53 protein-coding genes, 1 tRNA gene, 1 pseudogene and 1 riboswitch (1 of these 56 running past the window's edge) are annotated in these 55382 nt (G+C 70.5%); of the genes and pseudogenes, 26 read left to right on the forward strand and 29 right to left on the reverse strand.

All coding sequences use genetic code 11. From position 1 onward, the window contains the following. Positions 1 to 395: 395 nt before the first annotated feature. Together D8M39_RS04015 and D8M39_RS04020 are read right to left on the reverse strand one after the other, a co-directional pair. Positions 396 to 1046, reverse strand: coding sequence for an HAD family phosphatase (locus tag D8M39_RS04015; RefSeq protein WP_055085211.1), 651 nt, complete (start codon positions 1044 to 1046; stop codon positions 396 to 398). Positions 1047 to 1216: 170 nt separating this feature from the next. Further along, positions 1217 to 1891, reverse strand: a complete 675-nt coding sequence (locus D8M39_RS04020; RefSeq protein WP_055085213.1) for an HAD family phosphatase — start codon at positions 1889 to 1891, stop codon at positions 1217 to 1219. An 81-nt stretch (positions 1892 to 1972) separates the two neighbouring features. Between D8M39_RS04020 and D8M39_RS04025 the strand changes: the two genes are divergently transcribed. From D8M39_RS04025 to D8M39_RS04035, 3 genes are read left to right on the forward strand one after another with little or no spacing between them, the layout of a single operon-like run. After that, on the forward strand, positions 1973 to 2539 hold the full coding sequence (locus D8M39_RS04025; RefSeq protein ID WP_055085222.1) for a hypothetical protein: 567 nt from the start codon (positions 1973 to 1975) through the stop codon (positions 2537 to 2539). Continuing rightward, positions 2536 to 3156 carry a GNAT family N-acetyltransferase gene (locus tag D8M39_RS04030; RefSeq protein ID WP_174233433.1) on the forward strand — a complete coding sequence of 207 codons (621 nt, stop codon included), beginning with the start codon at positions 2536 to 2538 and terminating at the stop codon, positions 3154 to 3156. The genes D8M39_RS04025 and D8M39_RS04030 overlap by 4 nt, the downstream gene beginning before the upstream one ends. Continuing rightward, on the forward strand, positions 3153 to 3782 hold the full coding sequence (locus D8M39_RS04035; protein WP_055085215.1) for a DNA-3-methyladenine glycosylase I: 630 nt from the start codon (positions 3153 to 3155) through the stop codon (positions 3780 to 3782). Before D8M39_RS04030 ends, D8M39_RS04035 begins: the two co-directional genes overlap by 4 nt. A 130-nt stretch (positions 3783 to 3912) precedes the next feature. Here the strand turns inward: D8M39_RS04035 and D8M39_RS04040 are convergent, their stop codons facing one another. Continuing rightward, positions 3913 to 4137 carry a hypothetical protein gene (locus tag D8M39_RS04040; RefSeq protein ID WP_055085217.1) on the reverse strand — a complete coding sequence of 75 codons (225 nt, stop codon included), beginning with the start codon at positions 4135 to 4137 and terminating at the stop codon, positions 3913 to 3915. Between the two features lie 178 nt (positions 4138 to 4315). Between D8M39_RS04040 and clpB the strand changes: the two genes are divergently transcribed. Beyond that, complete coding sequence (clpB, locus tag D8M39_RS04045) at positions 4316 to 6979, forward strand: ATP-dependent chaperone ClpB (RefSeq protein ID WP_055085219.1); 2664 nt, start codon at positions 4316 to 4318, stop codon at positions 6977 to 6979. A gap of 103 nt (positions 6980 to 7082) precedes the next feature. Here the strand turns inward: clpB and D8M39_RS04050 are convergent, their stop codons facing one another. Beyond that, positions 7083 to 8915 carry a BCCT family transporter gene (locus D8M39_RS04050; RefSeq protein WP_126874472.1) on the reverse strand — a complete coding sequence of 611 codons (1833 nt, stop codon included), beginning with the start codon at positions 8913 to 8915 and terminating at the stop codon, positions 7083 to 7085. A gap of 249 nt (positions 8916 to 9164) precedes the next feature. Here D8M39_RS04050 and D8M39_RS04055 point away from each other — a divergent pair, with 249 nt between their 5' ends. Then, positions 9165 to 9365 carry a DUF3073 domain-containing protein gene (locus D8M39_RS04055; RefSeq protein ID WP_055082003.1) on the forward strand — a complete coding sequence of 67 codons (201 nt, stop codon included), beginning with the start codon at positions 9165 to 9167 and terminating at the stop codon, positions 9363 to 9365. Positions 9366 to 9582: 217 nt separating this feature from the next. Here D8M39_RS04055 and purM read toward each other — a convergent pair whose 3' ends face one another. The 5 genes from purM to D8M39_RS04080 all read right to left on the reverse strand — a co-directional run bounded on the left by purM (position 9583) and on the right by D8M39_RS04080 (position 14238). Beyond that, positions 9583 to 10743 carry a phosphoribosylformylglycinamidine cyclo-ligase gene (purM, locus tag D8M39_RS04060; RefSeq protein WP_094395117.1) on the reverse strand — a complete coding sequence of 387 codons (1161 nt, stop codon included), beginning with the start codon at positions 10741 to 10743 and terminating at the stop codon, positions 9583 to 9585. Then, positions 10740 to 12287, reverse strand: coding sequence for an amidophosphoribosyltransferase (gene purF / locus D8M39_RS04065; protein WP_126874473.1), 1548 nt, complete (start codon positions 12285 to 12287; stop codon positions 10740 to 10742). Before purF ends, purM begins: the two co-directional genes overlap by 4 nt. Positions 12288 to 12299: 12 nt before the next feature. Continuing rightward, positions 12300 to 12641 carry a hypothetical protein gene (locus tag D8M39_RS04070; protein ID WP_055082010.1) on the reverse strand — a complete coding sequence of 114 codons (342 nt, stop codon included), beginning with the start codon at positions 12639 to 12641 and terminating at the stop codon, positions 12300 to 12302. 224 nt (positions 12642 to 12865) lie between these two features. Further along, positions 12866 to 13225, reverse strand: a complete 360-nt coding sequence (locus D8M39_RS04075) for a sterol carrier family protein (protein ID WP_055082333.1) — start codon at positions 13223 to 13225, stop codon at positions 12866 to 12868. 11 nt (positions 13226 to 13236) lie between these two features. Then, positions 13237 to 14238 (reverse strand): asparaginase, encoded by a 1002-nt coding sequence (locus tag D8M39_RS04080; RefSeq protein ID WP_126874474.1) that lies wholly within the window; start codon positions 14236 to 14238, stop codon positions 13237 to 13239. 71 nt (positions 14239 to 14309) lie between these two features. Between D8M39_RS04080 and purD the strand changes: the two genes are divergently transcribed. Beyond that, positions 14310 to 15674, forward strand: a complete 1365-nt coding sequence (gene purD / locus D8M39_RS04085; RefSeq protein WP_126874475.1) for a phosphoribosylamine--glycine ligase — start codon at positions 14310 to 14312, stop codon at positions 15672 to 15674. Then, positions 15671 to 16642: a phosphoribosylaminoimidazolesuccinocarboxamide synthase gene (locus tag D8M39_RS04090; RefSeq protein ID WP_055082280.1), complete on the forward strand. Its 972-nt coding sequence runs from the start codon at positions 15671 to 15673 to the stop codon at positions 16640 to 16642. Before purD ends, D8M39_RS04090 begins: the two co-directional genes overlap by 4 nt. Before the next feature lie 52 nt (positions 16643 to 16694). On the opposite strand, the gene D8M39_RS04095 is transcribed toward D8M39_RS04090, so the two are convergent. The 3 genes from D8M39_RS04095 to D8M39_RS04105 are packed head-to-tail and all read right to left on the reverse strand — an operon-like array spanning position 16695 to position 18507. Next, positions 16695 to 17096 (reverse strand): MGMT family protein, encoded by a 402-nt coding sequence (locus tag D8M39_RS04095; protein ID WP_238693949.1) that lies wholly within the window; start codon positions 17094 to 17096, stop codon positions 16695 to 16697. Next, complete coding sequence (locus tag D8M39_RS04100) at positions 17093 to 18247, reverse strand: sensor histidine kinase (RefSeq protein ID WP_126874477.1); 1155 nt, start codon at positions 18245 to 18247, stop codon at positions 17093 to 17095. The genes D8M39_RS04095 and D8M39_RS04100 overlap by 4 nt, the downstream gene beginning before the upstream one ends. Before the next feature lie 50 nt (positions 18248 to 18297). Further along, positions 18298 to 18507 carry a hypothetical protein gene (locus D8M39_RS04105; RefSeq protein ID WP_055082287.1) on the reverse strand — a complete coding sequence of 70 codons (210 nt, stop codon included), beginning with the start codon at positions 18505 to 18507 and terminating at the stop codon, positions 18298 to 18300. Positions 18508 to 18529: 22 nt separating this feature from the next. On the opposite strand from D8M39_RS04105, the gene D8M39_RS04110 reads away from it, so the two are divergent. Further along, the gene (locus D8M39_RS04110; protein ID WP_055082289.1) at positions 18530 to 19273 is read left to right on the forward strand and encodes a response regulator transcription factor; all 744 of its coding nucleotides are present in this window, start codon (positions 18530 to 18532) and stop codon (positions 19271 to 19273) included. Between the two features lie 325 nt (positions 19274 to 19598). Here the strand turns inward: D8M39_RS04110 and D8M39_RS04115 are convergent, their stop codons facing one another. After that, positions 19599 to 20327 carry a FadR/GntR family transcriptional regulator gene (locus tag D8M39_RS04115; RefSeq protein ID WP_094395103.1) on the reverse strand — a complete coding sequence of 243 codons (729 nt, stop codon included), beginning with the start codon at positions 20325 to 20327 and terminating at the stop codon, positions 19599 to 19601. A gap of 84 nt (positions 20328 to 20411) precedes the next feature. Continuing rightward, positions 20412 to 22082 carry an L-lactate permease gene (locus D8M39_RS04120; protein WP_094395101.1) on the reverse strand — a complete coding sequence of 557 codons (1671 nt, stop codon included), beginning with the start codon at positions 22080 to 22082 and terminating at the stop codon, positions 20412 to 20414. A gap of 323 nt (positions 22083 to 22405) precedes the next feature. On the opposite strand from D8M39_RS04120, the gene D8M39_RS04125 reads away from it, so the two are divergent. The 3 genes from D8M39_RS04125 to D8M39_RS04135 are packed head-to-tail and all read left to right on the forward strand — an operon-like array spanning position 22406 to position 25856. Then, a complete protein-coding gene (locus D8M39_RS04125) occupies positions 22406 to 23239 on the forward strand; it encodes a (Fe-S)-binding protein (protein WP_055082335.1) in 834 nt (277 codons plus the stop codon). After that, a complete protein-coding gene (locus tag D8M39_RS04130; RefSeq protein WP_055082295.1) occupies positions 23236 to 25215 on the forward strand; it encodes a lactate utilization protein B in 1980 nt (659 codons plus the stop codon). Before D8M39_RS04125 ends, D8M39_RS04130 begins: the two co-directional genes overlap by 4 nt. Continuing rightward, positions 25212 to 25856 carry an LUD domain-containing protein gene (locus tag D8M39_RS04135; RefSeq protein ID WP_055082296.1) on the forward strand — a complete coding sequence of 215 codons (645 nt, stop codon included), beginning with the start codon at positions 25212 to 25214 and terminating at the stop codon, positions 25854 to 25856. Before D8M39_RS04130 ends, D8M39_RS04135 begins: the two co-directional genes overlap by 4 nt. A gap of 126 nt (positions 25857 to 25982) precedes the next feature. Here the strand turns inward: D8M39_RS04135 and moeB are convergent, their stop codons facing one another. The 4 genes and pseudogenes from moeB to thiO form a co-directional block, all read right to left on the reverse strand. After that, entirely contained in the window at positions 25983 to 27293 is a 1311-nt protein-coding gene (gene moeB, locus D8M39_RS04140) for a molybdopterin-synthase adenylyltransferase MoeB (protein ID WP_126874478.1), read from the reverse strand. Positions 27294 to 27553: 260 nt separating this feature from the next. Beyond that, positions 27554 to 28375, reverse strand: a pseudogene (locus D8M39_RS04145) (thiazole synthase); the annotation flags it as partial. Between the two features lie 2 nt (positions 28376 to 28377). Continuing rightward, the gene (thiS, locus tag D8M39_RS04150; RefSeq protein WP_126874479.1) at positions 28378 to 28683 is read right to left on the reverse strand and encodes a sulfur carrier protein ThiS; all 306 of its coding nucleotides are present in this window, start codon (positions 28681 to 28683) and stop codon (positions 28378 to 28380) included. Next, the gene (gene thiO / locus D8M39_RS04155; protein ID WP_332308002.1) at positions 28680 to 29987 is read right to left on the reverse strand and encodes a glycine oxidase ThiO; all 1308 of its coding nucleotides are present in this window, start codon (positions 29985 to 29987) and stop codon (positions 28680 to 28682) included. The genes thiS and thiO overlap by 4 nt, the downstream gene beginning before the upstream one ends. Next, positions 29947 to 30070: riboswitch (TPP riboswitch) on the reverse strand. Its footprint overlaps the gene before it by 41 nt. Before the next feature lie 132 nt (positions 30071 to 30202). On the opposite strand from thiO, the gene thiE reads away from it, so the two are divergent. Next, positions 30203 to 30865 (forward strand): thiamine phosphate synthase, encoded by a 663-nt coding sequence (gene thiE / locus D8M39_RS04160; RefSeq protein ID WP_094395093.1) that lies wholly within the window; start codon positions 30203 to 30205, stop codon positions 30863 to 30865. 81 nt (positions 30866 to 30946) lie between these two features. Here the strand turns inward: thiE and D8M39_RS04165 are convergent, their stop codons facing one another. The 3 genes from D8M39_RS04165 to D8M39_RS04175 form a co-directional block, all read right to left on the reverse strand. Then, the gene (locus D8M39_RS04165) at positions 30947 to 31342 is read right to left on the reverse strand and encodes a thiol-disulfide oxidoreductase DCC family protein (RefSeq protein ID WP_232300180.1); all 396 of its coding nucleotides are present in this window, start codon (positions 31340 to 31342) and stop codon (positions 30947 to 30949) included. After that, positions 31339 to 32211, reverse strand: coding sequence for a PhzF family phenazine biosynthesis protein (locus tag D8M39_RS04170; protein ID WP_126874480.1), 873 nt, complete (start codon positions 32209 to 32211; stop codon positions 31339 to 31341). Before D8M39_RS04170 ends, D8M39_RS04165 begins: the two co-directional genes overlap by 4 nt. Before the next feature lie 209 nt (positions 32212 to 32420). Then, positions 32421 to 32497 (reverse strand) — tRNA-Pro (locus tag D8M39_RS04175). 98 nt (positions 32498 to 32595) lie between these two features. Here D8M39_RS04175 and D8M39_RS04180 point away from each other — a divergent pair. Continuing rightward, complete coding sequence (locus D8M39_RS04180) at positions 32596 to 33825, forward strand: MFS transporter (RefSeq protein WP_126874481.1); 1230 nt, start codon at positions 32596 to 32598, stop codon at positions 33823 to 33825. Between the two features lie 37 nt (positions 33826 to 33862). Here the strand turns inward: D8M39_RS04180 and D8M39_RS04185 are convergent, their stop codons facing one another. Both D8M39_RS04185 and D8M39_RS04190 read right to left on the reverse strand, forming a co-directional pair. Beyond that, the gene (locus D8M39_RS04185; protein ID WP_126874482.1) at positions 33863 to 34792 is read right to left on the reverse strand and encodes a metallophosphoesterase; all 930 of its coding nucleotides are present in this window, start codon (positions 34790 to 34792) and stop codon (positions 33863 to 33865) included. Then, positions 34792 to 36933 carry a transglycosylase domain-containing protein gene (locus D8M39_RS04190; RefSeq protein WP_126874483.1) on the reverse strand — a complete coding sequence of 714 codons (2142 nt, stop codon included), beginning with the start codon at positions 36931 to 36933 and terminating at the stop codon, positions 34792 to 34794. Before D8M39_RS04190 ends, D8M39_RS04185 begins: the two co-directional genes overlap by 1 nt. A 118-nt stretch (positions 36934 to 37051) precedes the next feature. Between D8M39_RS04190 and D8M39_RS04195 the strand changes: the two genes are divergently transcribed. Genes D8M39_RS04195 through D8M39_RS04205 form a run of 3 tightly spaced genes read left to right on the forward strand, consistent with a single transcriptional unit; the run spans position 37052 to position 38665 of the window. Next, positions 37052 to 37246: a hypothetical protein gene (locus D8M39_RS04195; RefSeq protein ID WP_055082311.1), complete on the forward strand. Its 195-nt coding sequence runs from the start codon at positions 37052 to 37054 to the stop codon at positions 37244 to 37246. 22 nt (positions 37247 to 37268) lie between these two features. Next, on the forward strand, positions 37269 to 37748 hold the full coding sequence (locus tag D8M39_RS04200; RefSeq protein WP_055082313.1) for a RidA family protein: 480 nt from the start codon (positions 37269 to 37271) through the stop codon (positions 37746 to 37748). A 2-nt stretch (positions 37749 to 37750) separates the two neighbouring features. After that, the gene (locus D8M39_RS04205) at positions 37751 to 38665 is read left to right on the forward strand and encodes a hypothetical protein (RefSeq protein WP_055082315.1); all 915 of its coding nucleotides are present in this window, start codon (positions 37751 to 37753) and stop codon (positions 38663 to 38665) included. Between the two features lie 104 nt (positions 38666 to 38769). On the opposite strand, the gene D8M39_RS04210 is transcribed toward D8M39_RS04205, so the two are convergent. Then, positions 38770 to 39447, reverse strand: a complete 678-nt coding sequence (locus D8M39_RS04210; protein WP_055082317.1) for a Crp/Fnr family transcriptional regulator — start codon at positions 39445 to 39447, stop codon at positions 38770 to 38772. Positions 39448 to 39696: 249 nt separating this feature from the next. Between D8M39_RS04210 and D8M39_RS04215 the strand changes: the two genes are divergently transcribed. Beyond that, the gene (locus tag D8M39_RS04215) at positions 39697 to 40881 is read left to right on the forward strand and encodes a MarP family serine protease (protein WP_126874484.1); all 1185 of its coding nucleotides are present in this window, start codon (positions 39697 to 39699) and stop codon (positions 40879 to 40881) included. A gap of 145 nt (positions 40882 to 41026) precedes the next feature. Here D8M39_RS04215 and aroQ read toward each other — a convergent pair whose 3' ends face one another. Together aroQ and acs are read right to left on the reverse strand one after the other, a co-directional pair. After that, entirely contained in the window at positions 41027 to 41473 is a 447-nt protein-coding gene (aroQ, locus tag D8M39_RS04220) for a type II 3-dehydroquinate dehydratase (RefSeq protein WP_055082321.1), read from the reverse strand. 183 nt (positions 41474 to 41656) lie between these two features. Next, positions 41657 to 43606 (reverse strand): acetate--CoA ligase, encoded by a 1950-nt coding sequence (gene acs / locus D8M39_RS04225; RefSeq protein WP_126874485.1) that lies wholly within the window; start codon positions 43604 to 43606, stop codon positions 41657 to 41659. A gap of 195 nt (positions 43607 to 43801) precedes the next feature. On the opposite strand from acs, the gene nth reads away from it, so the two are divergent. The 7 genes from nth to D8M39_RS13100 all read left to right on the forward strand — a co-directional run bounded on the left by nth (position 43802) and on the right by D8M39_RS13100 (position 49574). After that, a complete protein-coding gene (nth, locus tag D8M39_RS04230) occupies positions 43802 to 44665 on the forward strand; it encodes an endonuclease III (protein ID WP_174233408.1) in 864 nt (287 codons plus the stop codon). Between the two features lie 11 nt (positions 44666 to 44676). After that, complete coding sequence (locus tag D8M39_RS04235) at positions 44677 to 45459, forward strand: CoA pyrophosphatase (protein WP_055082325.1); 783 nt, start codon at positions 44677 to 44679, stop codon at positions 45457 to 45459. Between the two features lie 182 nt (positions 45460 to 45641). Then, complete coding sequence (locus tag D8M39_RS04240; RefSeq protein ID WP_083482290.1) at positions 45642 to 46355, forward strand: ABC transporter ATP-binding protein; 714 nt, start codon at positions 45642 to 45644, stop codon at positions 46353 to 46355. Then, complete coding sequence (locus tag D8M39_RS04245) at positions 46352 to 47317, forward strand: hypothetical protein (RefSeq protein ID WP_055082327.1); 966 nt, start codon at positions 46352 to 46354, stop codon at positions 47315 to 47317. Before D8M39_RS04240 ends, D8M39_RS04245 begins: the two co-directional genes overlap by 4 nt. Beyond that, positions 47233 to 47925, forward strand: coding sequence for a hypothetical protein (locus D8M39_RS04250; RefSeq protein WP_126874486.1), 693 nt, complete (start codon positions 47233 to 47235; stop codon positions 47923 to 47925). The genes D8M39_RS04245 and D8M39_RS04250 overlap by 85 nt, the downstream gene beginning before the upstream one ends. Positions 47926 to 47980: 55 nt before the next feature. After that, the gene (locus tag D8M39_RS13095) at positions 47981 to 48223 is read left to right on the forward strand and encodes a recombinase family protein (protein ID WP_256385967.1); all 243 of its coding nucleotides are present in this window, start codon (positions 47981 to 47983) and stop codon (positions 48221 to 48223) included. A gap of 4 nt (positions 48224 to 48227) precedes the next feature. Further along, positions 48228 to 49574: a recombinase family protein gene (locus tag D8M39_RS13100; protein WP_256385968.1), complete on the forward strand. Its 1347-nt coding sequence runs from the start codon at positions 48228 to 48230 to the stop codon at positions 49572 to 49574. A gap of 395 nt (positions 49575 to 49969) precedes the next feature. Here the strand turns inward: D8M39_RS13100 and D8M39_RS04260 are convergent, their stop codons facing one another. The 3 genes from D8M39_RS04260 to D8M39_RS04270 all read right to left on the reverse strand — a co-directional run bounded on the left by D8M39_RS04260 (position 49970) and on the right by D8M39_RS04270 (position 52420). After that, positions 49970 to 50830 carry an exopolyphosphatase gene (locus D8M39_RS04260; protein ID WP_126874487.1) on the reverse strand — a complete coding sequence of 287 codons (861 nt, stop codon included), beginning with the start codon at positions 50828 to 50830 and terminating at the stop codon, positions 49970 to 49972. A gap of 265 nt (positions 50831 to 51095) precedes the next feature. Then, positions 51096 to 51533: an anthrone oxygenase family protein gene (locus D8M39_RS04265; protein WP_055082724.1), complete on the reverse strand. Its 438-nt coding sequence runs from the start codon at positions 51531 to 51533 to the stop codon at positions 51096 to 51098. Then, on the reverse strand, positions 51530 to 52420 hold the full coding sequence (locus D8M39_RS04270) for an SDR family oxidoreductase (RefSeq protein ID WP_055082726.1): 891 nt from the start codon (positions 52418 to 52420) through the stop codon (positions 51530 to 51532). The genes D8M39_RS04265 and D8M39_RS04270 overlap by 4 nt, the downstream gene beginning before the upstream one ends. Positions 52421 to 52523: 103 nt before the next feature. Between D8M39_RS04270 and D8M39_RS04275 the strand changes: the two genes are divergently transcribed. After that, positions 52524 to 53180, forward strand: a complete 657-nt coding sequence (locus tag D8M39_RS04275) for a MerR family transcriptional regulator (protein ID WP_055082736.1) — start codon at positions 52524 to 52526, stop codon at positions 53178 to 53180. 165 nt (positions 53181 to 53345) lie between these two features. After that, positions 53346 to 55382, forward strand: the 5' portion of a protein-coding gene (mobF, locus tag D8M39_RS04280; protein WP_126874488.1) for a MobF family relaxase. It continues 1443 nt past the right edge of the window; only the first 2037 of its 3480 coding nucleotides appear in the window; its start codon is at positions 53346 to 53348; the stop codon falls past the right edge of the window.

A 55382-nucleotide genomic window follows, 5' to 3' on the forward strand; every position in this document is an offset into this window, starting at 1 on the left:
CGGCGACGCCGCCGGGTCCGGTTCGGCGCGCACGTCCTCCTCGCGGGGCGCCCGCGGTGGTTCGTCCCAGCGCGGCGGCGCCGGCCAGGTGCCGGACCGCGCCACGGCGGCGGCGCAGCGGCGTCGTCAGAACAACCGCTCGGGTCAGCCCTCGCGCTGAGTCAGCTTCCGGGAAGTGCCCCGCCCGCGTGACCGCGCGGCGGGGACCAGCCCCTGAACCACCGAACCCCTGGTCCGCATCGCGCGGGCCGGGGGTTCGTCGTACCGGGGGCGGCTCCAGGGGTGTCGAACCGCTCAGGTGCTGCGTCCGTACGGCCGAGCCACCATGATCTCGGCAGTCGGCAGTCGGCAGTCGGCAGGTCGGGTGCGTCGGCAGTCGGTGCCCGCCCGGGGGCTCAGGCCGGCGGGGTGAGGGAGCGCAGGAAGTCGAGCGTGACGTCCTCGTGGGCGTCGACGAACACGCGGTGCGGTCCCTCGGGCACGGGCTTGTCTCCCGGGACCACCACCACGGTCATGCCCGCGGCCACGGCACTCTCCACGCCGGGCTCGGAGTCCTCCATGGCCACGCAGTCGCGCGGCGGGACGCCGAGCAGCCGGGCTCCCGCGAGGTACGGTTCCGGGTCCGGCTTGGCGCGGGACACGTCGTCGTGCGAGACGATCCGGGTGAGGACGTCCGGGGCGCCCGCGGAGGTGGTCCGGGCGACGGAGCCGAGCGCGTTGGTCACGATCGCCGCGGGGGTCCCCGCCTCCTTCAGCTCGCGCAGCAGGGAGGGGATGCCCGGCAGGAACGGGACCTCGTGGTCCATGCTGCCGATCACGTGCTCCGCCAGCTGCCGGGTGATCTCTTCCACGGAGTCGGTGGCGCCGCGCTCGACCATGAGCCGGGCGGCGTCCTGCACCGTGCCGCCCAGGGTCGCGTGGTCGTCCTCGGTGTCCCAGCTCTGCTGGTGGGTGCCGGCCACGTGGCGCTTGGCGGCGGCCCACTGCGGCTCGGTGTCGACGAGCGTGCCGTCGTGGTCGAAGAGGACGGCTCGGGGGTAGGACATGGTCACCTTTCGGCAGGGAACGACGGGGATGATCGGGAGCGGGCGGGCGCCGGCGGGACCCGTGAGGGCACGGCGCCGGGGAGTTGGGACCCGGGGAGTCCAGTTCCGGGGAGGTCCGGAGCCGGGGGCGGGCTCGACCCGTCTCCGCCTCTGTCGGCTCAGGGCGCTGCTCAGCCCCGGGGCGCGAGCGAGCGCAGGAAGTCCAGGGTGAGGCTCGCGTGCTCGGGCACGTGAACGATCCGCGGGCCCGGTTCCACGGTCTGCTCACCGGGGACCACCACGGTCACCATGCCCGCGGCCACGCCGGCGGCGGCTCCGGAGGGGGAGTCCTCCACGACCACGCAGTCCTCGGGCGCGACGTCGAGGCGGCGTGCGGCCTCGAGGTAGGCGTCCGGATCCGGCTTGGGGGTCACACCCTGCGCCACCTCCTCGTCGCCGATGACCACCCGGAACAGGTTGTCCGGGGCGCGGCCGGCAGCGTAGCGCGCCACCTCCGAGGTGGCGTTGGTGACGATCGCGGCGGGGATTCCGGCCCGGTCCAGCTCGTGGAGCAGGGGCTCGATCCCCGGGATGAACGTGGGCGGGTCCTCGGCCAGGACCTCCCGGAGGATCCCGTGGAACTCGCGCTGGATTTCCTCCTGGCTGCCGGGGACGCCCAGTTCCCCGAGCCTGCGGATGGTGTGCGACAGCGGCATCCCCAGGGTGTCCCGGGTGTCCTGATCGGACCACTGCCCGCCGTGCGCGGCCGTGATCCGCTGCTTTCCCCGTTCCCACAGCGGCTCGGTGTCCACGAGGGTGCCGTCGTGGTCGAAGAGGACGGCCCGGGGGAACTGTGAGGTGCTCATGGACCCAGGCTACGTCCCCGCTCCGACACGGCCCGGGACCCACCACCGGCCACCTGCCGGGGGACACCTATCATGGGGGCCATGAGCTCCCCGGCCCCGATCCTCCCCGCGAGACCCGGTTCGGCTCTCGCCCGCAGCTTCCCCGTGGTCATGGTGGTCGTGGCCGCCGCGCTGGCCCTGTGGGTCGGCTTCGGACGGGGCCTGGCCGGGCTGCTGGGCACGCTCACCCCCGTCTACGCCCTGGCGATCGCCCTGCCCGTGCTGGCGCTGCACGTGGTGGCCGCCGCACTCTTCCGCCGGGACAGTCTGGACCACCCCTCCCGCTCCGTGACCCGCCGGACCATGGCCACCGCCGCGGCCGCGTGGGTCGTCACCGCGTGCTTCGGGTTCTTCCTCCCGGACTCCACCCCCGAGGGGATGCGTTCCCTGTTCACCCACGTGGCGGGGGCCGAGTTCCTGGAGCTCGGCTACGGCTTCGTCAACATCTTCGGGGTGCTGACCGTGGCGCTCGCCGTGGCCCTCGTGCTGCTGGCCGTCACGGAGCAGCGCGTCACGGCCCGTCGTCTGCGCGGGGACCCGCTGACGGAGGACGAGCGCCTGGACCGGCTGGAGCGGGAGCAGCAGGAATGGTCGGGCCCGCGGTCATGACGGTGCCCCTGCGCTCCGCGCGGCTTCTGCTGCGCGCCTACGACGCCGACGACGCCGCGTTCGTCCGCGACCTCTACTCGCGCGAGGCGGTGCAGCGCTTCCTCGGCGACGGCACCGCGCGCACCACCACGCTCAAGGCGGCGAGGGAGAAGATCGCGGGGTGGCAGGCCGCCTGGGGCGCGGATCAGGTGCTCGGCGTGTGGGCGGTGTGCGAGCCGGACGGGTCCCCGCTCGGCACCGTGCTGCTCAAATCCATCCCGGACTCAGGCGCGGACACCGCGCACGACGTCGAGGTCGGGTGGCACCTGCACCCGGACGCGTGGGGCCGCGGCTTGGCCACCGAGGCGGCGCGCACCGTGCTCGACCACGCGTTCGCCGCGGGTCTCGACCGGGTCGTCGCGGTGACCCATCCCGACAACACGGCCTCGCAGGCGGTCTGCCGACGGCTGGGGATGACGCACCGGGGCCGCACCCGCGCCTACTACGACACCGAGTGCGAGCTCTTCGAACTGATGGCCCCGGACAGTTTCACGGCATCGAGCAGCGGTGCCGTCCGGGACGACGCCGTGGGCGGCCGAGCCGCGGGCGCGGCGCCGCGGGGGGATGGGGAATCATGACTGGCGGGACCCGGACCGGCGCGGGCGCCACGGAGAACCCTGACCTGGTGGTGGGCGAGGACGGTCTGGCGCGCCCCCTCTGGGCCGCTGGCGACCCCCTGCTGCGCGAGTACTACGACCACGAGTGGGGCATGCCCGTGCGGGACGAGGCGGGGCTGTACGAGCGGATCGTGCTCGAGGGCTTCCAGTCCGGGCTCTCGTGGCGCACGGTGCTCGCCAAGCGGCCGGCGTTCCGCGAGGTCTTCCACGACTTCGACCCGGACGCCGTGGCCGCCATGGGCGAGGCCGACGTGCAGCGGCTCATGGGTGACGCGCGGATCATCCGCAACGAGCGCAAGATCCGCGCCGCGGTGACCAACGCGCGGGCCACGGTGGCGCTGCGCGAGCAGGAGGGTCTCGTGGACCTCGTGTGGTCCTTCCGCCCGGACGAGACGCCCGAGCCGGTGCGCTTCGCGGAGGTTCCCACCGTCTCCGAGCGCAGCACCGCGCTGTCGAAGGAGCTGAAGCGGCGCGGGTTCGCGTTCGTGGGGCCCACCACCATGTACGCGCTCATGGAGGCGATCGGCATGGTGGACACGCACCTGGTGGGCAGCCACCGGCGCGGCAGCTCGGGGCTGTGGACGTGAGACGGGCCGGGCCTGCGGGACGGGACCGGGCGACGTCGCCCCCCGAGGCCGCCTGCTGACGGCGCCTACTGGCGACGAAGGGCGATGACGAGGGTCAACGACGCCGCCGGGCCGGGGTGCCCGGCCGGGATCAGCTCCCGCGGCGGCGCAGGTAACTCTGGCCGTGGGCGTCCTTCACCATCTCGTACTCGGACTGCAGGTTGTTATACCACTGCTGGGTCTGCTCGCTCATCTGCTCGTTGCCGCGCAGGTCCGCGGGGCTGCGGTCGGCGGGTCCCACGAACTTCATGACGAAGTCGTCGAAGCGCTTGAAGAGGCTGTGGCGCGGGCGGTCGGGGTCGAGGCGGCGGGACATGGGAGATCCTTTTCACGGGACGGACGGGGTGGTCTCACCCCGACGATTAGGGCACTAATCATAGCCTGCCCACCCCCGAATTCCCCCAGAATTCCGGCGCCGAGGGCTTCACAAAGCAGGTTGAGTGGACTAGGCTCAAGATAATTGACAATCCGTTAACCAAGCAGAAGGAGATGCTGTGGACACCAAGTTCACCACCAAGTCTCAGGAGGCCCTGAGTTCTGCGGCGTCGAACGCCGCGACCGCGGGCAACCCCAACATCGAGCCCGCCCACACCCTCAAGGCCCTCATGGACCAGCGGGACGGTGTGGCGGTCGCGGTCCTGAAGGCCACCGGCGCCAACGCCGACGCCGTGTCCCTCAAGGCCAGCACCATCATCCACGAGCTGCCGAGCGCGTCCGGCAGCTCCACGGCCCAGCCCCAGCTGAGCCGCGCCGCGCTGCAGGCGCTGCAGGCCGCCGAGACCTATGCGCGCGAGCTGCAGGACGAGTACGTCTCCACGGAGCACATCCTTTACGGCCTGGCCGCGGGCCACGACAAGACCGCGGAGGCTCTGAAGGCCGCCGGTGTCACCACCGAGGCGCTCGCCGAGGCCATTCCGCAGGTCCGCGGTGACCGCCGCGTCACCAGCCCGGACCCGGAGGGGACCTTTCAGTCCCTGGAGAAGTTCGGCACGGACCTCACCGCCATTGCGCGTGAGGGCAAGCTCGACCCGGTGATCGGCCGCGACTCGGAGATCCGCCGCGTGGTCCAGGTGCTCTCCCGGCGCACCAAGAACAATCCCGTGCTGATCGGCGAGCCCGGCGTGGGCAAGACCGCCGTGGTGGAAGGCCTCGCGCAGCGCATGGTCGCAGGGGACGTCCCCGAGTCCCTGCGCGGGAAGACGCTGATCTCCCTGGACCTCGGGTCCATGGTGGCCGGCGCGAAGTACCGCGGCGAGTTCGAGGAGCGACTGAAGGCCGTCCTGGACGAGATCAAGAAGTCCGAGGGTCAGATCGTCACGTTCATCGACGAGATCCACACCGTGGTGGGCGCGGGTGCGTCCGAGGGCTCCATGGACGCGGGCAACATGCTCAAGCCCATGCTGGCCCGCGGCGAGCTGCGCCTGATCGGCGCCACCACGCTGGACGAGTACCGTGAGAACATCGAGAAGGACGCCGCCCTGGAGCGTCGCTTCCAACAGGTCTACGTGGGAGAGCCCTCGGTGGAGGACACCGTGGCCATCCTGCGCGGGCTCAAGGAGCGCTACGAGGCGCACCACAAGGTGCAGATCGCGGACTCCGCTCTCGTGGCCGCGGCCCAGCTGTCCCACCGGTACATCCCCAGCCGTCAGTTGCCGGACAAGGCCATCGACCTGATCGATGAGGCCGCGTCCCGGTTGCGCATGGAGATCGACTCCGCCCCGGAGGAGATCGACGAGCTGCGCCGCTCGGTGGACCGTCTGACCATGGAGGAGCTCGCCCTGGACGGCGAGACCGATCCCGCCTCGGTGGAGCGCCTGGCCGCGCTGCGTCGTGACAAGGCGGACAAGCAGGCGGAGCTGGACGCGCTCAACGCCCGGTGGGAGTCCGAGAAGGCTGGCCTGAACCAGGTCGGCGAGCTCAAGGCGCGGATCGACGAACTGCGCTCGCAGGCCGAGCGCGCCCAGCGCAACGGGGACCTCGGCGAGGCCTCCCGGTTGCTGTACGGCGAGATCCCCGCCGCGCAGAAGCAGCTCGACGCCGCCCAGGCACAGGAGGACGCCAGCGGCGTCCCCGAGGACACCATGGTCTCGGAGGAGGTCACTGCGGACGACATCGCCGAAGTCATCTCCGCCTGGACGGGCATCCCCGCCGGCAAGATGCTGCAGGGCGAGTCCGAGAAGCTGCTGCACATGGAGGAGGTCCTGGGCAAGCGGCTGATCGGCCAGCGCAAGGCCGTGACCGCCGTGGCGGACGCGGTGCGCCGCTCCCGCGCGGGGATCTCGGACCCGGACCGGCCCATCGGCTCGTTCATGTTCCTCGGCCCCACAGGCGTGGGCAAGACCGAGCTGGCCAAGTCCCTCGCGGACTTCCAGTTCGACGACGAGCGCGCCCTGATCCGCATCGACATGTCCGAGTACTCGGAGAAGCACTCCGTCTCCCGCCTGGTCGGTGCCCCTCCGGGGTATGTGGGCTACGACGAGGGCGGGCAGCTGACCGAGGCCGTGCGCCGTCGCCCGTACTCCGTCGTGCTGCTGGACGAGGTGGAGAAGGCCCACCCGGAGGTCTTCGACATCCTGCTGCAGGTGCTTGACGACGGCCGGCTCACCGACGGGCAGGGCCGCACCGTGGACTTCCGCAACGTGATCCTGATCCTCACGTCCAACATGGGCAGCCAGTTCCTGGTGGACCCCACGATGGACGAGCAGGCCAAGAAAGACGCCGTGATGGGCGTGGTGAACGCGTCCTTCAAGCCGGAGTTCCTGAACCGGCTGGACGACATCATCATATTCGAGCCGCTGAGCGCCGAGGACCTCGCGAAGATCGTGGACATCCAGGTTGCCCAGCTGGCCCGCCGCCTCGCGCAGCGCCGCCTGACCCTGGTGGTCACGCCCGCGGCGAGCGAGTGGCTCGGCATGACCGGCTACGACCCCGCCTACGGCGCCCGTCCGCTGCGCCGACTGGTGCAGCGCGAGATCGGCGACCGCCTGGCGAAGGGGCTGCTGTCCGGAGCCATCCTGGACGGTGACACCGTGGTGGTGGACGTGAACCCGGACGTCGCCGAGGACGGGCTCACGGTCACGGCCGAGCGCAGCGAGTCCGACGCCTCCCGTGACAGGGATGACGACGACGTCGTGGACGCGGAGGTCGTGGAGGACTGACCCCGCGCGCCGCTGGCCACGCGCCAGCACAGCGCGAAGCGCCGGGACAGAGGTGATCCGTCCCGGCGCTTCGTCGTGCGCACCCGCCGCTCGCCGTCGTGGCTCAGCGTCGCGCGGGAGGCTCCGGATCCACGTAGCTGTCCCGCGCGTAGTCGTAGTCGACGGGGCGCCCGTCCTCGTCCGTGCGCTGGTACCAGGAGCTCATGCGCTCGCCGGTGGAGTCGACGTCGGCTCCGGCGGCAGAGGGCCCCTCCTGGTGACGGACCTCCAGAGCGAAGTCGTCACCGTGGTCTCCCATGCCCTGGCGCACGGCGTTGTCCAGGGCGGTGCGGGCGTAGCGGTAGCGCAGGCTCAAGGGGTCCGTGGAGAGGTCCCGCAGGAAGGCGGGGATGAGGGCCAGCAGGATGATCGCGAAGGGCAGGGCCGCAACGGTCACGAGATCCTGAAGCCCCTGCAGGGCGTCGGAGCCTCCGACCGCGAGCATCACGGCGGCGACCCCGGCCAGGGCCACTCCCCAGAAGATCACGATCTTGCGGTCCGGCTCCGGCTTGCCCTGCTGAGACATTGAGGCCATCACGAGCGTCGCGGAGTCCGCGGAGGTGATGAAGAAGACGGCGAGCAGCACCATGATGGCGATCGGCGTGACCTGGGAGAACGGCAGGGCGTCCAGGACCCGGAACAGCATGTCCTCGGGGGACGCGGCGCCGGCAACGTCCGTGCCGGAGCGCTGCAACCAGATGGCGGTGCCGCCGAAGATCGAGAACGCGAGCACACAGATCACCGTGGGGGCCAGCAGCACCACGCTCACGTACTGGCGCAGGGTGCGACCGCGCGAGATGCGGGCCACGAAGACCCCCACGAAAGGCGCCCAGGACACCCACCACGCCCAGTAGAACAGGGTCCACGAGCGCATGAAGTCCTCGGCCTCGGGGCCCCACGAGGCGGAGAGGGCGAGCATCTGGAACATCTCCGCGAAGTAGGTGCCCACCACGGAGGGGATGAAGTTGAGCAGGAACACGGTGGGCCCGGCCACGAAGAGGAAGAACGCCACCACGGCCGCGAGCACCATGTTGAAGTTGGACAGCAGGCGGATGCCCTTGGCCACCCCGGAGACTGCGGAGACCAGGAACACGCAGGTCAGCACGGCGATGATCGCGATCAGCACACCGTTGCCCACCCGGCCCATCCCCGTGACGATCTGCAGCCCGCTGCCGATCTGCAGCGTGCCGAGCCCCAGGGAGGCGGAGGTGGCGAAGAGGATGCCCACGATCGCGAACATGTCGATGAGCCGCCCGCCCACGGTGAGGTGGGCCCGCTGGCCGAAGATGGCCGACATCAGCAGCGGCCGTCCGCGCCGGTAGGCGGCATAACCCACCGCGGCGCCCACGAGCGCGTAGATGGCCCACGCCTGCAGGCCCCAGTGGAAGATGGTCTGGGCCATGGCGGAGTGCATTGCGTGGAAGCTCTCGGCCTCGGCGCGCCCCGGGGGAGGGGTCATGTAGTAGGTCACCGGTTCGTACACACCGAAGAAGATGAGGCCCACGCCCATGCCCGCGGCGAAGAGCATCGCGATCCACGAGCCCATGGAGTATGCGGGCTCCTCGCCGTCCTTGCCGAGCGGGATGCGTCCGTAGCGGGAGAAGCCCACGTAGAGCAGGAACAGCAGCACGATGGCCGCCAGCAGGGTGAAGATCCACCCGCCGTACGTCACCACCGTGTTCAGGGCGGCCGTCGAGACCGTGGTCAGGGACTCCGTGGACACCGCGCCCCAGATCACGAACCCCACGATGAGTGCACCGGCGACACCGAACATGATCTTGTCGGTGCGGTAGCGCACCCGCTGCTCCTCCACGGACACGCCGGGCACCAGGCCCGGGTGGGTGTCGTGGGGGTACTGGCCGGTGGGCCGGGGGCTGTCGTCAGGGGACGAGCTCATGGGGAACCTGCGTTCTGGTGCGGGGAAACGCGGGCGACGCCGCCCGGGCCGTCCCACTGTACCGGCCCCTTGCGGAGGCGGTGGGGAGCCGGGGATCGGCCCGGGGTGAACGGGGCCACGGGCGGTGCGCGAGACGCGGTCAAAACATGTACCCTGGACTCACGAAAAACTGACAAGACACTCCGGGGCCGTACTGTGTGCTCAACACGGCACCGCCCACCGGACACGAGACGCAGAGGGGGTCACGCCATGGGGCGCGGCCGTCAAAAGGCGAAGGCGACACGACAGGCGCGGGAGATCAAGTACTTCAGCCCGCAGACCGACTACTCGGCCCTGCAGCGCGAGCTGCGCGGCACGAAACCGTCCTCCCGAGCCGCTGACCACGAGGAAAGCTCCGACGAGGAGGACGACTACTCGTCCTACGCAGAGAAGTACTCCGACTACGACTGACCCGGCCCCGGTGCGTCCCCTCGCACCGCTGCGCGAGCCGGAGGCCGTGGTCGCTCCGGGGGACAGCGGCACGACACCTCTGCACCAGGCACCGCGGACCTGGTGACCACCGCAGACGTGATGTCACACGAAGAACCGCCCACACAGACGTGTGGGCGGTTCTTCGTGTGCGCGGGGCCCCCGCAGCCCTGGGCCTCGGGGAGCCGCGCGTGCAGCGTCAGTTCGCGTAGGAACCCGTCAGGAGCACGCCGCCACCGGCCACACCCTTGGCGCCCTGCACCCAGTCGCTGCCGTGGCGGGCCGCGTCCGGGTCCACGGGGCCGATGCGTCCCATGATCCAGGCGGGCAGGCCGCGCGCCTCGAGGTGGGCCACGGCGGCGTCGGCGACCTCGGGGTCGACGATCGCGACCATGCCCACGCCCAGGTTCAGGGTGCGCTCCAGGTCGGCCAGCGGCACGCGGCCGAGCTCGGAGACCAGGCGGAACACCGGGGGCAGGGACCACGTGGCGCGGTCCACCGTGGCCTGCAGGTTCTCGGGCAGCACGCGGGCGAGGTTCGCCGCGAGTCCGCCGCCGGTCACGTGGGAGAAGCCGCGCACGCCGTGGCCCGTGGCGCCGTCGGCCCCGTTGACCGGGAAGGCGCGCGCGAGGTCCAGCACGTCCGCGGCGTACACGCGCGTGGGCTCGAGCAGCTCCTCGCCCAGGCTGCGACCCAGCTCGTCCACCTGGCGGTCCAGCTGCCAGCCGGCCATCTCGACCACGCGGCGCACCAGGGAGTAGCCGTTGGAGTGCAGGCCCGAGGACGCCATCGCGATGACCACGTCGCCGTCGCGCACCCGCTGCGGGCCGAGCAGCTCGTCCGCCTCGACCACGCCGGTGGCAGCGCCGGCGACGTCGTACTCGTCCACGCCCAGCAGACCGGGGTGCTCGGCGGTCTCCCCGCCCACCAGGGCGGTGCCGGCGGCCTCGCAGGCCGACGCGATGCCGCGCACGATGTCCGCCACGCGCTCGGGGACCACCTTGCCGGTGGCGATGTAGTCGGTCATGAACAGGGGCTTGGCGCCCACCACCACGATGTCGTCCACGACCATGCCCACGAGGTCCCACCCGATGGTGTCGTGCACGTCCAGTGCCTGGGCCACGGCCACCTTGGTGCCCACGCCGTCCGTGGACGTGGCCAGGTAGGGCTTGCGGTAGGTCGTGAGCTCGGAGACGTCGAAGAGGCCGGCGAAGCCTCCCACGCCGCCCACCACGCCGGAGGTGTGGGTCGCCTTGACCGCGGCCTTCATGAGCTCGACGGCGCGGTCCCCGGCTTCCACGTCCACGCCCGCGCTCGCGTAGGTGACGGACCGGGAGTCCTGGGGCTGCTCGGGGCTCATGCGGTGGTCTCCTCGTGGTCGGGTGCGGTGCTCGTGCTCGGAACGGGTGCCACGAGGTCCTCGGAGGGCTCGGCGTGGGCACCGGGTGCTTCCAGCACGGCCTTGCCGAGCCGGTCCGCCTTGGGCAGCGCGGTGGGGTACTCGCCGGAGAAGCAGGCCGTGCACAGGTTCACGCGCGACTGCTTGGTGGCCTCGATCATGCCGTCCTCGGAGATGTAGCCGAGGGTGTCCGCGCCGAGCGAGGCGCGCACGCCCTCCACCGAGATGCCGTTGGCGATCAGCTCGGCGGGGGACGCGAAGTCGATGCCGTAGAAGCACGGCCACTTGATGGGCGGGGAGGAGATCCGCACGTGGATCTCTGCGGCCCCGGCCTCGCGCAGCATCCGCACGAGCGCGCGCTGGGTGTTGCCGCGCACGATCGAGTCGTCCACGACCACCAGGCGCTTGCCCGCCACGATGGAGCGCAGCGGGTTGAGCTTGAGCCGGATGCCGAGCTGGCGGATGGTGTCCGAGGGCTCGATGAACGTGCGGCCCACGTAGGAGTTCTTCACGAGACCGTGCCCGAAGGGGATGCCGGCGGCCTCGGCGTAGCCGATCGCGGCGGGCGTGCCGGACTCGGGCGTGGGCATCACGAGGTCCGCGTCCACGGCGTGCTCGCGGGCCAGCTGACGGCCCATCTCCACGCGGGACTCGTAGACGGAGCGCCCGTTGATGGTGGTGTCCGGGCGGGCCAGGTACACGTACTCGAACACGCAGCCCGCGGGGGTGGCCTCCGCGAAACGGCGCGAGCGCAGCCCGTTCTCGTCGATCGCTATGAACTCCCCGGGCTCCACCTCGCGCACGAGGGAGGCGCCCACGATGTCCAGGGCGGCGGTCTCGGAGGCGACCACCCAGCCGCGCTCCAGGCGGCCCAGCACGAGGGGCCGGACCCCCAGCGGGTCACGCGCGGCGTAGAGCGTGGTCTCGTCCATGAACGTGAGGCAGAACGAGCCCACGAGCTGCGGCAGCAGCTTCATGGCCGCTTCCTCGAGGGAGTTCAGGGGGTGCTCGGCGAGCAGTGCGGTGATCAGCGCGGTGTCCGTGGTGTTGCCCCGGGCCATCTCGCCGCGGGACGGGAAGCCGGACTTGTCCAGCAGCAGGTCGTAGAGCTCCGCGGAGTTCGTGAGGTTGCCGTTGTGGGCCAGCGCGAGCGTGCCGTGCGGGGTCGCGCCGAGCGTCGGTTGCGCGTTCGCCCAGTGGGACGCTCCGGTCGTGGAGTAGCGCGCGTGGCCCACGGCCAGGTAGCCCTTGAGCGTGTTGAGCGTGGTCTCGTCGAAGACCTGGGACACGAGCCCCATGTCCTTGTAGACCGAGATCCGCTCGCCGTCCGAGGTGGCGATGCCCGCGGACTCCTGCCCGCGGTGCTGCAGCGCGTACAGCCCGTAATAGGTCAGTTTGGCGACGTCCTCGCCCGGGGCCCACACGCCGAACACGCCGCACGCGTCCTGGGGGCCTTTCTCGCCGGGGAGAAGGTCATGGGAGAGTTTTCCGTCAGCACGAACCACGGCACAAGTGTCTCACGACCCGGAGTGCTCGCCACCCCCGTGGACGTCCTGGACCTCGGCGGCCCCGGTGCGGGCTCGTTTCACGGAGATCCGGTCCAGCACCAGGCCCACGATTGCGCCCACGGCACCGCCGATGATCAGGAACGTCATGAGGAAGAACCCGATGATCGCCGCGCGGGTGTACGCGATCGACCCGGGGCCGAGCGCCCCGATCAGCAGCCCCGCGATCGCCCCGATCGCCGCCCCGGCGGCCAGGAACGCGGTCACGTTGGGCGCACGGCGCACCGTGACCTCCTGGGTGGTGGTTCCGGTGCGGGGCGCGTTCTCGGGGGACTCGTGATGGACGGACGTCATGGTCTCCACGGTATCGCGCGGGCGGGGGCGGTGCGTCCGGGCGGACACCGGGGGGTCTTGCGATCTGCTGGGAGTTTCCGGCGCGTCGGCCGGACGCTGCCGAGTCCGTGGTCAGTGCCCGGTCCCCGCCGTCTCCGCAGCCGACCGGTTGCCCGCGGCGGCCCCCTTCGCGGTCCACCCGGCGGATTCGCCCGCGCCCACTCGGCGGTCCGCGCCCGGCGGCCTCAGTGGAACAGCGGCAGCCACTCGCTGAGATCGGTGCGGGTTCCCGACGCCGCCACGCTCCCGGCGGCGACGGCGCTGGCCCAGGTCTCGCCGCCGGTGGCGAGCCGCAGCCACGTGACGGCGTCCGTCTCCACCACGTTGGGCGGGGTGCCCCGGGTGTGCCGGGGCCCGGCCACGCACTGGGTCACGCCGAACGGGGGCACGCGCACCTCCACGGAGTTGCCCTCCGCGCGGGTGCCGAGCTCCTCCAGGCAGTAGCGGACGGCGGTGGCCACGGTGCGGCGGTCGGCGGTCTCCGGGTCCTCCCGCCAGCGTGCGAGGGCCAGGGTGCCGTCCGCGGGGTCGATCCTGCGTCGCATCACGGCGGGCCTCAGACCAGCAGGTCCTGCAGGGCCGGCGCGAGCTCGACGGCACCCACGGGCTTCCCCGCCCCCGTGATCGGCTGCGTGACGAGGTCAAGGACGCGGGCGGCGTCGGCCTCGGAGATCGCCCCGGTGTGGGCGAGCAGGGTGAGACCCACGAGGGAGTTGGCGCGCGAGGAGCCGTCGAGCATCTTGATGGCCACGGACCACCCGGAGCGGGTGCCGAGGCCGAGCACGCCCTCCGCGCCGAGCTTGGTGATGACGTCCAGCTCCTCCATGATCACCGTGTTGGGGCGCCCCGGTCCCTGCACGTACTCCGGGTAGTCGAGCATCGAGGTGGCCACGGTCGCGGCGCGGGCGTCTGCCTGGATGTTGCGGGCCGCCCGGCCGAGCGTGGAGTACATGCGTGCGAGTCCCTTGAGGCTGATGGCCGGCAGCGGTGCGCCGCAGCCGTCCACCCCCACGTGGGCGGGGGCCTCGCCGGCGAACTCCTCGACCGTCTCCAGCACGAGCCGCTGCAGCGGGTGCTCGGGGTCCAGGTAGGTGTCCGTCGGCCAGCCGTTGGTCACGCAGGCGAGCAGGAACGCGGCGTGCTTGCCGGAGCAGTTCATGCACATGCGGTTCTGGCCGCGCTCCGTGCGGACCAGCCACGCGCGGGTGTCCTCGTCCTGGGGCCAGTCCGGCGGGCACTGCAGGGCCTCGGGGCCGAGCCCGGCGGCCTTGAGGATCGAGCTGACGGCATCGAGGTGGTCGAAGGTCCCGGTGTGGGACGCCGCGGCGATGGCCACCTGCTCGCCGCGCAGCGCGGCCCCCGCCTTCATGGCGGCGACCGCCTGGAACGGCTTGAGCGTGGAGCGCGGGAAGATCAGCTCCTCGGGTGCGCCCACGGAGAGGGCCACAGAGCCGTCCGGGGCGAGCACCACGGCCGAACCGCGGTGGCGGGACTCCACGAAGCCGCTGCGCTGCACCACGGCGAGATCCACGGCCTGATCCGAGCTGAAAGTCTGCATAGGCCCAGTATGTCAGCGTCGTTGGGTGCAATCGTTGCCCGCCCGGGCCCGGTGGCCGATACGCTGAGCCGGTGAAGGTTTTGGTGGTGGGCCCCGGCGGCCGCGAGCACGCGATGATCACGTCCCTCCTGCGGGACCCGCACGTCAGCGAGGTCCACGCGGCCCCCGGCAACGCCGGGATCGCGCAGGACGTTCCGGTGCACCCGCTCAACGCACAGGATCCGGAGGCAGTGGTGGCCCTGGCCCGCGAGCTCTCGGCGGACCTCGTGGTCGTGGGCCCAGAGGCGCCACTCGTGGCGGGGGTTGCGGATGCGCTCGACGCCGCTGGGATCCCCGTCTTCGGCCCGTCCCGCGAGGCAGCCCGGATCGAGGGCTCCAAGTCGTTCGCCAAGGAGATCATGGCCGCGGCGGGTGTTCCCACGGCGCGCGCCGTCGCCACGTCGGACATGATGCAGGTGCGCGAGGCGCTCGAGCTCTTCGGCGCCCCCCACGTGGTCAAGGACGACGGCCTGGCGGCGGGCAAGGGAGTGGTGGTCACCCAGGATCGCGACCGCGCGGAGGCACACGCCCGGGAGTGCCTCGACGCCGGCGGCTCCGTGGTTGTCGAGGAGTTCCTGGACGGCCCCGAGGTCTCGCTGTTCGTGCTCAGCGACGGCGAGCACGTGGTGCCTCTGCAGCCCGCGCAGGACTTCAAGCGCGTGCGCGACGGGGACGAGGGCCCGAACACCGGCGGCATGGGTGCCTACACCCCGCTGGACTGGCTGCCCGAGGACTTCACCCGGGAGGTCGTGGAGCGCGTGGCCCGGCCCGTGGTGAACGAGCTGCGCCGCAGGGGCACCCCGTTCACGGGCGTGCTCTACTGCGGTCTGGCGCTCACGCCCCGGGGCGTGCAGGTGATCGAGTTCAACGCGCGCTTCGGGGACCCGGAGACGCAGTCCGTGCTGGCCATGCTGGAGACCCCGCTCGGGGAGCTGCTGCTCGACGCCGCCCGCGGCCGGCTGAACGAGGAGCGTCCGCTGCAGTGGCGTCCCGGGGCCTCCGTGACGATCGTGCTCGCGGCCCACAACTACCCGGGGGCGCCGCGCAGGGGGGACGTGATCTCCGGTCTGGAGGAGGTCAACGAGGTTCCCGAGACCCGGGTGATCCACGCGGGCACTGAGCGCAACGACGCCGGGGAGCTGGTTTCGGCGGGCGGGCGCGTGCTCGCCGTCGTGTCGCTGGGCGCGGATCTGCGGGAGGCCCGCGAGCGTGGCTATCGTGGGGTCCAGCGCATCACGCTGAACGGATCCCACCACCGCACGGACATCGCGCTGGCCGCGGCTGAGGGGCGGATCGAGGTCCCGACACCGGGTGCCGCGCAGCACACTGCAACCCGGGGCACGGCCACCTCCATGGACGGGCGCCCCGCGGCGAGCACAGCAGAGGAGCAGGCATGAGCGAGCACGGCACACCCCCGGAGATCCCGGGCTGGAAGCACATCTACTCCGGGAAGGTGCGCGAGCTCTACGTTCCGGACGAGTCCCGGCTCAGCGCCACGGGCGTGGCCATCCACAACGACGCCGAGTACCGCGCGGGTGCCGTGCTGGTGGTGGCGAGCGACCGGATCTCCGCGTTCGACCAGGTCCTGCCCACCGAGATCCCGGGCAAGGGCACCATCCTCACCCAGCTGTCCCTGTGGTGGTTCCAGCAGCTGGACGGGATCCCCAACCACATCCTCACCACGGACGTGCACGAGTCCGTGCGCGGGCGGGCCGTGGTGTGCAAGAACCTCTCGATGTTCCCCGTGGAGAACATCGTGCGCGGCTATCTCACGGGCTCGGGCCTGAAGGACTACCGCGCCACGGGTGCGGTGTGCGGCATCGAGCTGCCGGACGGACTGCGGGACGGGGACCGCCTGGAGCAGCCCATCTTCACCCCCACGGGCAAGGCCGAGCTGGGGGAGCACGACGAGCCCATCACCTACCGGGAGATGGCGGACGTGGTGGGCAACTCCGTGGCGGACCGGCTGCGCGAGCTGTCCCTGAAGATCTACACGCGAGCCGAGCGGATCGCCCGGGAGCGCGGGATCATCGTGGCGGACACCAAGGTGGAGTTCGGGCTGGACTCCTACCGCGGGGCCATCACGCTGGGGGACGAGGTCCTGACCCCGGACTCCTCGCGGTTCTGGGACCTGGAGACCTACAAACCCGGCCAGCCCCAGCCGTCCTTCGACAAGCAGTACGTGCGGGACTGGCTGCGCTCCGACGAGTCCGGCTGGGACGGGCAGGGGCCTGTCCCCGAGCTTCCCGAGGACGTGGTGGCGAAGACGCGTGAGCGCTACGTGGAGGCCTACGAGAGGCTCACCGGCCGTGCGTTCGACCCCCGCGGACCGTTCATCGAGGTGGCCGGGCCGCCGGAGTACTGAGCCCGCGCCAGCCGGCGGACTACTGTCCCGGGGAACGCCACCCTGCGGAAGATCACCCCGCGCGAGGCTGCCCTGGGGCAGGACCGCCCTCCGGGAGCACATCCGGCGGGAAGTCGTCAGGCGGAGCGTCCCAACGGGCTCGGCGCACGTCCACCCGGACCCAGTGCGCCCTCGTGTCCCGCAGGGGCGTGCCCTCGCGCTCGTAGTGTTCCCGCGCGGTGATCTGCAGGTAGTTCGGCAGGGTGCCGTCCGCGCGCACCACCCGCCACCAGGCGGCGCCCCGGCCAAGCTTCCCCGAGGCCATGATGCGCGCCGCGAGCCGCGGGGTCCCGAGCCGGGCGAGCTCGGCCACGTCTCCGTAGCTGAGCACCCTGCCCGGCGGGATACTGGCGACGACGCCGCGCACCGCCTCGACCGCGTCCTCACCGCCGCGCGCCTCCGGGTCCCGGCTCACGCGAACGGGATCCGCACGTCCAGGCACCACGCGGCGTCGTGCGCCCCGTACTCCACGCTGCCGTCGAGCAGGGCCACACGCTCGCGGATTCCCGGCAGCCCAAAGCCGGAGGTCAGCTCCGCGCCGGGGGCCTCGGCTTCGCCCGCGGGCCGGGCACCGCGGCGGACCGGGTTCCGCGCGTGGACGTGCACGCAGGAACCGCTCGTGGACACCTGCATCTCGCAGTGAGAACCGGCGGGGGCGTACTTGATCATGTTGGTCGTGGCCTCCTGCATCACCCGGGCCGCGGTGCCACGGACGGTTGTGGGGAGGCGTGCCGCGCCGTCGTCGAGCGTGAACTCCGGGTGGAGCCCCGAGTGCTCGAGGTTCGAGGCGAGCGTGCGGGCGATGTCGCCCAGCGATCCCGTGGTCAACCCCGAGGCGCCACCGGCCTGGGGGCGTGCGGGGCCGGCGGGACCGGGGGAGTCGCGCAGCACCTGCAGCAGGATGCGCAGCTCCTGCAGGCCCGAGCGTGCGGCGGTGTCCATTGCGTCGATCGTGCGGTGCAGTGCGGCCGGGTCCTGTTCGCGCTGGGAGCCGGCGGCCTGCATGGTGACGAGCGTGAGCTCGTGGGCCACGACGTCGTGCAGGTCCCGGGCCAGGGCCAGCCGCTCCTGCTCCCGCAGCTGCTGGTGCGTGACCTCGAGCACCGCGAGCCGCCGGGCATTGAGACGGTACTGGGTGAGGAAGAAGCGCAGGGCCACACCGAACAGCGCGCACACGCCGAGGGGCAGGCCGAGCGCCCACACGAAGCGGGTGTCGTGGGAGACAGCGGAGACCACGACGATCCACGCCGCGGAAGTCGCGACGAAGAGGGCGACGGTGCGGCGAGGCAGCATGGCAACGACGCCGACCATGACCACGCACGCCCCGAGCAGCATTGCGGCGTATTCATCGGGCACCACCGATGCCGCGTAGCCCACGACGATGACGACGGTGCTCGCCTTGGGCGACCAGGCGAGGAGGGCCACCGCGCCGTAGCTGAGGACGGAGGTCCCGGCCGTCAGAATCGCCGTGAGGGGTGTCAGCGTCTGCCAATCGACGGAACGCAGGTCGTCGAGCAGTGCGAGTGCCGCGAAGAGCAGGACGACGATTCGCAACCAGTTCGGCATGGAGCGAGTGAGCGCCGTCGGCTGGTCGTCGCGGGATGTGGGTGCCGGGATCAGTGGCCGCCCTTGCAGAGCAGCGGCAGGTACCCGCAGATCACGGAGGAAGGCCCGGTGCGCACGGAGGCACCGGTATCGGCGGCGGCGGGCGCCATGGCGCCGAAGGACAGGCCGCACACGAGGGCGGCGGTGACGGCGGTGCGCACCATGCGGGTGCGGCGGGTGCGGGTGGCGGAGGCGTGCGGGAGTGTCGAGATCTGTTTCATGGTGCCAGCTTATGATCGCCTCATGGATTTGTGCAGACTCCTCCTCGTCGACGACCACCCGCTCATGAGGGATGCACTGGCCAACCTGTTCCGCGCCGAGCCGGGCTTCGAAGTGGTCGGCGAAGCGGGGGAGGGCGCCGAGGCCGTCGAGAAGTGCCTCGCGCTGCAGCCGGACGTGGTCCTGATGGACATCCGCATGCCGGGGATGGACGGGATCGAGGCCACGGAGCAGATCGTGCGGCAGTGCCCGAGCACCAAGGTGCTCGCCCTCACCACGTTCTCGACCCTGGAGTACGTGGTGCCCGCGCTGCGTGCCGGGGCCTCCGGCTACCTGGTGAAGGATGCGCGGCACAACGAGATTGTCTCGGCCGCGAGCCTGGTGCGGGAGGACGAGCTTGCGCTGTCTCCGTCCGTGGCGAGCTCGCTGGCGAACAACGTGCTGGGGGACGTGCCTGTGCCGTCCGTGCGGCGCAGGAGCCGGCGGGAGGCGGTCGCGCACGCCTCGGGGCTGTGGGCCACCGGCCCGCTTCCCGGTGCGCCGCAGCTCGCGCCGCGGGAGCTAGAGACCCTGGAGTCGATAGCGCGGGGGCTGAACAACGCCGAGATCGCCGAGCGGATGTCCGTCTCGCACGGCAGCGTGAAGGCCTACGTCTCCCGACTGTGCGAGAAGCTGGCCGTGCGGGACCGGGTCCAGGTGCTGATCGCGGGGATCGAGTGGGGCCTCGTGAAGCCCGCTCTCGACGACGACGACGCGGGCCGCCCCTGATTCCCAGGTTCTGCCCAGTTTCAAGGCCCAGGTCTGGCCGGATGGCCATAGCCCTTCGAACGCCGCGTGCGGCACAGTGGATGGTGGACGCCCTGACCCGGTGTCCACCGCTCCCGGGGGATGGGCGACTGTACGGCGCACCGAGCTCCCGGGGAGTGGACCGCTGGATTCGCGGCGGGGGCCCTTGTACCCCACCCCCGGACGAGTTCCGCGAGGCCTGGATCACCTCGCGCGCAGCTCCGAGGGCTCCCGCCGCGTCAGCAGCCCGAGCGTGGGCGGATCTGGCCCCGGTGCCCTCCGACCAGGGGGTGCCGGGGCAACCCGCTCACTCGGAGCCGGTGCTCCCGGCCTCGTCCGGGACGAGCGCGTAGAACCACAGGATGTGCTCGCGCAGCAGCCGCGCCGCCAGTTCACCCTCCCGATCGAGCGTGGCCCGCAGGATCTCCCGGTGCTGGTGCTGCAGTCCCGCACGCACCCCGGGCCAGTCGGAGGTGGCCGCCACGGTCTCCTGCACGTAGCCGATGGTCGCCTCGCGCAGCGACGCCATGATCGTCTCCAGCACCACGTTGCCGCCCAGGGACGCCAGCTGGAAGTGGAACTGCGCGTCCAGGCAGTGGAACTCGGCGTCGGCCACGTCCGGGCGGTCCATGCGGTCCAGCAGCGCCGTCGCCTGCTCCAGGACGGCGGTGCGCTCCGGCACGTCCGAGCGTGCGGCGTCGAGACTCGACTGCGTCTCCAGCAGCACGCGGGTGCTCACCACGTCCCCCACCGGCAGGGACCGGGTGGCGATGTGCATGCGCAGCGCCCAGCCCAGTGCTGCGGAGGGGTCCGAGATGACCGTGGCCCCGGACTGCGGTCCGGAGCCCGTGGCGGAGCGCACCAGCCCCATGGCCGCCAGGATCCGCACCGCTTCACGCACCGAGGCGCGCGAGATCCCGAAGTCCTCGGCGAGCGTGCGCTCGGCGGGCAGCTTGTCGCCCACCCGCAGCTCGCCCGAGCGCAGCTGCGTCTCGAGCCAGTCCAGCACCACGGTGTAGGCGGGGGCGGTGCTCATGGTTCCTCCCAGGGGATTGCACGCGATGGCCCGCCACCGCGAGCAGCGGTGACGGGCCGGGACGCCTCACTGTACCGATGCGGCTCAGGCCGCCGGCAGCATCCAGGAGAGGACGTTGGACTGCAGGAACACCAGGCAGCACAGCACCAGGAGCATGCCGAGGGACCACGGCACGACCGAGCGGAAGATGCTGGACTCCTTGCCCTGCATGCCCACGGCGGTGGATGCGATGGCCAGCGACTGCGGGGAGATCATCTTGCCCACCACGCCGCCGGACGTGTTGGCCGCCGTCATCAGGTGGGGATCCAGCCCGGAGCCCAGCGCCGCCGTCTTCTGCAGGTTGGCGAACAGCGCGTTGGCGGAGGTGTCCGAGCCGGTGACCGCGGTGCCCACCCAGCCCAGGACGGGTGAGAAGAAGGCGAAGGCCGCGCCGAGACCCGCCACGAACGTGCCGATGGCGATGGTCTGGCCCGAGAAGTTCATCACGTAGGCCAGGGCGAGCACGGCCATGATGGTCAGCGCGGAGAAGCGCATCTTCCAGAAGCAGCGCCCGATCTCCGCGATGGCGTTGCCCACGGAGAGGCGGAACATGCCGTTGTGGTTGAACAGGCAGTACACGATGGTGACCAGCAGCCCCGTGATCAGCAACAGGGTTCCGGGGCTGGAGAGCCACTGGAAGTTGTAGACGGTCCCCGTGATGGCCTCACCCTTGGCGTTGAGCAGGTGGCCGTGCAGACCGGGCCAGGGGATCTTCACATCCGTGGTGGCCAGGGCCTTGGGGACGTTGACGCCGGTGGTCCACAGCTTGGCGATGCCGAAGATCACGACCACCAGGACGTAGGGGAGCACGGCCATCCAGATGCGGCCCGGGGTGAGCACCGCGGCGCTCTCGGGCTTCTCCACGCCCAGGTCCGCGCGCACAGCCTCGGCACCCTTGGGGCGCCAGAACCGCATGAGGACCACGGCCGCGGCGAGGCCTACAAGGGACGCCACGACGTCCGTGAGCTCGTAGGAGAAGTGCGTGGCGCACCACCACTGCGCGATCGCGAAGCTACCGCCCACCACGAGCGCGGCGGGCCAGGCCTGCTTGAGGCCGCGGGCGCCGTCGACGATGAGCAGCAGGAAGAAGGGGACCACGAACGCGAACAGAGGTGCCTGGTGGCCCACGACGGCACCGATGTGCGCGGGGTCCAGATCCGTGAGCGCGCCCGCGGTGGTGATGGGGATGGCGATGGCGCCGAAGGCCACCGGGGCGGTGTTGGCGATCAGCACCAGGGTGGCGGCCTTGAGGGGCTTCAGGCCCAAGGCCAGGATCATGGTCGCGGTGATGGCCACGGGCGCGCCGAAGCCGGCCAGTGCCTCCAGCAGGCCGCCGAAGCAGAACGCGATCAGCATGGCCTGGATCCTCAGGTCACCGCCGCCGATGGTGTCGAAGATGGTGCGGAGGTCCTCGAAGCGCCCCGAGAGCACGGTCACCTGGTAGAACCACAGGGCCATGACCACGATCCACACGATCGGGAAGAGGCCGTAGACGGCACCCTGCGTGGCGGTGAGCAGGGCGAGCTGGGTGGGCATGCCGAAGCCCAGGATCGCCACGGCCAGGGCGACCACCAGGGAGGTCAGCCCGGCCACGTACGCGCTGGCGCGGAAGGCCAGCAGCATCACGAAGAAGGTCAGCAGGGGGAGGCAGCCCACCAGGGCGGAGAGGCCGATGCTGCCTCCCACGGCATCGGTCACGGCGGTGAAGGTGGTCACAGGATCTCCAAGGGGTGAGGGGTGGATCGGAACCGCAGTTCTCGGGGTGGGGCGGTTCTGGCCGGAGCGGTGTGCACCGTGTCCGGAACCGGTCGTAGGATAAGTGGTCAGGCCACAGTGGTCCGACCACACAGTGTACATGATCCAGGTCACACGATTAAGGCGTGGCGCCCGGTGATTCGTGAGATGACGAGCGCGTCCGGCGGATGTCCGCGGCCGCGTGCGCGCATTGTTGTGATCCGGTTCACGGGCGTAGCCTGGCCTGGACGCAGAGATGGACCGAGGCCGACGATGACCAGAGCAGACGGTTGGGAGACCACAACATGAGAATCGCGCTCTTCGCCACGTGCATTGTGGATGCCATGTATCCGAAGGTGGCACTGGCCACCGTGCGGATCCTGGAGCGGCTGGGACACGAGGTGGTGTTTCCCCAGGGGCAGGGCTGCTGCTCCCAGATGCACATCAACAGCGGGTACTTCGAGGACGCCGTTCCCGTGATCCGCAACCATGTCCGGGCCTTCACCAGCACGGACTACGACGTCGCCGTGGCGCCCTCCGGCTCGTGCGTCGCCTCCCTGGGCCACCAGCAGCCGCTGGTCGCGCGGCAGTGCGGGGACGCCGCGCTCGCCGAGGACGCGGCCATGGTTGCGGAGAACACCTACGAGCTCTCGGAGCTGCTCGTGGACGTGCTCGGCGTGACCGACTCGGCCGCCCAGCTGGGCTCCTGGTTCCCCCACCCCGTCACCTACCACCCGTCCTGCCACGGCATGCGCCTGCTCGGGCTCGGGGACCGCCAGAAGGACCTCGTGCGCTCCGTGGAGGAGATCGAGTTCCACGAGTTGCCGGACGCCGAGGAGTGCTGCGGTTTCGGCGGCACCTTCTCCTTCAAGAACCCGGACGTCTCCGGCGCCATGGCGGATGCCAAGCTGCGCAACATCGTGGACTCCGGTGCCTCCCTGTGCACCGGCGGGGACGCCTCCTGTCTCATGCACCTGGGCGGAGCCGCCTCCAAGCGGAAGCTGGACGTGCAGACGGTCCACTTCGCGGAGATCCTCGCGTCCACCCGCGCCAACCCGTTGATCGTGGACGGGCCCGTGGAACTGTCCATCCCCCAGCCCGGCCGCCGGTCGGCAGCCCCGGTAGGAGCCACCCGATGAGTATCACGTCCCTGGGCATGCCCGCCGTGCGCCCCGTCCACGGCCAGGGCAACCTTCACGCTCAGGTGGCCTTCCCACAGGCCGCCAAGAAAGAGCTGCAGAACGAGCAGATGCGCGCCAACATCCGGCACGCCACCCACTCCATCCGCGCCAAGCGCGCGAGCGTGGTGGGCGAGGTCCCCGACTGGCAGGCGCTACGCGACACAGGGTCCGCGACCAAGGAAATGGTCATGGCGCACCTTCCCGAGCTGCTCGAGGAGTTCGAGCGCAACTTCACCGCGCAGGGCGGCGTCGTCCACTGGGCGCGGGATGCGGACGAGGCCAACGCCATCGTGACGAGCCTGATCCAGGAGCAGGAGGTCACGGACGTCATCAAGGTCAAGTCCATGGCCACCCAGGAGATCGGGCTGGACGAGCACCTGCAGGAGCACGGCATCTCCGCCACGGAGACGGACCTCGCCGAGCTGATCGTGCAGCTGGGCAAGGACAAGCCCTCTCACATCCTGGTCCCCGCCATCCACAAGAACCGCGAGGAGATCCGCGAGATCTTCCGCAACGAGATGACCGAGACCACGGACGAGCTCACGAGCGAGCCGCGCGTGCTGGCCGAGGCGGCCCGAAAGCACCTGCGCGAGAAGTTCCTGACCTCCAAGGTCGCGATCTCCGGAGCGAACTTCGGCATCGCGGACACGGGAACGCTGTCCGTGGTGGAGTCCGAGGGCAACGGCCGCATGTGCCTCACCCTGCCCGAGACGCTGATCACGGTGATGGGTATCGAGAAGCTGCTGCCCAGCTACGAGGACCTCGAGGTCTTCTTCCAGCTGCTTCCGCGCTCCTCCACCGGTGAGCGCATGAATCCGTACACCTCCCTGTGGACCGGTGTCACACCCGGCGACGGGCCCCAGAACGTGCACGTGGTGCTGCTGGACAACGGCCGCTCGGCGGTGCTCTCGGATCCCGAGGGACGCTCCGCGCTGCACTGCATCCGCTGCTCGGCGTGCCTGAACGTGTGCCCGGTGTACGAGCAGGTCGGCGGCCACGCCTACGGCTCCACCTACCCGGGGCCCATCGGCGCGATCCTCTCCCCGCAGCTCACCGGCATCACCTCCGAGGAGAACGCCTCCCTGCCCTATGCCTCCTCCTTGTGCGGGGCCTGCTACCAGGTGTGTCCCGTGAAGATCAACATCCCCGAGATCCTCGTGCACCTGCGGGACGAGGACGTCCGCACGCAGCACGGGGAGCGCACGGACGTGGCCGCCCCAGCGCCCACCTCGACGGATCCCGCGATCACCGCGGGGGACGAGTGGCGCGAGGAGAAGTCCCTCACCGCGGACGAGGGCAACGGCGGACAGGACGGCGCGCCCGAAGAAGGGACGCTCAAGGACCTCTCCACGAAAGCGCGGCGCGTCGGCCGCCGGATGCGCGATGCCGTTCCCACGCGCGGGCTTCCCACGCAGATGGACGCGATGATGAAGGGTGCGTCCTTCGTGATGTCCTCGGGTCAGCGCATGTCCCTGGCCGAACGCGCCCTGCCTCTGGGCCGCGTGGTAGCGGGACGGGACCACGCGATCGGCTGGCTCCCCGGCATGGTGGGTGGCTGGACCCAGCAGCGTGACGTCCCCGAGCCGCCCAAGGAGTCCTTCCGCAACTGGTGGAAGAAGCACGAGGACGAGACGGCCCAGCGTCTGGATCGGGACGGCGCGACGCTTGACGCCCGGGCGGAGGTGCCCGGGTCGGATCGCTCCGCGCCCGCGGATGGCAGTGCAGCCGGCCAGGGCGTTGCGTCCAGCCGGGGCAGTGCCGCCGGTAAGAGCAGTGCCGCTGGTGGTGGGTCCGCCGGTGGGGAGTCCTCCGGGGTTTCCGGAGCGAGAGCGGACGACGTCGCCGGGGGAGTCTCGGAGGCGAACGCCGACCCCACCGAGCACAACGACCGGAACGCCGGGCGACGCACGGAAGAGAACGGGGAGCAGGCATGAGCACGGACGCCAAGACCGAGATCCTGGAGCGGCTCGCGGGCGCGCTCTCGGACCATCCGCAGGCACCCGAAATCCCTCGGGCCTACCGGCGGCACTCCGAGCTGAGCCGCGAGGAGATCGTGGACATGCTCGAGGACCGGCTCCTGGACTACAAGGCGAACGTGTTCCGAGAGACGGCGGAGACCGTCGCGGAGCGCATTGCCAGCCAGCTCGGGGCGTCCGCGCGGTACGTGATCCCCGAGGGCTTCGACACCGCCCTGCTGCCCGAGGACACCGCCGCACGACGCGTGATCGTGGACCCGAACGACTCCCGGGGGGCCTCCGCGCTGTCCGTGCGAGAGCTCAACCGGGTGGACGCCGTGGTGACTTCCTCGACCGTCTCGTGCGCCCAGACGGGGACCATCTTCCTGTCGGGACGTCCGGACGAGGGGCGCCGGGCCATCACGCTCGTACCCGACCACCACATCTGCATCGTGCCGCTGGAGACCGTGGTGGAGCTGATCCCCGAGGCGATCTCGCGGGTGGAGCCCACCGTGCCGACCACCATGATCTCGGGCCCCTCAGCGACGTCGGACATCGAGCTCGAACGAGTGGAGGGGGTGCACGGTCCCCGCACCCTGGACGTGATCCTGCTGGGCTGAGCCACTGAGTCGGCCCGCGCGGCAAAAGTGCAGCTTTCGACGAATTCCTGCTGGAAGACGTCGAAAGCTGCACTTTTTGTGTGTCGGGGGCGGCGCGGGTCACCAGCTCGACGCAGCCTCGGCCGGTCAGTACCTGGGAAGGGACGGGTCCACGGCGTCGATCCAGGCCAGGATGCCACCGTCCAGGTGCTTCACACTGTCCTCGCGCATCGCGTAGTCCGATCGCAGGGCGGCCAGCGCCCGGGCGGATCGCACACCGGCCTTGCAGTGCAGGATCACGTCCCCCTCGGTCCCGGCGGGCAGCGCGCGAACGCCTTCCGACAGCAGCCGGTCCAGCGGAACGGAGACCGCTCCCGGAATGGACACGAGCTCGCGCTCCCAGTCCTCGCGCACGTCCACGAGCGTGAACGCGGACTCCCCGCGTTCTCGGGCCGCGAGCAGGGTGGCCAGTTCGGCGGCGTCCACGGTCTCGACGGCGCTCGGAGCCGGCGGCGCGGACGGGTCCAGCGGAGCGCCGGGCTGGCCTGAGCCCCCTGAGCACCCTGAGCCCCCTGGGGTTCCAGACGTGCCGGGGCCGCCGCGGCCGGAAAGCGGCGCCGCGCCGTCGTCGGGACCCGGCAGTCCGCACGCGACCATGACCTCGGAGAGGTCGGTGACCGGCTGCCGCTCGGGGTCCGGCAGCACGGTGAGGGTGCGCCAGGTCTGGGCGAGCGCGTCGTGGACGAGCACCCGCCCCACGAGCGGTTCGCCCATGCCGGTCAGCAGCTTGAGGGCCTCGGTGGCCATGACCGACCCGATGGCCGCGGGCAGCACACCGAGCACACCGCCCTCCGCGCACGAGGGGACCGAGCCCGCCGGGGGAGCCTCCGGGTAGAGGTCGCGGTAGACGGGACCGTGCCCGGGCCAGAAGACGGAGACCTGGCCGTCGAAGCGCAGGATAGAGCCCCACACCACGGGGGTGCCGGTGAGCTCCGCGGCGTCGGCCACGAGGTAGCGCGTGGGGAAGTTGTCCGCGCCGTCCAGCACGAGGTCGTACTGCCCCAGGATCTCCAGGGCGTTCTCCGTGGTGAGGCGGGTGTCGTGGGTGCGCACGGTCACCAGCGGGTTGAGCCGCGCCACGGCGTCCGCCGCGGAGTCCACCTTGGGGCGCCCGAGATCCTCGACCGTGTGGATGACCTGGCGCTGCAGGTTGGACACGGAGACGACGTCGTCGTCCACGACCCCCAGGGTTCCCACACCCGCCGCGGCGAGGTACTGCAGCGCGGGCGCGCCCAGGCCGCCGGCACCGACCACGAGCACGCGGGCGTTCTTGAGCCGCCGCTGACCCTCCGGTCCGAAGCGCTCGAGCGTGAGGTGGCGGGAGTAGCGTTCCAGCTCCTCCCGCGTGAGGCGTTCCGCGGGTCCCACGAGGGGCTCGAAGGGGGTCCCGGCGCTCATCGGATGGGGCTCCCGCCCGGTGCGGGATCGTCGAGGACGTCCCGGGGCGCGGGGTACGACGACGTCGCGCGCTCGCTGTCCGCGCCCGACTCCCGCTGAGCGGTCCCCTGCGATGCCTCAGGGGAGCGGGAGGCGTCGGAGGATGCCGCCGTGCCACAGTCCGGTGCGGGCTCGCCGCCGGACAGCGGCTCACCCGCCGCCTCCGCGACGGAACGGGCGGGCCAGTCCCCGCGGGGAGCGTCGTCGTCCGCGGGGACGATCCGCCCGGCCATGGGCGAGGACGCGAGCGCGTGGGTGCGCCGGGCGATCCGCCCCGCGCCCCGGGCCAGCCGCCCGGCCTGCACGGCGTGCTTCATGGCCTGCGCCATGGCCACCGGGTCCCGGGCGCGAGTCACCGCGGAGGCGAGCAGCACGGCGTCGCAGCCGAGCTCCATGGCCAGCGCCGCCTCCGAGGCCGTGCCGATTCCGGCGTCCAGCACCACGGGCACCGAGGCGCGGGACGCGATGAGCTCGATGTTGTGCGGGTTCAGGATGCCCAGCCCCGTGCCGATGGGCGCGCCCAGCGGCATCACGGCCGATGCCCCAGCGTCCTCGAGACGCAGGGCGAGAACGGGGTCGTCGGAGGTGTAGGTGAAGACGGTGAAGCCCCGGCGCACGAGCTTCTCCGTGGCGTCCAGCAACTCCACGCCGTCCGGCAGCAGGGTGTCCTCGTCCGCGATGACCTCGAGCTTGACCCAGTCCGTCTCCAGCGCCTCACGCCCCAGCTCAGCGGTCAGCAGGGCGTCCCGCGCGGTGTAGCAGCCGGCGGTGTTGGGCAGCACGCGGATGCCGTTGCGCCGCAGGATGCCGTACAGGCTGTCCTGCGGCCTTCCGCCGGACGACGCGTCGCCATCCGGCGACGACGCCGCGCGGCCGGGTGCGAAGCGGCGCAGCGCCACCGTGGTCAGCTCGGTCCCCGAGGCGGTCAGCGCCCGTTCGAGCATGGCGAGGTCGGTGAGCCCGCCCGTTCCCATGATGAGCCGGGAGGACAGTTCCACCCCGGCCACGGTGAAGGGCGTGTCCTGCGTGTTCTGCGCGTTCATGCTCAGCCTCCCTGCACCGCGGTGACGATCTCCACGCTCTGCCCCGGCGCCACGGGCGTCGCGGCCCACAGGGACCGGGGGACCACGGTGTCGTCCACGGCCACGGCGATCCCCAGGGGGTGACCGTCCGCGGCGGTGCCGACCGGGGTGATCTCACGGCCGGTGAGCCGGGCGACGGCATCCGTGAGCGTGAGCCCCTCGTGGACCGCCACGGGGGAGCCGTTCACGGTCGCGGTGCCCTGCGCCGCGGAGGGGGCGGGCGGCGTCGTCACCGCCGAGGGCGAGGGGTGCGAGGGGTCGGTGGTCATGCGAGTCCTCCCGAGATGTGGGGGTGGTCGAGCGAAGCGGTGTCTGGGTCGGCCTGCGAGTGCCGGGCGGGATCCGTCGAGGCGAGGAACTCCCCGTCCGCGCCGTGCTCCACGCCCGGGTCGAGCACGCCGGTGACGAGTTCCGCCGCGAGTCGGGACGCGACCGGGGTCAGCAGGATGCCGTGACGGAAGTGGCCCGTGCTGACGACCAGTCCGTGCACGGAGGTCCGGCCCAGGTAGGGGAGGTCGTCCGGGGTGCCGGGCCGGGCGCGGGCCATCATCTCGAGGACGTCGCAATCGTCGATCGCGGGCACCACGGTGCGGGCGTCGCGCAGCAGCTGGTGGACGCCGCCGGCCAGCACGGACTCCCGCCCGTCCTCGCGGCTGGTGGCGCCGAGCACCAGGGTGTGGTCCTCGCGGGGGACCACGTAGACGGGCCGTCCGAGCACCTGGGCCCGTACCGTGCGGGAGAGCAGGTGCTCCTCCCCGGGGGCGAGCACGGACTCGGGCACGCGCAGCCGCAGGATGTCCCCGAAGACCGGGCGCAGGCGCAGGTCGAGGTCCTGTGGCAGACCGCCCACGGTGCTGGCCGTGAGACCGGTGGCGAGCACCACGGCGTCCGCGGGGATCTGCTCGCCGCTGTCCAGGCGTACGCCCGTGACCTGGCGGATCCTTCCGGAGGTGGTCAGCAGGGAGTCCACCTTGCTGGTGAACCACCGTGCGGGCCCGGGGTCCGAGGCGCCCTCGACGGTCTCGAGGTGCGCGGCGTTCAGCGCCTCCACCATGGCGGAGGCGAGCAGCCGGGGGTCCACCTGGCGGTCGGAGACGATGCGCACCGCTCCGGCCAGGCGCGGCGCGAGCGCGGGTTCCAGGGACCGGGCCTCCCGCACCGGGATCTCCTGGACGTCCATGCCGGAGGCGATCTGGTGCGAGGCGAGGTCCGAGAGGGAGCGGGCGTCCGCGGCGTCCGCGGCGACCACCAGGGTCTCCTCCGTGCGGTAGCCCGTGGGCAGACCGGTGGCGGCGGTGACCCGCTCCACGAACCGGGGGTACTCGGCGGCGGAGGCGCGCATCAGCGGGTAGAGCGGTTCCTGGCCGTACTGGGTCTCCGCGACCGGGGCGAGCATCCCCGCGGCGGCGCGGGTGGCTCCCCACGCGGGGCGCGGGTCCACCACGGTGACGGCGGTGCCGCGGCGTCGCAGTTCGAAGGCGGTGGCGAGACCGATCAGCCCGGCCCCGGCCACGACGACGTGCTCGGGCACGTTCTCGGACATTCTTCCTCCCTCCGGCGGCATGACCCGCATCAGGTGACCGGTCGGCGACTCACGCCCTCTCAGCCCGCTGCGGTGGTGTCGTGCGACGTGTGCGGGCTCCCGTGGAACTCGTGGGGCGGCAGCGGTGCCGACCACGATCAGTGTGCCCAGTCTAGCTGTGCCCACCGTCGGCGTCTCCGGGGAACCGGCGCTGAGGAGAGCGCTCGCCGTGCGCACCGGCAGCGGGTTCGTGCCACGATGGCGTCATGGGACACACGAACGAGCCGGGCACACGACGTCGTGCCGCACTGCAGGACGCGCGCCTCTACGTGTGCGTCACCGCCCGCCGCGAGCGCGGTGACCTGCGGGAGTTCCTGCACGCCGCCTACGAGGGCGGGGTGGACATCATCCAGCTGCGGGACAAGAGCCTGGAGGCGGCCGCGGAGATCCAGGCCATCGAGGTCCTCGCGGAGGTCGCCCGGGAGCACGGGAAGCTCTTCGCCGTCAACGACCGCGCGGACGTGGCGCTGCTGACCGGCGCGGACGTCTTCCACGTGGGGCAGGGGGACCTGAGCACCGAACAGGCGCGCACGGTTCTCGGTCCCGACGTGGTGCTGGGGCGCTCGTGCCACTCCACCGCGCAGGTGGACGCCGCGCTCGCCGACCCCGGTCTCGACTACTTCTGTACCGGCCCGGTCTGGGAGACCCCCACCAAGCCCGGCCGCGCCGCCGTTGGCCTGGAGCTGCCGCGGTACGCCGCCGAGCACGCCGGGGCCACGCCGTTCTACGCGATCGGGGGGATCGACGCCGCCCGGCTGCCCGAGGTGCTCGGCACGGGTGCGTCGCGGATCGTGGTGGTGCGGGCCGTCACCGAGGCCGACGACGTCGCCGCAGCAGCCCGCGCGCTGCGCACCGCCCTGCCGGCGTGACCTCAGGGCCCCTGCCCGACCGCACCGACCTCGCGCGCGGCGCTCGCCACCCCGTGACCGCACCGGGTGCTCAGGGGGAGGTCAGGCCTGCCCGGCGGATCCGCACTGCCCCGGATGCGCCTCGCACCACGGGGTGACGCCGGGAAACATGTGCCGGTGCTCGGCGACCCAGCGGTAGGCCGCCTCCAGTGTCCGCCCGACCAGCGGCAGCCGGTAGACCCGTTCGACGAGCCGTCTTCCGAGCGCGGTGTCGAGGACGACGGCCACGGCGTGGGCGCCGCTGGTGGTCTCGTCCCGTACCGCCCAGACCGAGCTGTCCGCCTGTTCCGGGGTGAGGCCGAAGCGCTCCAGGACGCCCGGGCACTGGGATGCGTGCAGCTCGATCCTCCCGTGACGGTCGAGGACCCGTACCCACCCGACGGCGCGCGTGCAGAACCCGCAGTTGCCGTCGAAGACCACGTGCAGCTGCGCGCTCACAGCAGCACGCTCCCGCTCACGCACACGGTGCACGCCCCGCCCACGAGAACGTCCTCGCCAAGGGACGAGACGTGGACGAGACCCCGCCGCCCGAGCCGGGTGCCCTGCCGCGCCACGTACTCGCGGGGCGTGCGGTCCGTGCGGATGAGCCACTGGGCCAGGCTCGCGTTGAGGCTTCCCGTCACCGGGTCCTCGTAGCCGCGGGCGCCGGGGACGAAGGCGCGGACCTCGAAGCGGTGCGCGGAACCTTCTGGGGCGGGCCCCACGACCCCCACCTTGTGCGCGCCGAGGGCTGCGACATCGGGGTCGAGGGCCAGCACCTTATCGGCGGAGTCGAGCACCACGGCCGCCCAGCCGGGGCCGTTGTCCACCCACTGGTGCGCCAGCACGTCCCGGGCGGTGATGCCGAGACCTTCGACGATCGTGCGCAGGACGTCGTCCTCCAGGTCCCCCGAACGGACGGTGGGCGGGGCTTCGAAGGACAGTGCGGCGTCGTCGTCCTCGGAGGAACCGGAGGAAGGAGCGTGGATGCGCACGAGACCCGCGGCGCACTCCTGGACCAGCGTGCCCGCGACCCGCGGGTCGTTCCCGGCCCGCAGCCATGCGCGCGCGGAGCCGAGCGTGGGGTGGCCAGCGAAGGGGAGTTCGCCGTGGGGTGTCCAGATGCGCAGGCGGTAGTCCGCGTCCGTCGTGGTGGCCGGCAGGACGAACGTGGTCTCGGACAGGTTGGTCCAGCGCGCGAAGCGGGCCATCTGCTCGTCCGTGAGGTCGGAGCCGTCCAGGACCACTGCCACGGGGTTGCCCAGGTAGGGGTCGGCGGAGAACACGTCCACCTGTGCGAACGGGCGGGAACGGGGCAACGAGGTCATGCTCCGATTTCACCACATCGGTTTGGACCGTTGCGCCACACACCTGGGGTGGAGCGGGGCATCCGCCGAGTTCCGCGCCGTGCGGAGAGAACCTGGCGGGCGGTGGGTGGGATCGACGGGGCGAAAGGCTGCCGGGGACGACACGGGCTTGAAGGACAGGCCGGCATGAAAAAATCCCCTTGCTCCTGCGGACAGGTGCAAGGGGATTCTGGTCGGGATGACAGGATTTGAACCTGCGACCTCGTCGTCCCGAACGACGCGCGCTACCAAGCTGCGCCACATCCCGCTGTCCCACGGAGGAACTCCGCGAACAACTGCTCCAGCATAGCGTCAGGATTCGGGGAATGCGAAATCCCGGGCGGGCCGCCCGGTACGCTCGCAGCCATGGAGCACTCGGCGGAAGCGGCGATCAGCCCGCGCACGTGGCGCCGCGTGGGCGCGGCCATGTTCACTGTGGGGTTCGGCGCCAATCTCTTCGCGCCCATGCTGGAGGTCTACCGGGAGCAGGACGGCCTCTCGGAGTCGTTCGTGACGGGGATGCTCGGGATCTACGCGGCCGGCCTGGTCCCCGCTCTGCTGGTCTTCGGCCCGGTGTCTGACCACCGGGGGCGGCGGGCCGTGATGCGCCCGGCGCTCGCGGTGGTCTTCGCGGCGTCGCTGATCCTGGCCGCGGCGTCCCAGACCTCCGACTGGCTGCTCTACCTGGGCCGCTGGATCATGGGCTTCGGGGTGGGCATGGCCATGTCCTCCGGATCCGCGTGGGTCAAGCAGCTGAGCACCGACCGTCCCGGGGCCGGACCCCGCCGCGCGACCGTGGTGCTCTCCGCCGGTTTCGGCGCGGGTCCGCTCGCCGCCGGTCTGCTGGCGCAGTTCCTCCCCGCCCCGCAGGTCACCCCGTTCGTGGTGCACCTGGTGCTCGTCCTTGCCGGGGCCGCACTGGTCTGGCGCGTTCCCGAGACCCAGCCGGTGGCGCGGGGCGCCCGTCCGCGGCAGCCGCTCGTGCCGCCGGTCGCCCTCACGGGTCGCTTCTTCTGGGTGATCGCCGCCTGGGCGCCGTGGGTCTTCGGCACGGCCACCGTGGCCTTCGCGAGCATCCCCCTGTTCACGCTGTCGTCGGTGCGTTTCCCCATCGCCTACCTGGGGCTCGTGGCCTCGGTGGTGATGTTCACGGGTGTGTTCGTCCAGCCGTTGGCTGCGCGGCTGGGGGAGGGCGGCTGGCTGCCGCTCTCGGTCACCGGGCTGGGGGCAGCGAGCGCGGGCCTGGTCCTGGGCGCGTTCACGGTCGCGTGGCACCTGAGCTGGCTCGCGATCCCCACGGGCGTGCTGCTGGGGGTCAGCTACGGGTTCATGATGGTCGCCGGTCTGCGGGAGGTGGAGCTCATGGCCCGCCCGCACGAGCTCGGTGCCCTGATCGGCGTGTTCTACACCCTCACCTACGTGGGCTTCGCGGTGCCGTTCGTGCTCTCGTTCCTCGCACCGGCGGTGGCCCGCGTGGCCGGGGTGGGGGAGACCACGGGGTTCGTGTGGTGCCTGCTCGCGGGCTCCGCGGGCTCCGCGGTCCCGGTGGCACGGGCGGCGGCGCGCGCCCTGCCCGGCCCCGGAACCGAGGGCTGACGACGACGCCGCGGCAGCCACGCGGCGTCGTCGTCCCTCAGTCCGTGAGCGTGACCAGGACGGCCTGGGGCGGACAGAACAGGCGGACCGGGGCGAAGCGGGACTCGCCCAGTCCCTGGGAGATGTTCACGGTCACCCCGCGGTGCTCGATCAGTCCCTTGCAGATCGCGGGGTCGAGGTCGCAGTTGCTCACCAGGGCGCGGCCGCCGGGCAGGCACACCTGCCCGCCGTGGGTGTGGCCCGCGAAGACGATGTCTGCCCCGTCCGCCGCGAAGCGGTCCAGGGTGCGCAGGTACGGTGCGTGGGCCACCCCGATGCGCACGTCCGCGGGGGTCTCGTGGTCCTGCGGGAAGCCCGGGTGGCGGTCGTAGTGCAGGTGCGGGTCGTCCACGCCGGAGAAGTCGATCACGGTCCCGGCCACCTCCAGGCGCAGCGCGCGGTTGATCAGACCCGTCCAGCCGTGCTCGTCGAAGGCCCGGTGCATCTGCGCGGTGGGCAGCAGCTGCGGTGCCTCGTCCTGCCCGGCGCGGTCCGCCGCGGAGGTGCGCCACAGGTAGCGGGTGGGGTTCTTGGGCTGCGGGGCGAAGTAGCAGTTGGACCCCGGCACGTAGACCCCCGGGAATGCGAAGAGCGGGTCGAGGATCTCCAGCAGGTAGGGCAGCGCCTGCAAGTGGGACAGGTTGTCCCCCGTGTCGATCACCAGGTCCGGTCGCAGGGCAGCGAGCGAGTGCATGAATCGCAGCTTCGCCGCCTGGCCCGGCACCGTGTGCAGATCCGAGATGTGCAGGATGCGCAGGGGCCGGGCACCGGTGGGCAGGACCCGCACCGTCTCCTGGCGCAGCTGGAACCGCCGACGCTCCCCGAGCACAGCCCACGCGAGCGTCCCGGTCCCTGCCGCGAACAGGCCCGCCCCGGCCGCGGTGATCTGGCGCGGGGCCGGGGCGGGCCCGGTGCTGGCGGAGGCCACTACTTGCTCGTGGACAGCACGCTGGCGGGCGGCGAGGAGAACGCGTCGGTGCTGTAGCGCGGCGCAATCTCCTTCATGTAGTTCTGCCACTGGCCACCGGCGTACGTGGCACCGTCCACCCACTCGGTACCGGAGCCACCGGAGCGGCCGCCGATGTTCAGGCCGTTCAGGGAGCGCGAGCCGGACTGGTAGTTGCCCACCCAAGATGCCGTGGACAGGCCCTCGGTGTAGCCCACCATCCACGTCTGGGTGGAGTTGTCCGTGGTACCAGTCTTGGCCGCGGACGCGCCGGGCAGGCCGATGGAGCGTTGGTAGCCGGACCCTCTCACGAGCACCTGTTCCAGCACGTAGTTCACGCCCTGGGCGACCTCCTTTTTGATGACCTGCTTGCAGGAGTCGTTGCCGACGTCGTACGACTTGCCCTGCGCGTCCACCACCTTGGTCACGGCGCGGGGTTCGCACATCACGCCGTCATTCGCGAAGGCCGAGAACGCGCGGGCCATGGTCATGGGGGAGATGTCCGCCGAGCCACCCAGCAGGGAGGAGAGCACCGTGGTGTCCACGGGGTCGCCGGTCTTGCCGTCGTGGATGCCCAGCGCCTTGGTCAGGTCGCCGATCTCGCACAGGTCGAGGTCTGCGGCCATCGCGTACAGCGCGGAGTTGATGGAGTTGTAGATGCCGTAGTCCACGTCCATGACCTTCTGGTAGCCCTCGGTGGCGTTCTGGAAGGTCAGGCCGTTGCCGTCGGTGCCCGGTTCGATCTTGTACCCGTTGGGCAGGCAGGAAGCCTTCCACTTGTAGTCCGCCGGGTAGCTCAGCCTGCGGGCGTCGATGCTGGCCTTCACCCCCTTGCCCGAGTTGATCCACTGGGCCAGGGTGAACGGCTTGAACGTGGAACCCACCTGGAACCCGCCGGCGCCGCCCATCGACGTGTCCACGTTGAAGTTGTAGGTGGTGTTGCTGTCGCCCTCAGCGGCGGAGTAGTTCGTGTTCTGCGCCATGGAGGCGATGTGCCCGCTGCCGGGCTCCAGGGAGATCAGGGACGTGGAGACGCTGTCCGGGTTGTTGTCCTTGGGCTGCGTCTGGTTGACCTGGGTGTCCGCCGCCTTCTGCGCGGTGGGATCCAGTGTGGTGGTGATCGTCAGACCACCGCGCTGCAGGGTGGCCAGCCGCTCCTCCGGCGTGGTGCCGTACGCGTCCGACTGCATGACCTCGTTCTCCACGTAGTCGCAGAAGTACGGCGCGGTCTTCGCTGCGGAGCACCCGGAGCTCGTGGTGTGGATGTCGAGGTTCATCGGCTCGTTGGCGGCCTTGTCCGCCTCCGCGCGGGTGATGGACCCGGTCTGGACCATGGTGTCCAGCACCAGGTTGCGACGCTGCGTGGACAGCTCCGGGTTTACCTGGGGGTTGTACGTGTTCGGCGACTGCACCATGCCCGCGAGGGTCGCGGACTGGGCAACGCTCAGCTGCGAGGCGTGGATGCCCCAGAAGTACTGCGACGCCGCTTCGACACCGTAGTTGGAGCCGCCGAAGAGCACGATGTTGAGGTAGCCCTCGAGGATCTCGTCCTTGGACTTCTCCTGCTCCATGGACAGCGCGAGCTTCATCTCCTTGATCTTGTCGACCACGCCCTTGTCGGCGCCGATGGTGCTGGCCTGCTCGCCGTTGCGCACCTGCTGGTCGATGATGAGGTTGTTCACGTACTGCTGCGTGATCGTGGAGGCGCCCTGACGGTTGCTCGGGCGCAGCAGGTTGTTGCCGATGGCGCGCACGATGCCCCACGGGTCCACCGCGCCGTGATCGTAGAAGTCGCGGTCCTCGATGGACAGCAGCGCCTTCTGCATGTTGGGGGAGATCTCGTCCAGGGGCACGGGGTCCCGGTTCTGGGCGAAGAACTTGGCGACCTCGGAACCGTCCTTCGCAACAACCGTGGAGGCGCGGGAGAGCGGGCCCGTCTCCATGTCCGCGGGCAGGGACTTGAACCATCCGATGGACGCGTTGGCGGCCAGCCCGGCTGCCGCGGCGGGGGGGACCAGGAGCCCGGCTGCGACCACGCCGGTGACCACCGCAACGGCGATGAACGCCACCACGTTGCCCAGTACCGACGTGGGCTCGGAGCCCGAGTTGTTGCGTGATGCCATTGCGCCAGTGTACAAGCCGGGGGCGGGTGGATCCGTGTATCCGAACCTGCGGTCACACTGTGATCTCCCCGGGACCGGGGACGCGCGCCGGGCCCGCCCGGCCAGTAGGGTGGTGGCCATGACCACTTGGGAATACGCAACCGTTCCGCTGATGATCCACGCCACCAAGCAGATCCTCGACAACTGGGGTGACGACGGCTGGGAGCTCGTGACCGTGCTGCCCGGCACCCAGGCCGCGGACACCCCCGCCGCGAACATGAACGCGCCGGTGCAGACCAACCCCATCGCCTACTTCAAGCGCCCCAAGAACTGACGCGGCGCGGGAGGACCCGGACATGAGTGACAGGTACGAGGACCGGCTCGCGGAGCTGGGGCTGCAGCTGCCCGACGTCGCGGCACCCCTGGCCGCCTACGCGCCGGCGGTGACCAGCGGCAACCACGTGTACACCGCGGGCCAGCTGCCCCTGGTCTCGGGCTCGCTGCCGCAGACCGGTGTGGTGAGCGACAGCGGTGCCGAGGGCACCGTGGACCCGCGGCGGGCCGCGGAGCTCGCAGAACGCTGCGCGCTCAACGCGCTCGCGGCGGTGAAGTCGCAGATCGGCGAGCTGGAGCGCATCCGGCGCATCGTGAAGGTCACGGGTTTCGTGGCTTCCGCCCCGGACTTCTTCGCGCAGCCCGCGGTGGTGGACGGTGCGTCCCAGCTGCTCGGCCGGGTCTTCGGTGACGCCGGCGTGCACGCGCGCTCCGCGGTGGGCGTGAGCGTGCTGCCGCTGAACTCCCCGGTGGAGGTCGAACTGATCGTCGAGTTCGGCTGAGCATGGGCGGCGCGCCGTCGGGGGAGCGGATCTTCGCGATCCCCCGCTCCTACAGCAAGGCGGCCCGCGCCTGGATGGAGCGCGGCCTCGGGATGCACGGTGCGGCACCGCGCCGGGGCGCCGCCACGGTCTTCGTCCGGGACGGGGACAACGGGGTGGAGACCCTCATGCTCCACCGCCCCGGGCGACAGTCCATGGGCACGCTCTCCTTTCCCGGGGGGATCACCGAGACGAGCGACGACGAGCCCCTCGACTGGCGCGGTCCGAGCTCCTCCGAGTGGGCCCACAAGCTGCTCTCCGACGACATCGGCCGCGCCCGGCGCAGCGTGGTGACCGCGGCGCGCAAGACGTTCGTGGAGACCGGCATCCTCTTCGCGGGCGCGCCCGCCCACGGGGTGGCCGAGAACGTGGAGGGCGTGGACTGGATGCGCTCCCGCGAGCAGCTGGCCTCCGAGGACATCTCCTTCGCGGACCTGCTCGCCAAACGCAGCATGGCGTTCCACAGCGAGTGCCTGCGCCCGCTGTCCCACTGGATGACCTCGGACTTCGTGCACCAGCGGGTGGACCTGCAGTTCTTCGCCGCGGCGGTTCCCGTGGGCCAGCGCGAGTCCCCGCTGGCCACGCAGCGCGGGCGTGCCTGGCTCGGCTGGGTGGACGCCCGCACGCTGCTCGACGACCCCTGGGCCACGCCCCTGCCCGAGCTCTTCCGGGAGGAGAGCGAGGAGAGCGCCCAGACCGACGACCCCTGGCACTTCGACTTCAACGAACTGACAACTCCTGGGGTGCAGTGCGCCGTGGAGGCCGTGGCGGAGGCGAGCTCGGCCATGGCGTTTCTCGCCGCCCGTCGGGACCTGCGGGTCAAGGTGCCGCGCCTGGACCTGCGCGACGACGAGCCCGTCCTGGTGCTCGACGCCTGACTCCCGCCGCGGCGGGCGGGGCGGCGTCGACCGGGCCCGTCCGCACACGCGGCGACGCCCGCGGCAGGTGCCGCGGGCGTCGTCGTCGGATCAGGGGGAACGCGTCAGCGCGAGCGCTGCTTGAGACGCTGCAGGTCCAGGATGACCACCGCGCGCGCCTCCAGGCGGATCCAGCCGCGCTGCACGAACTCGGCGAGCGCCTTGTTCACGGTCTCGCGCGAGGCGCCGACCAGCTGAGCGAGCTCCTCCTGGGTGAGCTCGTGGGCCACCAGGATGCCGTCCGTGGCGGGGCGCCCGAAGCGGTCCGCAAGGTCCAGCAGAGCCTTGGCCACGCGCCCGGGAACGTCCGAGAACACGAGGTCCGCGAGGTTCTCGTTGGTGCGGCGCAGCCTGCGGGCCAGGGCCTGCAGCAGCTGGGCGGAGACCTCGGGGGAGCGCTGGATGACCTTGCGCAGGTTCTCGTGCTTGAGCCCGGCCAGTCGCGTCTCGGAGACCGCGGTGGCGGAGGTGGAGCGGGGGCTGGGGTCGAACAGGGCCATCTCGCCGAAGATCTCACCCGGGCCCATGACGGCCACCAGGTTCTCGCGGCCGTCGCTGGCCGTGCGGCCGAGCTTCATCTTGCCGGAGACGATGAAGTAGAGCTGGTCTCCCGGGTCGCCCTCGTAGAACAGGGTGGCACCGCGGGAGAGATCCACCTCCGTGATCTCCTCGGTCAGAGCGGCGAACGCCTCGTCGTCCAAAGAAGCGAACAGGGGAGCGCGGCGCAGGACGTCTGTATCCAAGGTGTATCTCCTCACCAAAGTCGGGGGGCACCCCGCAGGGGTGCATGCGTGCTTACGGTCCATCGTAACGAGTTTCACACCGCTCGTGGCCACTCCTGCGTTGTGCCCAGTGTGAACACCCGGGGAGCTCTGCGGTGGCAGCGCCGCCCGCTTCTCCCACCGGCGGTGCACGCTTTGCCCAGGCCCCCGCCGTATGCTCGGCTCCACACGTGGCCGATCCCCGCGTGCCCCCACACCGTGAGGACCTCCATGAGTCTGTCCCTGAACCTTCTGGACGTGCTGCTCGTCCTGGTGCTGATCGCGTACCTGGTGGCGGGTTTCCGCCGGGGGTTCTTCCGCTCCTCCGCCTCCCTGGCCGGGCTGGTGCTCGGCGCCGTGGTGGCGTTCTGGGCGGGTCCCGTGGTGGCCGCCTACGTGAGCGGCGAGTGGCGGATTCCCGCCGTGCTGCTCACGGTGCTCGTGCTCCTGGGCCTCGGCCAGTACCTCGGCTCCACGCTGGGCGGCGCCCTGGCCCGGATCACTGAGAAGACGGGGCTGGGGGTGCTCGACCGGCTGGGCGGGGCGGTGCTCAACGTGGCGGTCGCCGGGATCATCATGACGCTGCTGGGTTCCCTGGTGGGACAGATGGGCCTGCCCGCACTGTCCCAGCAGGTGGCGTCCTCCCAGGTGCTGCGCGGCATCGAACGCCTCACCCCGGAACCGGTGCGCAACGCCATGACCCAGACCCGCAACGCGGTGAGCGGCTCCCAGGGCATCCGTCAGCTGGATGAGCTGCTGTTCCCCACGCAGGCCGTCCCGGACCCGAAGGACACCCCCGACTCGCAGGTGGTGGCGGACGCCGGCCAGTCCGTGGTGCAGGTCTACGGCACCGCGGCGCAGTGCGCCCAGAACCAGACGGGCTCGGGCTTCGTGGCGCAGGACGGCACCGTGGTCACCAACGCCCACGTGGTGGCCGGAGTGGACCAGCCCGTGGTCCAGACAAGGGACGGGCAGGTCTACCGCGCGCAGACGGTGCAGTACGACGCCGCCTCCGACCTCGCGGTGCTGCGCGTCCCCGATCTCCCGGATACACCGCTGCCACTGGAGGACTCCGCGGTGCAGGGCGAGACGGTCTCCTTCGCGGGCTACCCGCTGGGCGGTCCGTACACGCTGCGTCCCGCCACCGTGCAGGGCGAGGCGGTGGCCCCGGTGCAGAACGTGACCACCGGCGAGACCCAGACCCGCAGCATCATCCAGTTCGCGGGCAACGTGGAGCAGGGCAACTCCGGTGGGCCGCTGCTCAACGACTCGGGCCACGTCGTGGGTGTGGTGTTCGCCAAGGCTGTTACGGACCAGGTGGGCTACGCCATCCCGGTGGCCCGTGTCACCGAGATCCTGGACGCCGCCGAGCAGTCCACGCAGGCCGTCTCCACGGGTCAGTGCGTGGCCTCCTGAGCCGTGTGCGCCCACGGGGCCGCGCGAGGTGGCCGGCGCGGCGGCAGGACCCGGGCGCCGTCGTCGTCCGCGCGCCGTCGTGGTCCGGAAGAGTCGTCATGCGGGCAGCGCTCTGGCCCGGGGAAGCGCCCCTGCCCCTGAGGGCTCAGCGCAGCCCGAGATGCTGGGCGACAACGTCCACGCCGAACTCGTAGCCCAGGATCCCCGCGCCCGCGATCACCGCGGTGGCCTGCGGGGACACGAAGGACGTGTGGCGGAAGGCCTCGCGCCGGTGCACGTTGGAGATGTGGACCTCCACCACCGGCACCTCGCACATCTCCAGCGCGTCGTGGATTGCCACCGAGTAGTGCGTGAGGGCCGCCGGGTTGATGACAATCCCGCAGGCCTGCGTGCGCGCCTGCTGGATCCACTCCACGATCTGGCCCTCGTAGTTGGACTGCTCGAAGACCACGTCCAGCCCGTAGGTCTGGGCGCGGGCCCGCACGTTCGCCTCCACGTCCGTGAGGGTCGCGTGACCGTAGACCTCGGGCCTGCGGGTGCCCAGGGTGTTGAGGTTGGGGCCGTTGAGGACGTAGACCGGTAGCTCGTTCATGGCCCCATTGAACACGACGCGCGCACGACATCAGCTCGGCACGGGCCCGACGCGCGTTCCGCCGGGCGCGGGTGGGACGCCACGACGCCGCCGCGGTGCCTCCCGTGCGAGAGGCGCCGCGGCGGCGTCGTGGGTGGTGCCGTACCGTGGCCGCGCCGGTGGCGGACCCGGACGGGGCGCTGGCTACTCGCCCAGGGAGTCCACGATCTGCTGCATGACCGTCTGGTCCGCGAGTGTGGAGACATCCCCCACGGGGCGGTCCTCGGCGACGTCCTTGAGCAGGCGACGCATGATCTTTCCGGAGCGCGTCTTGGGCAGCTCGGGGACGATCAGAACCTTCTTGGGCTTGGCGATCGGGGAAATCTCGGTGCCCACGTGCCCGCGGATCTCCTCCGCCAGCTCGGTCTTGTCCCGGTCCTCGGCGGTGGCCTGGTCCGAGAGGATCACGAACGCGAAGACCGCCTGGCCCGTGGTCTCGTCCTTGGCGCCCACCACGGCCGCCTCCGCGACGGACGGGTGGGAGACCAGCGCGGACTCGATCTCCGGGGTGGAGAGACGGTGGCCGGAGACGTTCATGACGTCGTCCACGCGCCCCAGGATCCAGATGTCCCCGTCCGCGTCCCGCTTGGCGCCGTCGCCGGCGAAGTACTTGTCCCCGAACTGGCCCCAGTAGGTGTTCACGAAGCGCTCGTCGTCGCCCCAGATGGTCCGCAGCATGGACGGCCACGGCTCGCGGACCACCAGGAAGCCGTCCGTCTCGTTGGGCAGGGATGTGCCGGCGTCGTCGACGACGTCCACCGCGATCCCCGGCAGCGGAACCTGCGCGGAGCCCGGCTTGGTCGCGGTCACGCCGGGCAGCGGGGAGATCATCATGGCGCCCGTCTCGGTCTGCCACCACGTGTCCACGATGGGGCAGTGGTCCTGGCCGATCACCCGGCGGAACCAGGTCCACGCCTCCGGGTTGATGGCCTCGCCCACGGTGCCCAGCAGGCGCAGCGAGCTGAGGTCCCACTCGGCGGGGATCTCCTCGCCCCACTTCATCATGGTGCGGATGGCCGTGGGGGAGGTGTAGAGGATGCTCACGCCGTACTTCTGCACGATCTCCCAGAAGCGGCCGCGGTGCGGGGAGTCCGGGGTGCCCTCGTAGATCACCTGGGTGGCACCGTTCACGAGCGGCGCGTAGGTGATGTACGTGTGGCCGGTGACCCAGCCGACGTCCGCGGTGCACCAGTAGACGTCCGTCTCCGGCTTGAGGTCGAAGACGTACTTGTGGGTGAACGCCGCCTGGGTGAGGTAGCCGCCGGTGGTGTGCAGGATGCCCTTGGGCTTCCCGGTGGTGCCGGAGGTGTAGAGGATGAACAGCGGGTCCTCGGCGTTCTGCTCCGAGGGGGTGTGCTCCGTGGAGGCCTCTCCCACGACGTCGTGCCACCACACGTCCCGGCCGTCCTGGAACGCGACGTCCTCGCCGTTGCGCTTGACGACCACCACGTGGTTGACGGTCTCCCCGCCCTTCTCCAGTGCGGCGTCCACCGCGGGCTTGAGCGTGGTGGGCTTGCCGCGGCGGTAGGAGCCGTCCGCGGTGACCACGAGCTTCGCCTCGCCGTCCTCGATGCGCGAGCGCAGGGCGTCCGCGGAGAAGCCGCCGAAGACCACCGAGTGGATCGCGCCGATGCGCGCGCACGCGAGCATGGTGATCACGGCCTCCGCGATCATGGGCAGGTACACGGCCACGCGGTCGCCCTTGGAGACGCCGAGGGACTCGAACGCGTTGGCGGCCTTGGAGACCTCGTCCTTGAGCTGCGCGTAGGTGTAGACGGCGCTGTCACCGGGCTCGCCCTCGAAGTACAGGGCCACGCGGTCCCCGTTGCCGGCCTCCACGTGGCGGTCCACCGCGTTGTACGCGGCGTTGAGGGTGCCGTCCTGGAACCACTTGGCGAACGGCGGGTTGGACCAGTCCAGGACCTCCGTGAAGGGGGTGGACCAGGTGAGCAGGTCGCGGGCCTGGTCGGCCCAAAACTCCTGGCCCTTCGCCTCGGCCTCCTCGTAGAGCTCCGCGGTGGCATTGGCCTGCGCCGCGAACTCCTTGCTGGGCGCGAAGGTCATTGGCTGGGATGCTGCGGGTTCCGGGGTCATGGTGCTCCTTCACTGGGCCGACCCGCACCGCACGCGGCGGTACGTGGTGCAGTTCACATTCTGTGCTCCACCTTAGACGAGGAGCTGCACCCCGCTCCATCGTGTGCGGGCAGGTGTCGTGCGGGCCCGGGCGCACCCGCCCGGGCCCGGCCTCCCGGTTTGACCGGCCACCCCGGGCCCAGCATGATCGAGGGCATGGACACCCCCGCCGCAGCAGCCCACGTGCGCTTCGTGACGCCGCGGCAGGCGGAGCAGGCGGCCGCGCGGCGTCGTCGTGCCGGGACCGAGACAGACCTGTCCAGGACGCGGCGTGCGCGGCGGATCCAGCGCGTGCTCGCGCAGACCTACCCCTACGCCGTCGCTGAGCTCGACTTCGACGACGCCTGGCAGCTGCTCGTGGCCACCGTCCTGTCCGCGCAGACCACCGACATCCGCGTCAACGCCGTGACGCCCGGGCTGTTCGCCGCATATCCCGGCCCGCGGGAACTGGCCGAGGCGCCGGCCGAGGACGTGCAGGAGATGGTGCGCTCGCTCGGCTTCTACCGCTCGAAGGCGCGCTCGATCCAGGCGCTGGCCACGCGCATCGTGGACGAGTACGACGCCGCCGTCCCCGGCACGGTCGAGGACCTCGTGAGCCTGCCCGGCGTGGGGCGCAAGACCGCGAACGTGGTGCTCGGCAACGCGTTCGGGGTCCCGGGGATCACGGTGGACACCCACTTCGGGCGGCTCGCCCGCCGCTTCGGATGGACCGAGAACGAGGACCCGGTCAAGGTCGAGAAGGACGTGGCCGCGCTGTTCCCGTCCGCCCTGTGGACCGAGCTGTCCCACGAGCTGATCTACCACGGGCGGCGGATCTGCCACTCCCGCAAACCCGCGTGCGGCGTGTGCCCCGTGGCGGACCTGTGCCCGTCCTACGGCGCCGGGCCCACGGATCCCGAGGCGGCGCGGAAGCTGCTCGGCTACGAACTGAAACCCGGCCGCGAGGACCTGCTGGCCGGGTTCATGGCGGGACGCACCCGGCGGCAGCTGCGCGCCGAGGGACACACGCTCAGCGCGTGAGAGGACGGACGATGACCACTTCTTCCCCTATCCAGGGCGGGCCCCGCGAGCAGCTGGTGGAGCTCGCGCGGCACGGCGACTCCGTGATCATGCACGACCGCGAGCCCTGGCGGATCGGCGAGCTGGACGAGAACTACCGGCACTCCGCGGTGCTCGTGCTCTTCGGCGCGCTGGACAGCGTGCCCGCCGAGTACGCGGAGCACTCCGAGGGCCCCGGCCGGGACCTGGACGTGCTGTTCGTGCAGCGTGCGTCGACACTGCGCGCGCACCCCGGACAGGTGGCGTTCCCCGGTGGGCGGCTCGACCCGCCGGACGGGGAGATCGGCACGTTCCTGGACGCCCCCGGCGGGCGGGTCAGCGCCCCCCACGTGCGTGCCGCGCTGCGCGAGGCCCACGAGGAGACGGGCCTGGACCCCGACGGCGTGGAGGTGCTCGGCGCGCTGCACCCCGTCCCGCTGCCCGTGAGCAACCACCTGGTGACCCCGGTGATCGGGTGGTGGTGCAAGGAGTCCCCGGTGGATGTGGTGGACCACGCGGAGTCCTCGCTCGTGTTCCGGGTGCCCGTGCTGGACCTCATCAACCCCGCCCACCGGTACTACGCGACCGTCACCCGCGGTGCGCACACCTACAAGTCCCCGGCGTTCGACGTCAACGTTGCCGGGGTGGCCGAGACCGTGACCGTGTGGGGCTTCACCGGGGTCGTCCTGGACCGGATCCTCGACCGGCTCGGGTGGTCCGTGGAGTGGGACCGCTCGGCGAAGCGGCCGGCGCCGGGGACTGGGCCGAAGGTGTAGGGGCGGCGGAGACATCTCCGTGCCCTTGTCGGCCGTGGGCCAGCGTGAGCCGGAAGGGAACCTCGTCGGGGGTGGACGATGGTGCACGTGCAATGCCCAGGGATGAGAAAGTTTTATCTGTGATGCAGATCATATGACTGCTAATCTCCGAATTAACCAGGCGTTTTCCGGAGAGAGCGGTCATGCGGTCACAAGAAATCATCGGCGTGGACGGTCTGCGGGTGGAGTTCGTGACCTCCGTGGAGACTGTCCACGCTGTGGACGGGCTCGACGTCTCCTTCGGGGAGGGAGAGTTCGTGGGGCTCCTGGGGGCCAGTGGTTCGGGGAAGACGACCTTCGTCAATGTGCTGGCCGGGTTGGAGAGTGCCACCGCGGGTGTGGTCACCGTTGCTGGACACGACATGGGTGCGCTCGGTTCCGCGGAGCGGGCTCGTTTGCGCCGCGAAGACATCGGTGTCGTGTTCCAGGACAACAACCTCATCCAGGAGTTCACAGCGCGGGAGAACGTTGCTCTTCCACTGATCATGGGCGGGGCCAAGCGCAGGGACGCCCATGCCGAGGCCGATGACATGCTCGGTGTCCTCGGGCTTGAAGGTCTCGGGGGCAGGGCTCCGCGCCAGCTCTCCGGGGGACAGCAGCAGCGGGTGGGCATCGCCCGGGCCTTGGTGGGTGGCCGGCGGGTGCTCCTGGCTGATGAACCGACCGGTGCGTTGGACACGGAGAACTCCCGGGCGATCTTTGGACTCGTCGCCGAGCTGTGCCGGGAGGGTGTGACGGTGGTGGTGGCCACGCACGACAGCCTGATCGAGGAGTTCGCGGATCGAATCCTTGTGCTTCGCGACGGTCGGCTCGTTGAGGACCGCCCCGCGCACGGGGCGCCGGTGAGTCGGCGGTGAGCCACCCGGTCGTGCACCTGGTGGGTTTCTACCTGCGTTCACGCATTGTCCGCAGCATCTTCCTCATGTGCTTCCTCGCCTCGCTCGCGGTGGTGGCGGCTTTCCAGACCGCAGCAGCTCTGCGCCTGGACGGGGCCCAACAGGCGGAGCAGTATCTCGGGGACGTGCAGTACGCCGCTGAGATCCCGACCCCGCCGGGGAGCATCCAGGCACTGCACGAGGAAGAAGACCGCCTGCGCGCGGCGGTGACGGATGCCGGTGGCACGGTGGCCAGCATCGGGCAGGTGGTCTCGTTTCTGGACCTGGACGGGTCATCCGAGCAGGTGACGCTGTGGGAAGGACAGCGGTCCCAGAACCCCTATCCTGATCGGTTTTCCCTGACTGAGGGGCGGTGGCCGGACTCGGACGAGGAGGCGGTCGTCCAGGACACCCTGGTGAACTCCTACCGGGTGGGGGACCGGGTGTCATTGTTCTCCGGAGGGATCGGATTCACCGTTGTGGGAGTCCTCCACGACGACTTCCAGCGCAGAGGTGCGGTGGTTCTGACCGCCGGTGGGGGTTGGGACCGTGTGGTCCAGTACGCCAGTTCGGGTTCCGCGCGGTATGACGTGGACGAGGCACGGACCATGGTGCGCTGGAACGGCGGGGACAGGACCGGCGCCCAGGCAGTCGCGGCTGACCGGGGTGTGGACGCATCCTCGCAGGAGATGGCGTCCACTTCCTTCTACTCCCGGGAAAACTTTCTCGCCCTTCCTGCCCCGGGACTGGGCACGGTGCCCGCCCTGATCGGGGTGGTCCCCCTGACCGTGGTTCCGCGACAGTGGGAGGACTCGGGGCGCTGCTTCTCACCCGCCTCATCCGCCGTTCCAGGATCAGCATGTGGCGCATCGGTGTGGACTCCCGCACCAGCGCTCTTGCCGGGTGGTTGGCCGTCCTGGCCGCGGTGGGTGGTGCCAGTCTGACGGGTGGTCTTCTCGGCGCCGGTGTGGCATGGGCGCTGCGCCCGGCAGTCGACGTGCTCTCCGACCATGCCCTGAGCCCGTCCGCGGACCCAGCACCTGCCATCCTGCTCGCCGTGGTCTCCGCAGCTGGTGGTGCGACCGTCGCCCTGCTGGGCGGCGGGCTGGGTCGCCGCCCGGGGGGAACTGCCCGCCCGGGCAATACGGTCGATGCCCGATCGTCCCGTAAGACCGTGGCGGGCACCGTGATGCTCGTCCTCACAGCCCTGGCTTGTGCCGGGCTGGCGTGGGGTGCGTGGCGTGCTGCCACACAAGGACTTGCCTCCACCGCGGCCGCCACGCGGACCACCGTCGTGCTGTGCATCGCGCTTGCTCTGGCCGTGGGACTGCTGGCCCGCGCAGCGGTGATACTGCCCACCGGTGGCCCCGTGCCCACCCTGGCGCTGCGGCGACTGCGTCACACCGCAACCACCACCATGGTCACCGCGGCAACTCTGGCGTTGGTGGTTGCGGTGCCGGTGGCTCTTGCCACCACCACGGCCACGGAAGCGCAGGTGATCAACAGCACGATCGTCTCCGCCGTGCCCGCTGACCAGGTCGACCTCGGGTAGCCGAGGTTCTGTAAACGCACCTACCTCTCACACGAGTAGGAAGGTGGGGCCGGAGATGGGCCAAGAACAGCAGGAACAGGCTACGGGATCAGGGTCGTCAACGCGGGCGGTGGTGTACGTCAGGATCAGCGACGACCCTGAGGGCACAGAGCGTGGCGTGGATCGGCAGGAGGCTGATTGCCGCGCGTACGCCGCCGCGCATGGCTGGGAGGTCGTTGCGGTGTTTCGGGAGCATGACACCTCGGCGTTCAAGCAGCGGACGATCACGCTGCCCTCGGGTGAGCGGGTGAGCGGGTGAGCGGGTGCGCCGGGTGATCCGCCCCCAGTTTCGCGCGATGCTCAAGCGCCTCGCCGATGGGCAGGCGCAGGTGATGGTCGCCTACGACTTGGATCGTGCGGTGCGCGATCCCAGGGATTTGGAGGACTTGATCGACGCGAAGGTCCTCGGCGGGTTCGGTGTCTGCTCGGTGACCGGCTCCCTGCGACTGGACACAGACTCTGATGTGGCGATGGCCAGGGTGCTGGTGGCGATGGCGAACAAGTCGTCAGCTGACACCGCTCGCCGTGTCGCGCGGGCGGCGAAGCAGCAGGCCATTGAGGGTGCGTGGCATGGGGGCAGGGTGCCGTTCGGGTACCGCGCCGAGTCCGGTGTCCTCGTCATCGACCCGGTGACCGGGCCACTCGTGGTCGAGGCCATGCAGCGGGTGCTGGCCGGTGATTCGCTGTATCGGATTCGCAAGGACTGGAACGAGCGCGGTGTGCTCACCACGCACGGGTGTGCGTGGTCGGATCGGACGCTGAAACTGATGTTGCGTAACCCCTCCAATAAAGGGGTCCGCGAGTATCGGCCCGTGCTGCCGGACGGGAGCCGTGCGAAGTCGTCACAGATGCAGGTGGAGGCGGCGTGGCCTGCGATCGTGGACGAGGACACCTGGCAGCAGGTTTCCGACGTGCTCGACGCACGCAAGAAGGCCCGAAACTTCCATCAACCCGGCAGCGGGGTTGCGAAGCGCATGTACCCGTTCTCAGGTCTGATCCGCTGCTCGAAGTGCGGAACAGCGATGATCCATCGCGGCGACGTGTACCAGTGCATCCAGCCCACGCGCGGCGGCTGCAACAGGTCGATCCGCTCGGCCGAGATTGCCAAGCTCGTGGAGGAGGCGGTGTTGGCGACGTTCGAGCAGATCACCCTCCACCCCACCAAACGCAACGAGACCGGCACTGACCTGGCGGCGCGGGTCGGGCTCGCAGCGACGCTCGACGCCGATCGGGAGCGTCTGGCACGGCTCGATGATGACTACTACGACGGGCTCATCGACAAGGCGATGTGGGTGCGACAGCGCGCGAGGATCGCCGAGCGGATCGAGCGCACCCGCCGCGAGTACACCGCCGCAATGCCCGAACAGCACGCTGGGCCGAGCATCGACGTCACCACCGTCGCCGCCGAGTGGAAGGGGCGTACCCCGATGTGGCAGTACCAGGCGACGAGCCTGATCCTTCAAGCGGTCCTCATCCACGCGCGCCCGGCCGACATGATGACCGCCGTCCCCAAACGCCGCAACGAAACCTACGAGGCGTTCCACTCCCGCCGCGACGCTCACCGCGTTGACGTGCTCGCCCGCAGAGTCGAGTTCATCTGGCGCGCCTAACCTGCACCGTCTTCCGTGGCTTCGTTCGCTCGTTCTTGACCGGCGAACGTGCAGGCTCGCACAGACCTTCCTGATCCTCGACCATGACCCTCTTTGCGAATCGGGGTGCTTTGCACAGCTCCCGCAGACCGGCCAGCACAGTCGGGTCGCTCACCGCCGCAGAAAGCCCCTGTGCCTGCCGCGATGTCGCAGCCAGCCGCGCGCCCAAGCTCGGGGCGCGCGGGGTTGTCGGCGTGTCTGTGGTGATCGATGGCGAGGAGGCGGGGATGGTCATACTGATAGGTGCGAGCCGAACACCCAGAATCAGACCCAAGACCACAACATTTAGTAGCGAGTAGTCGCTACGGGCGCTATATGCGGGTCAAGTGTTATGCCCGTCGCCCCGCCACAACGGTTCAGGAGCCGCGCGGAGGCTTCGGGTTGGCCGCCCAGATTGCGGCCAGCAGGCCGGTGTCGCAGCGCAGCGAGTCCAAGGATTCACCACTCAGTAGACGCAGGAGAACACCGTCGCCTGTCGGGGTACCAGCGTGTTTCGGGTCGGGGTTGCCGAGCATGATCCGCGACAGCGCCGTCCACGAGCGCGGCGGCAGCCCCAGCAGCATCGGTACGGTGCGGTCACGGCGCAGCACCTCCACCGCGCGGCGTCGCGAGGAGACATCGGCCAGCCGGTAAGCCACATGCTCCACGCACACCACCACGAGTGAGGCATCCCAACCTGCCGATACGAACAGAGCTACAACCTCCGCGAGAACAGCGGCAACCCGATCATCTTCCTCGCCGCTGTCCGCGTCGTCGTCCGTGGTCGAGTTCACGGCGAACGCGGGGTGATAGTCGTCCAGGTTCTCTCGATCCGCGAACCGCACCGCGTCATGGAACCCGGCGATCCGGGCAGTGTGACGCGCCTGATTCGGTGACACCAACAGCCCGGCCGCCCGCACGTCAGCATTGCAAGTGATCTGCACCGCGCGGGTGACCACGGCCCACGGGTTCCCTGCGTTCCGCGTCGAGGGGGCGAGCATGACCTCGAACGCCGCCGACGCGATATGCCACGGGTCGAGGTTGTGTTTCCTGGCCAGCCGTCGATACCGCTCGGCGGTGTAGCGCATCAGATCCGCCGCCTCCCGATCACCCCGCCACGCCCCAGGCCCAGACTCGTGCAGGCGGAGGAGCAGGGCGCGTAGCCCTTCGGGCGTCTCGAATCCTCGGCTGCCTGGCTCCGCAGCGTCGTCGGCGGCGGGCGGGGTGTGTTCGGCCACGGTGGTACCTCCCGTGAAGGAGGTGGCCCACCAGGAGCCAGACCAGGACGCTCACCAACGCACCCCTGTGCCCGCCGCTCGTCAGCATTACTGTTCGACTTATCCCAGTGCCATTTCGAAACTCTCGGCTGACCGTTGAGATGGCGACGGAGGAATTACCTGGGGCGGATACCTTGTGCTCCGGGGGCGCAGCCGTGGCTCAGTTCGCGGCGCTCGGGCGTTGTTCTGTTCATGCCGTTCGTGTGCTTTCTGGTGAGGGAAGTTGCTAGACGGCGGCGAGTCCGATGGTGACGAGGATGAACCCGAGGAGCTGAAGCGATCCTCGGGTGATCTGGAAGACATCCCAACGGCGGCGCATTGCGATGAAGCCTTCGGGTGCGGTGTCCTGTTTGATGCGTCCGGTGCGGAAGTTGATGGGCACGTTGCCGAAGATGGTGACGATGAGCGCGATCCCGAGGGCAACGGCGGCGGAGATCAGCCAGGCCGAGGGCGTCGGGATTGCGACGGTGATCGCGAGGACGGTGGCGGCGGTCATGCCGATGGGCATGATGCGTCCGTAGGTCTTGAGCAGCCCTTTCTCGAAGGTGAGCTGGTCGCCGGGAGCGAGTTTGCGGATCACGGGGTGCACGAGTGCGACAGAGGCGAACTCGGCTGACCCGACGAATCCGGTGACGAGGATGGTGGCAGTCTCCAGCCAGTTCATGATGTTGACCTTTCGGCGACGTTGTCGCGCTGTAGCGCGATCCACCTGGCGAACGGGGTGGGAGGGGTGCCGAAGTCCTGGAACCACGCGGTGGTGTCGGTCACGTCGCCGTGGCGGTCAATGCTGTCGAGGATGCCCAGGGGTCTGGTCATCTCGCCCTTCAGGAATAGGCGATTGATGGCGCGCATGAATCCGAGCGGCATGACCCGCACCGCGTTCGATGCAACGGGCTTGCCGGAGATTGCGCCCGCGTATGCGGCGGTCGCCTCCCGCAATGTCATCGTCTGCTCCCCGGCCACGTCGTAGACCTTGTTCGCGGTTTCGGGCATCTCGAACGCGCGGGAGGCAGCCGCCATGATGTCGTCAGCGGCGACGGGGTGGATCGGGTGCGGTTGGTTGCCGATGAGTACCGGGCGGCCGCCTCGGATGAACTTCGCGAGCGTTTCATTGATGAACCCGACACGGAACACGGTGGATGCCACCGGGCTGGCCATCAAGAGTTGCTCGCCACGGGCCTTGGAGTGTTCCCAGGGATAGTCGGCATAGGCGGGCTGTGCGAACATGCCGGAGATCAGCACCACGCGACCCACCCCAGCCGCTTCAGCGGCGGCGGCAACGTTCGCAACACCGTCTTCCTCGATGCGTCGCGCCCGTTCAGGGTCGCTCCCACCGTTGAGGGTCAGCAAGACGCCATCAACGTCAGTGAACACGGCCGCCAACGTGTTGGGGGCCGTGACGTCACCCCGCACGGTCTCGACACCCTTTGGTAGCGATGCCTTTTCTGGCGACCGCACGATCGCGCGCACTGTGTGGCCGTCTGCCAGCAGGCGAGTAAGGGCGTACCCACCGAGGTACCCGGTTGCTCCTATGACAGCGATGCGTGCCATCCCCGCCTCCTCATGGATAGTGTGATTATCTATTTATGGATACTAGTATTATCTATCTGAAAGCGCCAGCGCGATGGGAACGAGGTGCAACGTGGAGATGCGGATGGCGGAGCTGTCACGGCGGTCAGGGCTCAGCGTGCCCACGATCAAGTACTACTTGCGCGAAGGGCTGTTGCAGCCGGGGCGACGGACGAGCGTGAATCAGGCCAGATACGACGATGCCCATCTCGAACGCCTCCGACTGATCCGAGCGCTCGTGAAGGTTGCCGGGCTGCCGCTCGACAAGGTTCGGGAAGTCGTGCAGGCGGTCAGCATTGAGTCTTCCGTCCTCGATGCGATGGGCGTCACCCAAGACGCACTCGTTGGCGACGTTGGAGCCGTCCCAGGCGAGGAAGCTGCGTTACAGCTACTCTCGGAGCTCGTCACCGCGCGCGGTTGGCGATGCCAGGAGGGGTCGCCCGCGCACGCCGCAGCGGTTCAGGCGATAGCTGAGCTGCAGGCCGAAGACCTCACCCTTCTTCTGGATCGTCTCGACGAGTACGCCGACGCCGCGGACGCGGTTGGACGCATCGACGTCCAGGCCGTCGCTGAGGCCGAGAATCTCGAAACGATGATCCGCGGTGTCGTCCTGGGCAGCGTGCTTCGCCGCCCACTCCTGGACTCCCTCGTGCTCCTTGCCCAACAGCACTACGCCAACCAGCTCAACCAGAAGATCGAAACCGCCAGGCACGACGCTCCCATACGTCAAGCTCGCGCATAGCGCTCATCGCTCGACACGGATCACCTGCCCTGCCACCGCTAGAGCCAGACCCCCTACTTCTCTGGATCCAGCCCCGCTACTTCTCTGGATCCAGCCCCGCTACTTCTCTGGATGCACGGATGCCACCGTTGGAGGGACGTGCACACCTCCCTCATGAGACGACTCATGAGAGAGGTGGTGGCAGGCGTGAAAGGCGGCGTGATCCCGTTCCACGGCAACGGTGCCGCCGCTCGCCGGTACGTCGAGGCCGACCGCTCAGGGGCTGACGAGTACTACCTCGGCGCAGACAACGCCATCGCCGAATATGTCGCGCTCGACAGCAAGGGCGAGGTCACCGCCGCCCGTTCCCTCTCGCCGGATGAGTACGAGGGGTGGGTGGACTGGCGTGACCCGATCACTGGCGAGTCGATGGGCACGCCGCGGAAGCCCGCCGAGGGCACCAAGGGGTCGCCGTTGTTCTGTGAGATGACGATCAACAGCCCCAAGAGCCTGTCGGTTGCCGCCGCCCTGCACCCCGAAGTCTCGGCGGCGTTGGACGCCGCCCAGCAGGACGCGCTGGGCGAGATACGCCACTGGCTCGGACAGCACTCCGTGACGAGAGTCGGGCCGAGGGATGCACGCGAGATTGTGCCCATCGAGCAGATGCAGGTGGTCGGCATCGGTCATAAGACCTCCCGTGCTGGTGATCCCCATCGGCATATCCACATGCAGATCGGCACCCGCATCTTCGCCGCCGGGAAGTGGCGAGCACTGGACACTGCCGCATTGTTCAAACAGCAGGGCGCGATCCGCGCGATGGGCACTGCCGTGATCGCCGCGCACCCGCAGCTCGCGCAGACCCTCGCGGAGCACGGTCTGACCCTCGACCCGGTATCAGGCGAGGTCGCGGAGTTGGAGCCGTTCAATGCGGTGATGTCGAAGCGGTCGGCGCAGATCAACCGGAATCTTGACCGGCTCGAAGCCGAGTGGGAAACTGCGCATCCGGGCGAGACGCCCGGCCCAGTCGTGACGGCGCGGATGCAGGGCACCGCCTGGGCGCACGAGCGGCCCGGCAAGAAGCCCGCCGATCTCAAGAACGAGCAGTGGTGGCAGCAGGAACTCGCAGATGCCGGATACGACCCCGAGAGCCTTGGCCGTCGTGCCGTGCGGCACCCGATTGCGCTGGGTGTTCTGCCGGTGCAGGAGGTTGCCTCTCGTGCGCTGGATCGTTGCGCCGCCGCATCATCGGCGTGGACACCACACACCGTGCGGGAACAGGTGACGAGAATCGTCACCGAGGCAGGCATGCAAGCGGCACCGGCCGAGTTGCGGGAGTTCATCAGCGAAGTGTCCGAGGTTGCGGTCTCGGATTGCTTCTCGATCCCGCCCCCAGGCTCGGCGACACCGGAGCATGTCGCGCATCTGACCAGCCTCGGCGTGGTCGCCGCCGAGACCGCGCTACGCGATCAACTCACCGCCAGCGTGCCGAGCCGACAGTCGAAGCACCCAGATGTGGCCGAAGCAGCACGCGCAGCAGGTCTCGACGCCGGGCAGACGACAGCGGCGGCAGCAGTCGCCTCGACCGATCCGCTCGTGATCGTCGCGGGTGCGGCGGGCAGTGGGAAGACGACCATGCTTCGCGCCGCTATTGAGGTTGCCGCCGAGTACGGCAGGAGTACGCGGGTGGTTGCGCCGACGAAGCGGGCGGCCCAAGTCGCGCACGACGAACTCGGCGTACCCGCAACCAGCGTCGCGGCGCTGGTGTACGCCCACGGATGGCGGTGGAACACCGATGGCGTATGGACACGCCTCACGCGGGGCGACACCGACCCTATGACCGGCGGCGTCTACACCGGCCCGCAGCCAGAAGCGGTGCTGTCGCGGGGTGAGCGGGTGATCGTGGACGAGGCCGGGATGCTCGACCAAGACACCGCCCACGCCCTTCTCACCATCACCGCCGAGGCCGGGGCGACGGTCGCGCTCGTGGGCGACCGCGCCCAGTTGCCCGCCGTGGGCAGGGGAGGGGTGCTCGACATGGCCGCGCAGATCAGGGGTCGCACCTACGACATGAGCGAACTGCACCGCTTCACTGACGCCGAGTACGCAGCGCTGACGCTGGCGATGTGCGACCGCGAGAACCCCGGCGCAGTGTTCGACCAGCTCGCCGCCATGCACCTCGTCACCCTGCACCCAGACGACGATGCAGCCCGCGAACACATCACT

The organism is Kocuria sp. HSID17590, from assembly GCF_003989485.1.
GTDB classification, from domain to species: Bacteria; Actinomycetota; Actinomycetes; order Actinomycetales; family Micrococcaceae; genus Kocuria; species Kocuria salsicia.

Coding starts and splice junctions, on each gene's coding strand:
- D8M39_RS04170 (WP_126874480.1), bottom strand. CDS start 32,211: ATGACCTCGTTGCCCCGTTCCCGCCCGTTCGCACAGGTGGACGTGTTC.
- D8M39_RS04055 (WP_055082003.1), top strand. CDS start 9,165: ATGGGGCGCGGCCGTCAAAAGGCGAAGGCGACACGACAGGCGCGGGAG.
- nth (WP_174233408.1), top strand. CDS start 43,802: ATGGACACCCCCGCCGCAGCAGCCCACGTGCGCTTCGTGACGCCGCGG.
- purM (WP_094395117.1), bottom strand. CDS start 10,743: ATGAGCCCCGAGCAGCCCCAGGACTCCCGGTCCGTCACCTACGCGAGC.
- D8M39_RS04215 (WP_126874484.1), top strand. CDS start 39,697: ATGAGTCTGTCCCTGAACCTTCTGGACGTGCTGCTCGTCCTGGTGCTG.
- D8M39_RS04250 (WP_126874486.1), top strand. CDS start 47,233: ATGTGGCGCATCGGTGTGGACTCCCGCACCAGCGCTCTTGCCGGGTGG.
- D8M39_RS04125 (WP_055082335.1), top strand. CDS start 22,406: ATGAGAATCGCGCTCTTCGCCACGTGCATTGTGGATGCCATGTATCCG.
- thiO (WP_332308002.1), bottom strand. CDS start 29,987: ATGCGGGTCATGCCGCCGGAGGGAGGAAGAATGTCCGAGAACGTGCCC.
- thiS (WP_126874479.1), bottom strand. CDS start 28,683: ATGACCACCGACCCCTCGCACCCCTCGCCCTCGGCGGTGACGACGCCG.
- D8M39_RS04265 (WP_055082724.1), bottom strand. CDS start 51,533: ATGAACTGGCTGGAGACTGCCACCATCCTCGTCACCGGATTCGTCGGG.
- D8M39_RS04070 (WP_055082010.1), bottom strand. CDS start 12,641: ATGACGTCCGTCCATCACGAGTCCCCCGAGAACGCGCCCCGCACCGGA.
- D8M39_RS13095 (WP_256385967.1), top strand. CDS start 47,981: ATGGGCCAAGAACAGCAGGAACAGGCTACGGGATCAGGGTCGTCAACG.
- D8M39_RS04090 (WP_055082280.1), top strand. CDS start 15,671: ATGAGCGAGCACGGCACACCCCCGGAGATCCCGGGCTGGAAGCACATC.
- D8M39_RS04080 (WP_126874474.1), bottom strand. CDS start 14,238: ATGCAGACTTTCAGCTCGGATCAGGCCGTGGATCTCGCCGTGGTGCAG.
- D8M39_RS04105 (WP_055082287.1), bottom strand. CDS start 18,507: ATGAAACAGATCTCGACACTCCCGCACGCCTCCGCCACCCGCACCCGC.
- D8M39_RS04130 (WP_055082295.1), top strand. CDS start 23,236: ATGAGTATCACGTCCCTGGGCATGCCCGCCGTGCGCCCCGTCCACGGC.
- D8M39_RS04110 (WP_055082289.1), top strand. CDS start 18,530: ATGGATTTGTGCAGACTCCTCCTCGTCGACGACCACCCGCTCATGAGG.
- thiE (WP_094395093.1), top strand. CDS start 30,203: ATGGGACACACGAACGAGCCGGGCACACGACGTCGTGCCGCACTGCAG.
- D8M39_RS04115 (WP_094395103.1), bottom strand. CDS start 20,327: ATGAGCACCGCCCCCGCCTACACCGTGGTGCTGGACTGGCTCGAGACG.
- D8M39_RS04075 (WP_055082333.1), bottom strand. CDS start 13,225: ATGCGACGCAGGATCGACCCCGCGGACGGCACCCTGGCCCTCGCACGC.
- D8M39_RS04180 (WP_126874481.1), top strand. CDS start 32,596: ATGGAGCACTCGGCGGAAGCGGCGATCAGCCCGCGCACGTGGCGCCGC.
- D8M39_RS04100 (WP_126874477.1), bottom strand. CDS start 18,247: ATGCCGAACTGGTTGCGAATCGTCGTCCTGCTCTTCGCGGCACTCGCA.
- D8M39_RS04205 (WP_055082315.1), top strand. CDS start 37,751: ATGGGCGGCGCGCCGTCGGGGGAGCGGATCTTCGCGATCCCCCGCTCC.
- D8M39_RS04240 (WP_083482290.1), top strand. CDS start 45,642: ATGCGGTCACAAGAAATCATCGGCGTGGACGGTCTGCGGGTGGAGTTC.
- aroQ (WP_055082321.1), bottom strand. CDS start 41,473: ATGAACGAGCTACCGGTCTACGTCCTCAACGGCCCCAACCTCAACACC.
- moeB (WP_126874478.1), bottom strand. CDS start 27,293: ATGAGCGCCGGGACCCCCTTCGAGCCCCTCGTGGGACCCGCGGAACGC.
- D8M39_RS04270 (WP_055082726.1), bottom strand. CDS start 52,420: ATGGCACGCATCGCTGTCATAGGAGCAACCGGGTACCTCGGTGGGTAC.
- D8M39_RS04190 (WP_126874483.1), bottom strand. CDS start 36,933: ATGGCATCACGCAACAACTCGGGCTCCGAGCCCACGTCGGTACTGGGC.
- D8M39_RS04035 (WP_055085215.1), top strand. CDS start 3,153: ATGACTGGCGGGACCCGGACCGGCGCGGGCGCCACGGAGAACCCTGAC.
- D8M39_RS04195 (WP_055082311.1), top strand. CDS start 37,052: ATGACCACTTGGGAATACGCAACCGTTCCGCTGATGATCCACGCCACC.
- D8M39_RS04050 (WP_126874472.1), bottom strand. CDS start 8,915: ATGAGCTCGTCCCCTGACGACAGCCCCCGGCCCACCGGCCAGTACCCC.
- D8M39_RS04025 (WP_055085222.1), top strand. CDS start 1,973: ATGAGCTCCCCGGCCCCGATCCTCCCCGCGAGACCCGGTTCGGCTCTC.
- D8M39_RS04020 (WP_055085213.1), bottom strand. CDS start 1,891: ATGAGCACCTCACAGTTCCCCCGGGCCGTCCTCTTCGACCACGACGGC.
- D8M39_RS04040 (WP_055085217.1), bottom strand. CDS start 4,137: ATGTCCCGCCGCCTCGACCCCGACCGCCCGCGCCACAGCCTCTTCAAG.
- D8M39_RS04015 (WP_055085211.1), bottom strand. CDS start 1,046: ATGTCCTACCCCCGAGCCGTCCTCTTCGACCACGACGGCACGCTCGTC.
- acs (WP_126874485.1), bottom strand. CDS start 43,606: ATGACCCCGGAACCCGCAGCATCCCAGCCAATGACCTTCGCGCCCAGC.
- D8M39_RS04030 (WP_174233433.1), top strand. CDS start 2,536: ATGACGGTGCCCCTGCGCTCCGCGCGGCTTCTGCTGCGCGCCTACGAC.
- D8M39_RS04235 (WP_055082325.1), top strand. CDS start 44,677: ATGACCACTTCTTCCCCTATCCAGGGCGGGCCCCGCGAGCAGCTGGTG.
- D8M39_RS04275 (WP_055082736.1), top strand. CDS start 52,524: ATGGCGGAGCTGTCACGGCGGTCAGGGCTCAGCGTGCCCACGATCAAG.
- D8M39_RS04200 (WP_055082313.1), top strand. CDS start 37,269: ATGAGTGACAGGTACGAGGACCGGCTCGCGGAGCTGGGGCTGCAGCTG.
- D8M39_RS04135 (WP_055082296.1), top strand. CDS start 25,212: ATGAGCACGGACGCCAAGACCGAGATCCTGGAGCGGCTCGCGGGCGCG.